Source organism: Cupriavidus sp. 01L415, assembly GCF_056400065.1.
The window spans coordinates 1-56,404 of the sequence record NZ_JBFTSP010000030.1 but is presented as its reverse complement, the minus strand read 5'-3'; the positions used below and the strand labels follow the sequence as shown (position 1 = coordinate 56,404).

At 66.8% G+C, this 56,404-nt stretch carries 51 protein-coding genes and 1 pseudogene (1 of these 52 cut by a window edge); 33 read left to right on the top strand and 19 right to left on the bottom strand.

The genetic code is table 11. The features are described from left to right. The 5 genes in view from AC1DOX_RS26480 to AC1DOX_RS26460 are tightly spaced (at most 5 nt apart) and all read right to left on the bottom strand, a layout consistent with a single transcriptional unit that may run on beyond the window. Positions 1–303: the 5' portion of an efflux transporter outer membrane subunit gene (locus tag AC1DOX_RS26480; RefSeq protein ID WP_441621432.1), read on the bottom strand. Its footprint begins 1,185 nt before the window's first position; only the first 303 of its 1,488 coding nucleotides appear in the window; it begins with the start codon at positions 301–303; its stop codon lies beyond the left edge, outside the window. Continuing rightward, on the bottom strand, positions 300–1,286 hold the full coding sequence (locus AC1DOX_RS26475) for an efflux RND transporter periplasmic adaptor subunit (RefSeq protein ID WP_441621430.1): 987 nt from the start codon (positions 1,284–1,286) through the stop codon (positions 300–302). Before AC1DOX_RS26475 ends, AC1DOX_RS26480 begins: the two co-directional genes overlap by 4 nt. Further along, a complete protein-coding gene (locus tag AC1DOX_RS26470; RefSeq protein ID WP_092140152.1) occupies positions 1,283–1,492 on the bottom strand; it encodes a DUF1656 domain-containing protein in 210 nt (69 codons plus the stop codon). Before AC1DOX_RS26470 ends, AC1DOX_RS26475 begins: the two co-directional genes overlap by 4 nt. Continuing rightward, positions 1,492–3,468, bottom strand: a complete 1,977-nt coding sequence (locus tag AC1DOX_RS26465; RefSeq protein WP_441621427.1) for an FUSC family protein — start codon at positions 3,466–3,468, stop codon at positions 1,492–1,494. The genes AC1DOX_RS26470 and AC1DOX_RS26465 overlap by 1 nt, the downstream gene beginning before the upstream one ends. A gap of 5 nt (positions 3,469–3,473) precedes the next feature. Next, entirely contained in the window at positions 3,474–3,938 is a 465-nt protein-coding gene (locus AC1DOX_RS26460) for a MarR family winged helix-turn-helix transcriptional regulator (RefSeq protein WP_441621425.1), read from the bottom strand. Between the two features lie 233 nt (positions 3,939–4,171). On the opposite strand from AC1DOX_RS26460, the gene napE reads away from it, so the two are divergent. The 13 genes from napE to AC1DOX_RS26395 all read left to right on the top strand — a co-directional run bounded on the left by napE (position 4,172) and on the right by AC1DOX_RS26395 (position 15,059). Then, positions 4,172–4,330, top strand: coding sequence for a periplasmic nitrate reductase, NapE protein (gene napE / locus AC1DOX_RS26455; protein WP_092140146.1), 159 nt, complete (start codon positions 4,172–4,174; stop codon positions 4,328–4,330). Between the two features lie 77 nt (positions 4,331–4,407). Beyond that, the gene (locus AC1DOX_RS26450; protein ID WP_092140137.1) at positions 4,408–4,773 is read left to right on the top strand and encodes a chaperone NapD; all 366 of its coding nucleotides are present in this window, start codon (positions 4,408–4,410) and stop codon (positions 4,771–4,773) included. Further along, on the top strand, positions 4,745–7,240 hold the full coding sequence (gene napA / locus AC1DOX_RS26445) for a periplasmic nitrate reductase subunit alpha (RefSeq protein ID WP_441621422.1): 2,496 nt from the start codon (positions 4,745–4,747) through the stop codon (positions 7,238–7,240). The genes AC1DOX_RS26450 and napA overlap by 29 nt, the downstream gene beginning before the upstream one ends. Positions 7,241–7,312: 72 nt before the next feature. Further along, positions 7,313–7,780: a nitrate reductase cytochrome c-type subunit gene (locus tag AC1DOX_RS26440; RefSeq protein ID WP_441621492.1), complete on the top strand. Its 468-nt coding sequence runs from the start codon at positions 7,313–7,315 to the stop codon at positions 7,778–7,780. 12 nt (positions 7,781–7,792) lie between these two features. Continuing rightward, positions 7,793–8,386, top strand: a complete 594-nt coding sequence (locus AC1DOX_RS26435) for a NapC/NirT family cytochrome c (RefSeq protein ID WP_092140134.1) — start codon at positions 7,793–7,795, stop codon at positions 8,384–8,386. A gap of 39 nt (positions 8,387–8,425) precedes the next feature. Beyond that, the gene (gene ccmA / locus AC1DOX_RS26430) at positions 8,426–9,049 is read left to right on the top strand and encodes a cytochrome c biogenesis heme-transporting ATPase CcmA (RefSeq protein WP_441621420.1); all 624 of its coding nucleotides are present in this window, start codon (positions 8,426–8,428) and stop codon (positions 9,047–9,049) included. Further along, a complete protein-coding gene (gene ccmB, locus AC1DOX_RS26425; protein WP_092140132.1) occupies positions 9,046–9,753 on the top strand; it encodes a heme exporter protein CcmB in 708 nt (235 codons plus the stop codon). The genes ccmA and ccmB overlap by 4 nt, the downstream gene beginning before the upstream one ends. A gap of 3 nt (positions 9,754–9,756) precedes the next feature. Further along, the gene (locus AC1DOX_RS26420) at positions 9,757–10,521 is read left to right on the top strand and encodes a heme ABC transporter permease (protein ID WP_441621417.1); all 765 of its coding nucleotides are present in this window, start codon (positions 9,757–9,759) and stop codon (positions 10,519–10,521) included. A 16-nt stretch (positions 10,522–10,537) separates the two neighbouring features. Further along, a complete protein-coding gene (locus tag AC1DOX_RS26415; protein WP_441621415.1) occupies positions 10,538–10,696 on the top strand; it encodes a hypothetical protein in 159 nt (52 codons plus the stop codon). Beyond that, a complete protein-coding gene (ccmE, locus tag AC1DOX_RS26410; protein WP_092140126.1) occupies positions 10,693–11,151 on the top strand; it encodes a cytochrome c maturation protein CcmE in 459 nt (152 codons plus the stop codon). The genes AC1DOX_RS26415 and ccmE overlap by 4 nt, the downstream gene beginning before the upstream one ends. Then, positions 11,148–13,211, top strand: a complete 2,064-nt coding sequence (locus tag AC1DOX_RS26405; protein ID WP_441621413.1) for a heme lyase CcmF/NrfE family subunit — start codon at positions 11,148–11,150, stop codon at positions 13,209–13,211. Before ccmE ends, AC1DOX_RS26405 begins: the two co-directional genes overlap by 4 nt. Further along, a complete protein-coding gene (locus AC1DOX_RS26400) occupies positions 13,208–13,747 on the top strand; it encodes a DsbE family thiol:disulfide interchange protein (RefSeq protein WP_441621411.1) in 540 nt (179 codons plus the stop codon). Before AC1DOX_RS26405 ends, AC1DOX_RS26400 begins: the two co-directional genes overlap by 4 nt. After that, positions 13,740–15,059, top strand: coding sequence for a cytochrome c-type biogenesis protein CcmH (locus AC1DOX_RS26395; protein WP_441621409.1), 1,320 nt, complete (start codon positions 13,740–13,742; stop codon positions 15,057–15,059). The genes AC1DOX_RS26400 and AC1DOX_RS26395 overlap by 8 nt, the downstream gene beginning before the upstream one ends. A 35-nt stretch (positions 15,060–15,094) precedes the next feature. On the opposite strand, the gene AC1DOX_RS26390 is transcribed toward AC1DOX_RS26395, so the two are convergent. Continuing rightward, the gene (locus tag AC1DOX_RS26390; protein WP_441621407.1) at positions 15,095–16,063 is read right to left on the bottom strand and encodes an NAD-dependent epimerase/dehydratase family protein; all 969 of its coding nucleotides are present in this window, start codon (positions 16,061–16,063) and stop codon (positions 15,095–15,097) included. Further along, entirely contained in the window at positions 16,060–17,262 is a 1,203-nt protein-coding gene (gene kbl, locus AC1DOX_RS26385; protein ID WP_441621405.1) for a glycine C-acetyltransferase, read from the bottom strand. Before kbl ends, AC1DOX_RS26390 begins: the two co-directional genes overlap by 4 nt. 98 nt (positions 17,263–17,360) lie before the next feature. Between kbl and AC1DOX_RS26380 the strand changes: the two genes are divergently transcribed. Next, positions 17,361–17,963, top strand: a complete 603-nt coding sequence (locus tag AC1DOX_RS26380; RefSeq protein WP_441621403.1) for a helix-turn-helix domain-containing protein — start codon at positions 17,361–17,363, stop codon at positions 17,961–17,963. 54 nt (positions 17,964–18,017) lie between these two features. Beyond that, on the top strand, positions 18,018–18,617 hold the full coding sequence (locus AC1DOX_RS26375) for a DUF1294 domain-containing protein (RefSeq protein ID WP_441621401.1): 600 nt from the start codon (positions 18,018–18,020) through the stop codon (positions 18,615–18,617). Between the two features lie 120 nt (positions 18,618–18,737). On the opposite strand, the gene AC1DOX_RS26370 is transcribed toward AC1DOX_RS26375, so the two are convergent. The 3 genes from AC1DOX_RS26370 to AC1DOX_RS26360 form a co-directional block, all read right to left on the bottom strand. Then, a complete protein-coding gene (locus tag AC1DOX_RS26370) occupies positions 18,738–19,373 on the bottom strand; it encodes a flavin reductase family protein (protein ID WP_441621399.1) in 636 nt (211 codons plus the stop codon). Positions 19,374–19,386: 13 nt separating this feature from the next. Beyond that, positions 19,387–20,088, bottom strand: coding sequence for a GntR family transcriptional regulator (locus AC1DOX_RS26365; RefSeq protein ID WP_441621490.1), 702 nt, complete (start codon positions 20,086–20,088; stop codon positions 19,387–19,389). Positions 20,089–20,272: 184 nt separating this feature from the next. Then, a complete protein-coding gene (locus AC1DOX_RS26360; protein ID WP_441621397.1) occupies positions 20,273–21,280 on the bottom strand; it encodes a polysaccharide deacetylase family protein in 1,008 nt (335 codons plus the stop codon). Positions 21,281–21,625: 345 nt separating this feature from the next. Between AC1DOX_RS26360 and AC1DOX_RS26355 the strand changes: the two genes are divergently transcribed. From AC1DOX_RS26355 to AC1DOX_RS26335, 5 genes are all read left to right on the top strand, one after another. Continuing rightward, positions 21,626–22,801 (top strand): ABC transporter substrate-binding protein, encoded by a 1,176-nt coding sequence (locus tag AC1DOX_RS26355; protein ID WP_441621395.1) that lies wholly within the window; start codon positions 21,626–21,628, stop codon positions 22,799–22,801. Positions 22,802–22,898: 97 nt separating this feature from the next. Continuing rightward, a complete protein-coding gene (locus AC1DOX_RS26350; protein ID WP_441621393.1) occupies positions 22,899–23,777 on the top strand; it encodes a branched-chain amino acid ABC transporter permease in 879 nt (292 codons plus the stop codon). Next, complete coding sequence (locus AC1DOX_RS26345; RefSeq protein ID WP_441621391.1) at positions 23,774–26,377, top strand: branched-chain amino acid ABC transporter ATP-binding protein/permease; 2,604 nt, start codon at positions 23,774–23,776, stop codon at positions 26,375–26,377. The genes AC1DOX_RS26350 and AC1DOX_RS26345 overlap by 4 nt, the downstream gene beginning before the upstream one ends. Before the next feature lie 7 nt (positions 26,378–26,384). Next, on the top strand, positions 26,385–27,983 hold the full coding sequence (locus AC1DOX_RS26340) for a gamma-glutamyltransferase family protein (protein WP_477112596.1): 1,599 nt from the start codon (positions 26,385–26,387) through the stop codon (positions 27,981–27,983). A gap of 318 nt (positions 27,984–28,301) precedes the next feature. Continuing rightward, on the top strand, positions 28,302–28,523 hold the full coding sequence (locus tag AC1DOX_RS26335; RefSeq protein ID WP_441621387.1) for a hypothetical protein: 222 nt from the start codon (positions 28,302–28,304) through the stop codon (positions 28,521–28,523). A 154-nt stretch (positions 28,524–28,677) separates the two neighbouring features. On the opposite strand, the gene AC1DOX_RS26330 is transcribed toward AC1DOX_RS26335, so the two are convergent. Then, positions 28,678–30,003 carry a cytochrome-c peroxidase gene (locus AC1DOX_RS26330; RefSeq protein ID WP_441621385.1) on the bottom strand — a complete coding sequence of 442 codons (1,326 nt, stop codon included), beginning with the start codon at positions 30,001–30,003 and terminating at the stop codon, positions 28,678–28,680. A 237-nt stretch (positions 30,004–30,240) separates the two neighbouring features. Between AC1DOX_RS26330 and acpA the strand changes: the two genes are divergently transcribed. Then, on the top strand, positions 30,241–32,367 hold the full coding sequence (gene acpA / locus AC1DOX_RS26325; protein WP_441621383.1) for an acid phosphatase: 2,127 nt from the start codon (positions 30,241–30,243) through the stop codon (positions 32,365–32,367). Between the two features lie 306 nt (positions 32,368–32,673). Continuing rightward, complete coding sequence (locus AC1DOX_RS26320) at positions 32,674–34,107, top strand: MFS transporter (RefSeq protein WP_441621488.1); 1,434 nt, start codon at positions 32,674–32,676, stop codon at positions 34,105–34,107. A 140-nt stretch (positions 34,108–34,247) separates the two neighbouring features. Here the strand turns inward: AC1DOX_RS26320 and AC1DOX_RS26315 are convergent, their stop codons facing one another. Next, positions 34,248–34,967 (bottom strand): SDR family NAD(P)-dependent oxidoreductase, encoded by a 720-nt coding sequence (locus AC1DOX_RS26315; RefSeq protein ID WP_092140372.1) that lies wholly within the window; start codon positions 34,965–34,967, stop codon positions 34,248–34,250. A gap of 181 nt (positions 34,968–35,148) precedes the next feature. Between AC1DOX_RS26315 and AC1DOX_RS26310 the strand changes: the two genes are divergently transcribed. Continuing rightward, a complete protein-coding gene (locus AC1DOX_RS26310; RefSeq protein ID WP_441621380.1) occupies positions 35,149–36,024 on the top strand; it encodes an EamA family transporter in 876 nt (291 codons plus the stop codon). A 30-nt stretch (positions 36,025–36,054) separates the two neighbouring features. Here AC1DOX_RS26310 and AC1DOX_RS26305 read toward each other — a convergent pair whose 3' ends face one another. Continuing rightward, entirely contained in the window at positions 36,055–36,666 is a 612-nt protein-coding gene (locus AC1DOX_RS26305) for a GNAT family N-acetyltransferase (protein ID WP_441621378.1), read from the bottom strand. 91 nt (positions 36,667–36,757) lie between these two features. Here AC1DOX_RS26305 and AC1DOX_RS26300 point away from each other — a divergent pair, with 91 nt between their 5' ends. The 6 genes from AC1DOX_RS26300 to AC1DOX_RS26275 all read left to right on the top strand — a co-directional run bounded on the left by AC1DOX_RS26300 (position 36,758) and on the right by AC1DOX_RS26275 (position 46,117). Further along, positions 36,758–37,294 (top strand): winged helix-turn-helix transcriptional regulator, encoded by a 537-nt coding sequence (locus AC1DOX_RS26300; protein ID WP_441621376.1) that lies wholly within the window; start codon positions 36,758–36,760, stop codon positions 37,292–37,294. 432 nt (positions 37,295–37,726) lie between these two features. Then, the gene (locus AC1DOX_RS26295; RefSeq protein WP_092140110.1) at positions 37,727–39,040 is read left to right on the top strand and encodes an MFS transporter; all 1,314 of its coding nucleotides are present in this window, start codon (positions 37,727–37,729) and stop codon (positions 39,038–39,040) included. A gap of 51 nt (positions 39,041–39,091) precedes the next feature. After that, positions 39,092–41,653, top strand: coding sequence for a nitrite reductase large subunit NirB (gene nirB / locus AC1DOX_RS26290; protein WP_441621374.1), 2,562 nt, complete (start codon positions 39,092–39,094; stop codon positions 41,651–41,653). Positions 41,654–41,669: 16 nt separating this feature from the next. After that, on the top strand, positions 41,670–42,053 hold the full coding sequence (gene nirD / locus AC1DOX_RS26285) for a nitrite reductase small subunit NirD (RefSeq protein ID WP_441621372.1): 384 nt from the start codon (positions 41,670–41,672) through the stop codon (positions 42,051–42,053). A gap of 47 nt (positions 42,054–42,100) precedes the next feature. Further along, a complete protein-coding gene (locus AC1DOX_RS26280) occupies positions 42,101–43,342 on the top strand; it encodes an NAD(P)/FAD-dependent oxidoreductase (RefSeq protein ID WP_441621370.1) in 1,242 nt (413 codons plus the stop codon). A gap of 36 nt (positions 43,343–43,378) precedes the next feature. Then, the gene (locus AC1DOX_RS26275) at positions 43,379–46,117 is read left to right on the top strand and encodes a molybdopterin-dependent oxidoreductase (RefSeq protein ID WP_441621368.1); all 2,739 of its coding nucleotides are present in this window, start codon (positions 43,379–43,381) and stop codon (positions 46,115–46,117) included. A 16-nt stretch (positions 46,118–46,133) separates the two neighbouring features. Here the strand turns inward: AC1DOX_RS26275 and AC1DOX_RS26270 are convergent, their stop codons facing one another. Genes AC1DOX_RS26270 through AC1DOX_RS26260 form a run of 3 tightly spaced genes read right to left on the bottom strand, consistent with a single transcriptional unit; the run spans position 46,134 to position 48,472 of the window. Then, complete coding sequence (locus AC1DOX_RS26270) at positions 46,134–47,159, bottom strand: MBL fold metallo-hydrolase (protein WP_441621366.1); 1,026 nt, start codon at positions 47,157–47,159, stop codon at positions 46,134–46,136. A 26-nt stretch (positions 47,160–47,185) separates the two neighbouring features. Continuing rightward, positions 47,186–47,920: a nitroreductase gene (locus tag AC1DOX_RS26265; RefSeq protein WP_441621364.1), complete on the bottom strand. Its 735-nt coding sequence runs from the start codon at positions 47,918–47,920 to the stop codon at positions 47,186–47,188. Positions 47,921–47,923: 3 nt separating this feature from the next. After that, positions 47,924–48,472: a 4-hydroxylaminobenzoate lyase gene (locus AC1DOX_RS26260; protein ID WP_441621486.1), complete on the bottom strand. Its 549-nt coding sequence runs from the start codon at positions 48,470–48,472 to the stop codon at positions 47,924–47,926. Positions 48,473–48,585: 113 nt separating this feature from the next. Between AC1DOX_RS26260 and AC1DOX_RS26255 the strand changes: the two genes are divergently transcribed. The 4 genes from AC1DOX_RS26255 to AC1DOX_RS26240 all read left to right on the top strand — a co-directional run bounded on the left by AC1DOX_RS26255 (position 48,586) and on the right by AC1DOX_RS26240 (position 52,306). Continuing rightward, positions 48,586–49,566 (top strand): LysR family transcriptional regulator, encoded by a 981-nt coding sequence (locus AC1DOX_RS26255; protein ID WP_441621362.1) that lies wholly within the window; start codon positions 48,586–48,588, stop codon positions 49,564–49,566. Positions 49,567–49,710: 144 nt separating this feature from the next. Continuing rightward, complete coding sequence (locus AC1DOX_RS26250; RefSeq protein WP_092140088.1) at positions 49,711–50,337, top strand: helix-turn-helix transcriptional regulator; 627 nt, start codon at positions 49,711–49,713, stop codon at positions 50,335–50,337. Next, on the top strand, positions 50,327–51,298 hold the full coding sequence (locus AC1DOX_RS26245; protein WP_441621359.1) for an ornithine cyclodeaminase family protein: 972 nt from the start codon (positions 50,327–50,329) through the stop codon (positions 51,296–51,298). Before AC1DOX_RS26250 ends, AC1DOX_RS26245 begins: the two co-directional genes overlap by 11 nt. Before the next feature lie 39 nt (positions 51,299–51,337). Continuing rightward, positions 51,338–52,306, top strand: coding sequence for a threo-3-hydroxy-L-aspartate ammonia-lyase (locus AC1DOX_RS26240; protein ID WP_441621357.1), 969 nt, complete (start codon positions 51,338–51,340; stop codon positions 52,304–52,306). A 72-nt stretch (positions 52,307–52,378) separates the two neighbouring features. Here AC1DOX_RS26240 and mdtD read toward each other — a convergent pair whose 3' ends face one another. From mdtD to AC1DOX_RS26225, 3 genes and pseudogenes are all read right to left on the bottom strand, one after another. Beyond that, positions 52,379–53,800: a multidrug transporter subunit MdtD gene (mdtD, locus tag AC1DOX_RS26235; protein WP_441621355.1), complete on the bottom strand. Its 1,422-nt coding sequence runs from the start codon at positions 53,798–53,800 to the stop codon at positions 52,379–52,381. A 112-nt stretch (positions 53,801–53,912) separates the two neighbouring features. Continuing rightward, positions 53,913–56,105 (bottom strand): TonB-dependent receptor family protein, encoded by a 2,193-nt coding sequence (locus AC1DOX_RS26230; protein WP_441621353.1) that lies wholly within the window; start codon positions 56,103–56,105, stop codon positions 53,913–53,915. 119 nt (positions 56,106–56,224) lie between these two features. Then, positions 56,225–56,404, bottom strand: a pseudogene (locus AC1DOX_RS26225) (bifunctional UDP-4-keto-pentose/UDP-xylose synthase); the annotation flags it as partial.

Sequence of the window (56,404 nt, the reverse complement as noted above, 5' to 3'; positions counted from 1 at the left end):
GACCTCGTGGTAGACGGCGATGGCGCGCTTGAGGTTGGCGGCGGCCACGCGCAGATCGGTGTTGGCCACCAGCGCCTGCTGCACCAGTTCGTCAATGCGGGGATCGTCATACAGGCGCCACCAGTCGTTGGGCACCTCGCCGATGGACACCGCGGGACTGTCGGTGCCCTGGAACGGGCCGTTGGCGGCGGACGATTTCACGGCGGCATCCTCGGGCACCTTGTGGTCAGGTCCGACGGTCATGCAGGCGGCCAGCGCCAGCGGCAACGTCGCCGCCAGCGTGGTCCGGACAAGGCGTTTCACTGCACAGCTCCGGTTGCGGCCACGCCCTTGCCGGCGAGCGCGACCTTGTCATGGGAGGACGGCGTTGCAGCCGCCGGCGCGGCAGGCGCGGCCGGGGCCGCCTGGTCCGGCGACTTGCCATCGGTCTTCACGGACACCGTGGCGGTGCGGCCTGCCACCAGGCGCACATCGGCCGGCATCTGGTCGAACTGGATCCGCACCGGCACGCGCTGAGCCAGCCGCACCCAGTTGAACGTCGGATTCACGTTGGGCAGCAGGGTCGACCCGCTGGTGCGGTCGCGATCCTCGATGCCGGCGGCGATGCTCTGCACATGGCCGTGCAGCACGCGTTTCTCGCCCATGATGCGGATGTCGACCGGGCTGCCGATCTCGATGCCGTGCAGCTTGGTTTCCTCGAAGTAGCCCTCCACGTGGAAGGACGTCGCGTCGACCATCGACAGCACCGGCTTTCCGGTGCTCACGTAGTCGCCCAGGCGCGGCAGGCGGTCGTTGACGTAGCCGTCCACCGGACTCAGCACGCGGGTGCGCTCGAGGTTCAGCTTCGCAACGCCGATGGCGGCCTCGGCCTGCGCCAGCGTGGCCTCGCCCTGCTGCACCTTGGCCAGGCCTTCCTCGATGACTTCCTTCGACACCACCTCGGCCAGCTTCTGGCTGCGGCCGGCCTCGCGCCGGGCCTGCGCCAGGTTAGCACGCACGGCGGCGGCGGTGGCCTGCGCCTGCTGCAGCGCCAGCGCGTAGCGCTCATGATCGATCTCGAACAACACGTCGCCAGCCTTCACGCGCTGGTTGTCCTTGACGGCGATGCGCGTGACCAGGCCGGACACGTCCGGCGCCACCTGCACCACTTCGGCACGGATGTGGCCGTCGCGCGTCCACGGCGCCACGGTGTAGTAGTCCCACAGATGCTTGACGACAACCGCGCCAACGGCGGTGACGGCCAGCGTCAGCACGACTGGCCCGAGCGAAGAGAGTTTGAGTTTCATGATTGCAGCCACGGCACGACCACAACCACCCCACCCAGGACGATTGCGTACAGCGCCAGATTAAACAGGGAACGGTGCCACACGAGCTTGTAGAAGCCGACGCGCGTCAGCACGGCGCGCGCGCCGCTCGTGATCACAAAGGCGGCGAGCATCCACACCAGCAGGCTGGGCACGAACACGCCATAGATACTGAATTCACCGGGCATCAGGCTTTTCCGGAAACGGGTGCCGGCGACACCGCCGGCGGAAACAGGGCTACTTGCATTTCGACCACCGCGGCCATTGCGATACGCGAACCCACCTTCTGCCGGGCATTGGCCAGTCGTGTGCGCAACGCCGGCGGCGGCGCATCGGCGTCGCCATCGAGGCGGGCCTTGTAGTAGCCCGAAACGCTGCGCAGCACGCGCTTCACCGCGTGTTGCTGGTCGGCGGGCATGTCGGGCATCTCGCGTTGCAGCGCCAGCGTGCTCAGCCCGACGCGCACTTCGCTGAAACCGTCGGCGGACACTTCGCTTTCGCTCGCGGCCAGCCGCGGCACCAGTTGCGCCAGGCGGTCCAGCATGCGGGCGCGCAGGCTGGCATGGGACTCCGGCTTGCCGCCGACGGCATTCGCGGCGATATCGCCCCACCCGGCACGCACCAGCCGGCGCGTGGCCGCACGGGTGCCGAAAGGCCGCAGCGCGAGCGTCCAGACCAGCGCGAACAGGATGCCGGCGATACCGGCCACATTGGTGTTGAAGAAGGTGTGAAAGTTGGCGCTGTAGGCGCCTTGGATGCCGATGTCGTTGGCCGTCACCACGGCAAGCGGCATGCCGATCATCGCCAGGCGCGGCTGCGCCACCAGCAGGCCAATGATCAGATACGGCACCGCGAACATCATCACCAGCATCTCGAAGTCGTGGGCCACCGGCAGCACCGCGAACACGAACACCATCGAAATCAGCAGACAGACCACGTTCCAGGTGAAGAACGACCGGATCATCGGTGCCGGCTCGTCCATCGCGGCAAAGAAGCAGCACGAGATGGCGCCCAGGGACACGGCGCCGGCACCATCGGCCCAGCCCATCCAGATCCAGAGCATGCCCATCGTGAAGATGGCCATGGCCACCGTGACGGTGGAGAACAGCAGCATGCCGTGGTCGTAATGGCGCGCGCGGCCCACATCCCAGCGCTGGAATTCCGGGGCCCACGTGCGCGCCATGTGCCGCTCGCCGATACTGCGGCACAGCGTCACGCAGTCCGTCCAGAGCGCCACCATCTGCGCCAGCCGGTCTTCCGCCGCCGTGACCAGCGCAGCGTCCCAAGATGGCTCGAGCGGCGTCTCGGCCAGCGTTGGCGGCGCCCCCACGGCGCCCGACTCGATCCACGCCTTGACGGCCTGCATCTGCGCGGCCAGCGGAGCTGGAACGCCACCGGCCGCCTGCAGGCTCTCCACGGCAGCCGCCAGCGAGGACAGCACTGGCAGCAGCATCGTCATGCGGCCACGCAGTTCGCGCGCGGCGCGCACCCTGGCGGCGGTTTCGGTGTCATAGGAGAGCTGGCTGATCAACTGGTCGAGCGCCAGGATGTCGGCGGCCAGACGGTGGCGGCTGTGATGGCGCGTGACCTGTGCGCCGGGGCTCGCGGACAACATGTCGCCGGCCCAGAGGGCCGCGTCGCCCATCCATTGCCGGGATTTGTCGCGCAGCACGTCGGCAACGCTTGCCGGCCACACCAGCGCACCGACCACGCTCGCGCACAGGATGCCGAGGCAGATTTCCTCGGCGCGTGCGACGGCGATATCGAAGATGCCGGCGGGATTGTCGACGGCCGGCAGCGCCACCAGCGGCAGCGTGTAGGCCGCCAGCATGAAGACGTAGCTGCGCGGCGTGCGATGCAGCAACGCCACGTAGAGCAGGCAACCTGTCCAGATGGCCACCGCGGCCATCAGCAGCGTCGGCGCGTTGACCAGCGAGGGCACGATCGCCACGCCTGCGGCGGCACCCAGCAGCGTGCCCAGCACGCGGTACAGCGCCTTGGAGCGCGTGGCGCCCGTGAGCGGGTGCGCCACGATATAGACCGACCCCATCGCCCAGTAAGGACGCGGCAGGCCCAGATACAACGCAATCCACAACGCCAGCATGGCGGCGATAAAGGCTTTGACGGAAAAGATCCAGTCCCTTCCGGATGGCCAACTACCCATGACGTTCAGGACTCCTGCTTGCCCGAGGATGCGGCGGCGGCTGCCGCGCGTGACAAGGCTTCCAGCACGCGCAGCGTGGCGGCCATGTCGGCCTCGCTGACTTCCGCGAAAACTTCCGCGCGCAGTTGCTTGAGTTCGACTTCGATCTGCTCCGCCATGCGATCGCCGGCTTCCGTCAGCGACAGCACGTTGGCGCGCCGGTCGCTTGGGTCCACCTCGCGGCGGATCAGGCCGGCCGCGCTCAACTGATCCACGAGCCGCACCAGCGTGGCACCTTCCACGCCGACATAGTCGGCCAGCGTGACCTGGCGAACCCCGCCACCCAGCCGGCGAACAAACAGCAGCGGCGCGGCGGCCGCGGCGGAGATGCCGTGGGCGGTCACCGCTGCCTGGCTGATCTGGCGCCATTGGCGACCCGCCAGCATGAGCTGGCCGGTGAAGGCGAAACGAAGGGCATCGATCTTTGGCATGGGGCGAATGATAGACGTGAATTTATTAGAATGCAAACTATTTCTCTGCGAACTAGTTCAAGCGCGGTATGCGGCACCCGGCAGCCACGTCCATCGCGTGATGCGGCTGTTGCCGCACCAGCCCTCTCTCGCCCGATTCAACATATGTGTTTGAAATGCTGGCTTGACACCTCCTAAGCCGCTTCCTTAAATGAGTTGGCGATCTCGCCACACTGACCCGACCACACATCGCCATGGAACCCACCGTCGACCCGCAGCGCAAACAGGAAGAGCTCCGCAGCTTTTTATTCCTGACCGCCGTGATGGTGCCGGTGCTTTCCGTGATCATCGTGGCCGGATATGGGTTCATCGTCTGGATGACCCAGATTGTGAGCGGGCCGCCGACGCACTGACGCGTGCGTCGCTATCCATAGAAAGATATGCAGTTCCTGCAGCACTGATTGAAGCGGCGCGCAGCCGAAGGACAGTCATGCCAGGTGCAAAGCATTCGATCCCCATCCTGCCGCTACCGTCAGGGGGCACGGACGACGTCAGCGGCAACACCGACGAGTGGCACATCGCCGGCGTGCTTGTGCATGTGCGGCCCGGCAGTCTTGACGACGTACGCGCCGCCATCGAGGGCATGACCGGCGCCGAAATTCATGCGGCCAGTGACACCGGCAAGCTCGTTGTCACGCTCGAGGCGCCCAGCTCGCGCGCCATTGCTGCCCATCTCACCTATCTGCACCAGCTTGATGGCGTTCTGGGCGCCACGCTTGTGTATCAGCACAACGAGGACGCGTGCGCCATGCACGAGGAGATCGTCCATGACACTCACTCGCCGGGACTTTATTAAGCAGACCGCCGTGGCGGCCACCGCATCGGTAGCCGGTATCACCCTGCCCGCTGACGCCGCGAACTTTGTCACCGACAAAGACCTGACCAAGCTCAAGTGGGACAAGGCGCCGTGCCGCTTCTGCGGCACCGGGTGCGGCGTGACGGTGGCGGTCAAGGACAACAAGGTGGTGGCCACCCAGGGCGATCCGCAATGCGAGGTCAACAAGGGCCTGAACTGCGTGAAGGGCTACTTCCTGTCAAAGATCATGTATGGGCAGGACCGGCTGACCAAGCCGCTGCTGCGCATGAAGAACGGCCAGTACGACAAGAATGGCGACTTCCAGCCCGTGAGCTGGGACAAGGCGTTCGACGTCATGGAAGCCCAGTTCAAGCGCGTGCTGAAGGAGAAAGGACCCACGGCGGTCGGCATGTTCGGCTCGGGCCAGTGGACGATCTGGGAAGGCTACGCGGCGTCCAAGCTGATGAAGGCCGGCTTCCGCTCCAACAATATCGACCCCAACGCGCGGCACTGCATGGCGTCGGCGGTGGCCGGGTTCATGCGCACATTCGGCATGGACGAGCCGATGGGCTGCTATGACGACTTCGAGGTCGCGGACGCCTTCGTGCTCTGGGGATCGAACATGGCGGAGATGCACCCGATCCTGTGGACGCGGGTGACGGACCGGCGCCTGTCGGCCCCCAAGACGAGGGTGGCGGTGCTGTCCACGTTCACCCACCGCTCCTACGACCTGGCGGACATCCCGATCATCTTCACCCCGCAGACGGACCTAGCGATCCTGAACTACATCGCGCACTACATCATCACCAACAACAAGGTGAACAAGGATTTCGTCAACAAGCACACCGTGTTCAAGCAGGGAGTGACCGATATCGGGTACGGCCTGCGGCCGGATAATCCCTTGCAGAAGGCGGCCAAGAATGCGGCCGACCCCGGCGCCGCCACCCCCATCACGTTCGACGAGTTCGCGAAGTTCGTCGCCAAGTACGACGCGGCCTACGTCAGCAAGCTGTCAGGCGTGCCGCGCGACAAACTGGACGCGCTGGCGGCCTTGTACGCCGATCCCAATATCAAGGTGGTGTCGTTCTGGACCATGGGCTTCAACCAGCACACGCGCGGCAGCTGGGCCAACAACATGATCTACAACCTGCACCTGCTGACCGGCAAGATCTCCACGCCGGGCAACAGCCCGTTCTCGCTGACCGGGCAGCCGTCGGCTTGTGGCACGGCACGCGAGGTGGGCACCTTCTCTCACCGTCTGCCCGCCGACATGGTGGTCACCAACCCCAAGCATCGCGAAGAGGCGGAGCGCATCTGGAAGCTGCCACCGGGCACGATCCCCGACAAGCCGGGCTATCACGCCGTGCTGCAGAACCGGATGCTCAAGGACGGCAAGCTCAACGCGTACTGGGTGCAGGTCAACAACAACATGCAGGCCGCGGCCAACCTGATGGAGGAAGGCCTGCCCGGCTATCGCAACCCGGCCAACTTCATCGTGGTGTCCGACGCCTACCCCACCGTGACGGCGCTGGCGGCGGACCTGATCCTGCCCGCCGCGATGTGGGTGGAGAAGGAAGGCGCCTACGGCAACGCGGAACGACGTACACAGTTCTGGCACCAGTTGGTCGATGCCCCGGGCGAGGCGCGCTCCGATCTTTGGCAACTCGTCGAGTTCTCCAAGCGCTTCAAGGTGGAAGAGGTGTGGCCGGCCGACCTGATCGCCAAGAAGCCGGAACTGAAGGGCAAGACGCTCTACGAGGTGCTCTTCCGCAATGGCCAGGTCGACAAGTTCCCGGAGAAGGAGGTCAGCGCCGACCACCACAACGCCGAAGCCAAGGCGTTCGGGTTCTATATCCAGAAGGGACTGTTCGAGGAATACGCCAGCTTCGGGCGCGGGCACGGGCATGACCTGGCGCCGTTCGACGCCTACCACGAGGCGCGCGGGCTGCGCTGGCCGGTCGTCAACGGCAAGGAGACCCGCTGGCGCTATCGCGAAGGCAGTGATCCGTACGTCAAGGCCGGCACGGGCTTCCAGTTCTACGGCAACCCGGACGGCAAGGCCGTGATCTTCGCCCTGCCGTACGAACCCGCAGCCGAATCGCCGGACAAGGAATATCCGTTCTGGCTGGCCACCGGGCGGGTGCTCGAGCACTGGCATTCGGGCTCGATGACCCGGCGCGTGCCCGAGCTGTACCGCGCGTTCCCCAACGCCGTGGTTTTCATGCATCCGGAAGACGCGCGCGCCATGGGGCTGCGGCGCGGCGTGGAGGTGGAGGTGGTATCGCGGCGCGGCCGCATGCGGTCCCGCGTGGAAACGCGCGGCCGCGACCAGCCGCCACGCGGGCTGGTGTTCGTGCCCTGGTTCGACGCCAGCCAGCTCATCAACAAGGTGACGCTGGACGCCACCTGCCCGATCTCGCTGCAGACCGACTTCAAGAAGTGCGCGGTCAAGATCGTGAAGGTATAGGAGGCCGCCATGCACCTGTTGATCACCCGATGCGCAAGGTGGCGGCCGTGGGCGCTGTCGATCGCGGCCGCCATGACGCTGGTCGCCGGCATGGCTCAGGGCCAGGGTCAGGGCCAAAGCCAGGGCCTGGTGGATGCCATGCGCGGGCCGACGCCGATCGCCAGCGAACCCAAGCCGCCGCTGCTGTACCCGACGGAAAACAAGGACATACGCCGGACCCGCAACTACACGATGCAGCCCCCGACGATCCCGCACAAGATCGACGGCTATCAGCTCGACAAGGACTACAACCGCTGCATGTTCTGTCATGCGCGCACGCGCACGGAGGAAACCCAGGCCATCCCGGTCAGCATCACGCACTACATGGACCGCGATAACAACGTGCTGGCGGACGTATCGCCGCGCCGCTATTTCTGCACGCAGTGCCACGTGCCGCAGGCCGATGCCAAGCCACTGGTCGGCAACACGTTCACGGACGTGGAGACGCTGCTCAAGCGCCCATCCGGGGCCAAGGGCAGCAAAAGCGCCGTCAAGCCCTAGCGGACCCGCACGATGATTGACCTGCTCAAGCGCTACTGGCGCACCATCAACCGGCCCAGTGCCTATTTCAGCCTGGGATTCCTGACGCTGGGCGGCTTCATCGCCGGCGTGATGTTCTGGGGCGCCTTCAACACGGCGCTGGAGCTGACCAATACCGAAGCCTTCTGCACCGGTTGCCACGAGATGCACGACAACGTCTACCAGGAGCTGCAGGGCACCATCCACTTCACCAACCGCAGTGGCGTGCGCGCCAAATGTTCGGACTGCCATGTGCCGCACAACTGGACCGACAAGATGGCGCGCAAGATGCAGGCGTCGAAGGAGGTCTGGGCCAAGATCTTCGGCACCGTCAACACGCGCGAGAAATTCCAGGAGCACCGGATCGTGCTCGCGCAGCACGAATGGGCGCGCTTCAAGGCCAACGACTCGCTCGAATGCCGCAACTGCCATGATTACCAGTCGATGGACTTCACGCGCCAGAGCCCGCGTGCGCAGGCGATGCATTCGACGTACCTCGCCAACAAGGAAAAGACCTGCATCGACTGCCACAAGGGCATTGCCCACCATCTGCCCGATGTCTCCAAGGTGGAAGGCGCCAGCGAATGACGACGATGCACGCCCACCGGTCCGGCTGAGGATCCCGCCATGCTTGCCGCCCGCCAACTCGCGTTCGCCCGTGCCGGCCACCCCGTCTTTCGCGGCATCGACCTGACCCTGGACGCGGGCCATGCGCTGGCGGTGACCGGGCCCAATGGCAGTGGCAAATCCACGCTGCTGCGCGTACTGGCCGGGCTGTTGCCGCCCGCCACGGGCGAGCTGACCTGGGCGGGCCGCCCCGTGCGCGCGGGCGATCCCGCGTTCGGCCAGTCGGTCGGCTATGTGGGCCACGCCAATGGCATCGACCCCGATCTCAGCGCCACGGAACATCTGGTCTATGCGGCGCGGCTTGCCGGCTGTGCCGTCACGGCGGAGGCCGCCCGCGCGGCGCTCGCGAAAGCCGGGCTCGGTCGCGTGGCCGATGCGGCCGTCCGCACGCTCTCGCAAGGCCAACGCCGCCGCGCCGCGCTGGCGCGTCTCTCGCTGGTACCGCGCACGCTCTGGTTGCTCGACGAACCGCTGACATCGCTCGACGACGACGCCGCCGCGCGCTTCACGCAACGGCTCGACGCGCACCTCGCGTCGGGCGGCATGGCCGTGGTGGCCACGCACCGGCCACTGTCGCTGGCCCACGGGGCCACCGCCACGCTGTGCCTGGGACGATCGGCATGAGTCCGCTCGGGCCGCCTCCATCCCCCTTCCCCGGCCTGCTCGGCGCCTTCACCGCCACGCTGCGCCATGACCTGACCCTAGCCTGGCGCCGGCGCGGCAACCTGGTGGGCACGGTGGTGTTCTTCGTGATCGCCACCAGCCTCTTTCCGCTGGCAATCGGACCGGATCCCCAGCAACTGCGCCTGCTGGCGCCGGGCATCCTGTGGGTGGCCGCGCTGCTGGCGTCGATGCTGTCGCTGTCACGGCTGTTCGCCCAGGACTATGCCGATGGCGGGCTCGAACAAATGCTGCTGTCTCCCGAACCGCTGGCGATCCTGGTGCTGGCCAAGATCGCTGCGCACTGGCTGACCAGCGGCTTGCCGCTGCTGGTGCTGACGCCCGTGCTGGCGCAGCAATACAGCCTGCCGCCCGGCGCGGCACTGATGCTGGCGGCTTCCTTGCTGCTGGGCACGCCGGTGCTGAGCCTGATCGGCGCGGTGGGCGCGGCGCTGACGCTGGGGGTGCGCGGCGGTGCCGTGCTGCTATGCATCCTGGTCTTGCCGCTGTGCGTGCCCGTGCTGGTGTTCGGCGCCGGAGCCGGCGCCGCCGCCGACGCCGGGCTGGATGTCATGCCGCAGTTCTCGCTCCTGGGCGCCTGCCTCGCGCTGGCGTTGCTGCTGTGCCCGCTGGCCGCCGCGGCCGGCTTGCGGATCGCGATGGAGTAAGCCATGGGTCCGTCAGCCGACCTGCCCACCCTCACCCCGCCGTCTCACCCGACGCGCACGCGCTGGCTGGCATATGCCTCGCCCTCGCGCTTCGACCCGCTCGCGCGGCGGCTGGCGCCCTGGTTCGGCGCGGCGGCGTTGCTGTTCCTGCTGGCAGGCCTCTACGTCGGCTTCCGCGTGGCGCCGACCGATGCGCAACAAGGCGAGGTCTACCGGATCATCTTCATCCACGTGCCGGCCGCCTGGATGTCGATGTTCATCTATCTGGTCATGGCCGGCTACTGCGCCCTGGCGCTGGTGCTGCGCACCCGGCTGTCGTCGATGATGGCCTCCGCGCTCGCGCCCACGGGGGCCCTGTTCACCTTTATCGCGCTCTGGACCGGCGCCCTGTGGGGCAAACCGACCTGGGGCACGTGGTGGGTCTGGGACGCGCGGCTGACGTCCGAGCTCATCCTGCTGTTCCTGTACCTGGGCTTCCTGGCGCTGGAAGCGTCCATCGATGAGGCACGCCGCGCCGAACGCGCCTGCGCCGTGCTGGCGCTGGTCGGCGTGGTCAATATCCCGATCATCTATTTCTCCGTGCAATGGTGGAACACGCTGCATCAGGGCGCATCGGTCAGCCTGAGCGCAGCACCGTCGATGGCCGCCACCATGCTCGCCGGCATGCTGCTGATGACGCTGGCCTGCTGGATGTACACGATTGCCGTGGCGCTGGTCCGCGTGCGCTGCATCCTGCGCGAGCGTGCCGAGCCACGGCTGACCGACTGAATTCCGGGAGACGATCATGGACAGCATGCACTTCCTGCTTTCCGGACACACCGGCTACGTGGCCGGCGCATTTGTGGTGGCGTTTGCCGCGCTCGGCATCGAACTGGCACTGCTGGCCCGGCGCGCGCGGGCTGCGCGGCAACTGGCGGCACCACGGGATGACATCCCCCGATGACGACCCGGCAACGTCGACTCGCGATCCTGATGGCCGCGCTGGTGTGCGGCGGCGTGGCTACCGCGCTGGTGCTGAATGCGTTTCGCGGCAACCTGGTGTTCTTCTTCAGCCCGACGCAGGTCGTCGCCAATGAAGCCCCCACCGCGCGCAGCTTCCGGCTGGGTGGCCTGGTGGCGCCCGGCTCCATACGGCGCGAGGGCGATGGCATGACCATCCGCTTTATCGTGACAGACACCGCGCGTGAGGTACCGGTGGTCTATCGCGGGTTGTTGCCCGACCTGTTCCGCGAGGGCAAGGGCGTGGTGGCCCGGGGCCAGTTGCAGGCCGACGGCGTCTTCCATGCCAGCGAAGTGCTGGCGAAGCACGATGAAAATTACATGCCGCCGGAAGCCGCCGATGCGCTGAAGCAGGCGGCACAGGTCAATCAACGCATGGCGGAGGCTCCCTCGCGATGATCGTCGAAATCGGCCACTTCGCACTGATCCTGGCCCTGTTCGTGGCCGTCATGCAGACGCTGCTGCCGATTGCGGGCGCCGCGCGCGGCGATGGCACGCTGATGGCCGTGGCCCGCCCGGCCGCCTGTGCGCAGGCGGCGCTGGTCCTGACGGCGTACGGCGCCCTGACGTGGGCCTTTGTCGACAACGACTTCAGCGTGCGCTATGTGGCGGCCAACTCCAACACGGCGTTGCCGCTGGCCTATCGCGCGGCCGCAGTGTGGGGGGCGCACGAGGGATCGATGCTGCTGTGGACGCTGATGCTGGCGCTCTGGACGCTGGCGGTGGCGCGCTTCAGCCGCGCCTTGCCCGTCGAGATGGCGGCGCGTGTCATCGGTGTGCTGGGCGCGATCAGCGTGGGCTTCCTGCTCTTCCTGCTGTTTGCGTCGAACCCGTTCATCCGCCTGTTGCCGCCGGCCATGGAGGGGCGCGACCTGAATCCCCTGCTGCAGGACCCCGGCATGGTCTTTCACCCGCCGCAGCTGTATATGGGATACGTGGGCTTTGCCGTGGTCTTTGCATTCGCCGTGGCGGCGTTGCTGGGCGGACGGCTCGACGCGAGCTGGGCGCGCTGGTCGCGGCCGTGGACCACGCTGGCGTGGAGCTTCCTGACCGTCGGCATCCTGCTGGGCAGCGCGTGGGCCTATTACGAACTTGGCTGGGGCGGCTGGTGGTTCTGGGACCCCGTCGAGAATGCGTCCCTGATGCCGTGGCTCGCGGGCACGGCGCTGATGCATTCGCTGGCGGTGACGGAGAAGCGCGGCGCCTTCCGCGCGTGGACAGCGTTGCTGGCCATCTTCACCTTCTCGCTGAGCCTGCTGGGCACGTTCCTGGTCCGCTCCGGTGTGCTGACGTCGGTCCACACCTTCGCAGTCGATCCACGGCGCGGCATCTTCATCCTGACCCTGCTCGGCCTCGTCACCGGCGGTGCGCTCGCGCTCTACGCATGGCGGGCGCCACGGCTGTCGGTGCGCGTGGCCTTTGCGGGCATCTCGCGCGAGTCGTTCCTGCTGGCCAACAACGTACTGCTGGCCGTCGCCGCCGCCACGGTGCTGCTCGGCACGCTCTATCCGCTCCTGCTGGATGTGCTCGGGCTCGGCAAGATCTCGGTCGGCCCGGCCTACTTCGAGGAAGTCTTCGTGCCGCTAATGGCGCCCGCCGTATTGCTGATGGGCGCGGCGCCGCTGGCGCGCTGGCGCCATGCCTCGCTGCCGGCACTGGCGGCACGGTTGCGCTGGGCGGGTATCGCCAGCCTGTCGATCGCGATCCTGTTGCTTCTGATTCTGCGCAATGGCTCGGCGCTCACCGGGCTGGGCCTGCTGCTGGCAACGTGGTGCGCGGCCGGGGTGCTGACCAGCCTCGCCGGCCGCCTGCGTCCGCATGGTCCGCTCGGCCGGCGCATGCATGGCCTGCGCCAGTTGCCAGCCGGCTACTACGGGATGTTGCTGGCCCATCTGGGCGTGGGCGTGTTCATCGCCGGCGTGACGCTGGTCAACAGCCAGGAGAGCCTGCGCGAGCTGCCGATGCGCACGCAGGACGTGGCCAGCGTCGGTGGCTATGCGTTCCGGCTGGACCGCGTGATCGCCGTGCAGGGGCCCAACTATTCGGCGTTCCGCGCGATCATCACCGCCAGCCGGGACGGACGCGTGGTGGCCACGCTGATGCCGGAGCGACGCATCTATCGCAGCCAGGACATGCCCACGACGGAAGCCGCGATCGACAACGGCTTTACCCGCGATCTCTATGTCGCCATTGGCGATTCCGTGGAAGACGGGCGTTGGGCCGTGCGGCTGCATGTCAAGCCGTTCGTGGGATGGATCTGGGGCGGATGCGTGCTCATGGCGCTGGGCGGACTGGTGGCCATCTGCGACCGACGATACCGGCGGCGCGTCCATTCGCGGGAAACGCTGCCGGGGCCCGGAGATGGTTCCGGCGGTGTAGAGGACGATCCGGCGAATGATGCGGCCGGTGATGTGGCACCTGCCCTGCCGCTGGCCGTACGCAAGGAGCCGCTGGCATGACGAGATTCCTGGTTCCGCTCGCGGTCTTCGTGGCTCTGGCGGTGACGCTCGCCGCCGGGCTGCGCCATGATCCGCACGAATTGCCGTCCGCACTCGTCGGCAAGCCCGCGCCGGCCTTCCAGCTGCCGGTGCTGACGTCGCCGGAGGGCACCATGTCGGCCGCGGACCTGAAAGGAAAGATCTGGCTGCTGAACGTCTGGGCGTCCTGGTGCACGGCCTGCCGGACCGAGCATCCGGTGCTGGTCGACTTCGCGGCGCGTTCGCCGGTGCCGATCTATGGCCTGAACTACAAGGACCAGCCGGCTGCCGCCCGCGACTGGCTGCGCCGCCTGGGGAACCCCTATGTGGCGTCGCTGGTCGATGCCGATGGCAAGGTCGGGATCGACTTTGGCGTGTACGGGGTGCCAGAGACCTATGTGATCGACCGCGCTGGCGTGGTGCGCTACCGGCAGGTGGGGCCGGTCACGCCGGACATCCTGGAACGCAAGATCCTGCCGCTGCTGCGGCAGCTGGAGCAGGAGCCAGGCCATGCATAGGATGGGGCGCGTGGTCCGGTGTGTTGCGGCGGCATGGGTCGCGATCCTTGCGGCGGGCGCCGTGCTGGCGGCCGATCCGGACCCGGCCCTCGATGCGCGCGTCCACGCGCTGGCGGCGCAGCTCCGCTGCCTGGTCTGCCAGAACCAGACGCTGGCGGATTCGGATGCGGACCTGGCCGTCGATCTGCGCGGGCAAATCCGCGAGCAGTTGCGGCAGGGGACGAGCGAGGAAGCCGTCAAGGACTACCTGGTGCAACGCTATGGCGATTTCGTACTGTACAAGCCGCCGGTGCGGCCGCAGACGTGGCTGCTGTGGTTCGGGCCGCTGGTGCTGCTGATCGGCACCAGCGTGGTAATCGTGCGGCGTCGGCGGCGACGCGGCCACGCGCTGTCGGGGGCGTCGCCATCGCGGGCGCAATCCGAGTCGAAATCCGAGTCCCAAGCGGGGTCGCAATCCGCGCCTCAAGTCGCGCCCCTCCCCGCACCTGCGTCGCGGCCCCAAGGTCGCCCGCCGCGCTCGCGATGGGCTGTGGCTGCCGCGCTGGTTACGCTGCCCGTGGCGGCGGCTTTTCTCTACTTCCATCTCGGCAATCCCCGGGCGCTGATGGCCGCCATCCCGATGCAGTCGGCACCGTTCCCCATCACCGGCGATGGCGACCACAGTGTCCAGCAGGCGCAGATTGAAGCGATGGTCTCGCGACTCGCCATGCGCCTGCGCAAAACGCCCGATGATCCCGATGGGTGGTACATGCTCGCGCGATCGTATGGTGCGCTGGGGCGCTTCGATGATGCTGCGGCGGCGTACGCGAAGGCCGTCGCCCTGGTTCCCGACGCGGCAGCACTGCGCGCCGACTATGCGGATGCGTTGGCCAGCGCGAGCGGCGGCACGCTTGAAGGCACGCCGCTGGAGCAGGTCCGGCAAGCGCTGGCCCTCGATCCCGATGAGCCAAAGGCGCTGGCACTGGCGGGCACCGCCGCTGCGGAACGCGGAGATCTACGGGAAGCCATCCGATACTGGGAGCACCTGTATCGCTTGTTGCCATCGGATTCCCTGACCGCCATGCGCGTGGCGGCGAACCTGGCGGCGGCGCAGTCAGCGATGGAGTCGGCAGGCCAACCGACGCCCGCGCAGGCAGGCCTGCCGGTAGCGCGGCCCGTGACAGGTCCAGCAGAGCGGCCGGTGACTCAGCCAGTGAGCCAATCAGCGAACCAATCAGCAACCCAACCTGCGCCACGACCCGCACCGCAATCCGGCGCCCAGGCGGTGGCGCAACCTTCGCCAGATGGCCCCGGCTTGCCCAGGCCGCAATAGCGACGCCCCGACTCGTGGCCCGGGACCGACCCGCCTCAGTTCCGCAGATTCTTCAGCATGTCATCGACCATTTCGGCCAGACCATACCGAGGCTGCCAGCCCCAATCGCTGCGCGCGGCCGTGTCGTCGATCGAATCGGGCCAGCCTCGGGCGATTGCCTGGCGGTAGTCTGGCGCGTAGCGGATCTCGAAGCCCGGCTCGCGTTGACGAATGGCCGCCGCGATCTCCGCCGGCGTGAAGCTCATCGCCGCGAGGTTGTAGCTGCCCCGCTCCCGCACGTGGTCGGCCGGCGCTTCCATCAGCTCCAGCGTGGCGCGGATGGCGTCCGGCATATACATCATCGGCAGGCGCTCGTCGGGCTCCAGGAAACAGGTGTAGGGCTCGCCCCTGACCGCGTGATGGAAGATGTCGACCGCGTAATCCGTGGTGCCGCCGCCGGGGGGCGTCTTGTGCGAGATCAAGCCCGGATAGCGCACGCTGCGCACGTCCACGCCGTGGTTCTCGAAGTACCAGCGACACCAGCCCTCGCCAGCCTGCTTCGAGATACCGTAGACCGTGGTCGGCTCCATGATGGTCTTCTGCGGCGTGTCCACGGCGGGCGTCGTCGGGCCGAAGGCGGCAATCGAGCTCGGCCAGAACACGCGCTCGATGGCGTGATGACGCGCCAGTTCCAGCACGTTCAGCAGCCCCGTCATGTTCAGGTTCCACGCCCATTGCGGCGCCTTCTCGCCGGTGGCGGATAGCGCGGCAGCCAGCAGGTAGATCTGCGTGATGCCGTGCCGCTCCACCACCGTGGTCAGTTCGCCCCGATCGGTCACGTTGACCATCTCGTGGGCGATATGCACATGGCGGCCGGTAGGCACCACGTCGGAGGTCACGACCTGGGTGCGGCCATATCGCTCGGCCAGCGCCAGCGCCAGTTCGGAGCCCAGCTGCCCGTTGGCGCCGATGATCAGGATCTTGGGGACGTTGCCGGTGCCGGGGGTGTGGCTTGCTTCAGTCATCGGATCAGTCCCAGTTCCCGTCCGGCGTGCGCAAAGGCATCCAGCGCGCGTTGCAGCGTGGTTTCGTCGTGGACCGCGCTCATCTGCACGCGGATGCGGGCCTGCCCCTTGGGCACCACCGGATAGAAGAAGCCCACCACATAGACACCCAGTTCCAGCAGGCGCTCGGCCAGCTTCTGCGCAGGTTCGGCATCGTAGACCATGATCGGGACGATCGGGTGATCGCCCGGCTTGATGTCGAAGCCCAGTGCGGCGATGCCGGCGCGGAAGAACGCGGTATTGCGCTCGAGCTTGTCGCGCAATTCGGTGCTGCCTTCGAGGAGATCCAGCACCGCAATGCTCGCACCGACGATCGCGGGGGCCACGGTATTGGAGAACAGGTACGGGCGCGAGCGCTGGCGCAGCAGGTCGATCACCTCCTTGCGGCCCGAGGTGAAACCGCCCGATGCGCCGCCCAGCGCCTTGCCCAGCGTGCCGGTAATGATGTCGATCTTGCCGAACAGCCCCCGTGCCTCGTGCGTGCCGCGTCCGCGCTTGCCCATGAAGCCGGTGGCATGGCATTCGTCGATGCCGAGCAGCGCGCCGTGCGCGTCGCAGATCTCGCGGATCTCATCGAGCCGCGCCACGGTGCCGTCCATCGAGAACACGCCGTCGCTGAAAACCAGCTTGAAGCGAGCGCCCTCGGCATCCGCGCGTTGCAGCTGGGCGCGCAGGTCTTCGAGGTCGTTGTGCTTGTAGCGATAGCGGCGCGCCTTGGACAGCCGGATGCCATCGATGATCGACGCGTGGTTCAGTTCGTCGCTGATCACGGCATCGTCCGGGCCGAGCAAGGTCTCGAACAGGCCGCCGTTGGCATCGAACGCGGAACCATAGAGGATGGTGTCCTCGGTCCCCAGGAAGCCCGACAGCCGCGCCTCCAGCGTCTTGTGCAGATCCTGCGTGCCACAGATGAACCGCACGGAGGACAGGCCAAAGCCGTGCGTACGCAGCGCCTCGTGGGCGGCCTCGATGACCTTGGGGTGCGAGGACAGCCCCAGGTAGTTGTTCGCGCACAGGTTGATGACCTCGCGGCCATCGGCGGTACGGATCACCGCGCCTTGCGGCGTGGCGATGATGCGCTCGCGCTTGTACAGGCCCGCCTCGCGGATCGAATCCAGTTCCGCGCGGATGGATGCATAGAAGGCCTCGGCACTCGACATGGCCAGACTCCCGGTGGTAGTGTCTCGGATCGCTCGATCGATAAATCGAACGCGTTCTATATAACGAACAGTTCGTGCACTATAACGAACAGATGACGATGACGCAACCCTCCTCCGCCAAACCGCCGGCAAGCCCTGACGGGCCGCCAGCCGTGGGCAGCGCCTTGCAGGCGCTGCGCCAGAGCCAGCAACTGTCGCTGGACGACCTGTCGCGCCGCGCCGGTGTCTCCAAGTCTATGCTGTCGCAGATCGAGCGGAACCTGGCCAACCCGACCGTGGCGGTACTGTGGCGCCTGGCAAACGCGCTGGGCGTCAGCCTGACGGACTTCCTGGCCAATGGCGCGGCCACCCCGCCGGCGCCGGCCATCGCCGTGGTGCAACCGCACGCGATTCCCGCGCTCAAGAGTCCGGATACGCGCTGCGAACTGCGCATCCTGGGTCCGATCGACCTGGCGGGACGATTCGAATGGTATGAGCTGACGATCCAGGCGGGCGGCGTGCTGGCCTCCGAGCCGCATGAGACGGGCACGCAGGAGCACCTGTCGGTGCTCTCCGGGTCCATGACCGTGCGGGCCGGCAGCGAGGAAAAGAAGCTCAGGCACGGCGAAACCGCGCGCTATGGCGCGGACGTCGCCCACGCAATCGGCAATCCGGGCAAGACCGCGGCCACCGCATTGCTGGTGGTGGTGCATCCGGCCTGAGGGACGCTCGGCACCCCTGACACTCGGGGCCGTTTACATCACACAGACAAGACAATGAAAAAAGCGGGCCGGGTCAAGTCCTGGAATGCCAAAAAAGGCTATGGCTTCATCGACGTGCATGCCGACCTGAAGGACATCTTCTTCCACGTCACGGCGCTCCAGAACCGGTCAGTCCAGCCGAAGCCCGGTGACCACATCATGTTCGAACTCGCGCAAGGCAAGGATGGCCGTCCGCAGGCGATCCAGGTGTCGATACTGGGCGCACCCAGGCAGGGTGCCGGTGCGCGGCAGCCCGGGAACTCCGGTTCCGGCGCCGTGTGGCTGGCCTTCGCCGCACTCGCCGCCGTGGGGCTGGCCGCGCTCGGCGGTTTCTTGCCGAAGGCCGTTGCCATCGCCTGGGGGATTCTGAGCGTTGTGGCGTTCATCACCTACTTCGACGACAAGCAGCGCGCCAGCCGCAATGCACGGCGCGTGCCGGAAGCCAATCTGCATATGCTGGCGCTGCTCGGTGGCTGGCCGGGCGCGCTGATCGCCCAGCAGGTCCTGCGCCACAAGAACCGCAAGCGAGCATTCCAGACCGTGTTCCGGGCGACCGTTGCGCTGAACGTCGGCGCGCTGGTGCTCTGGAAGCTGCTCGGCTCGCCCCTGCCCTGAGGGCACGTGCCGCCCGGCGCAACCACGGCCGCACGACGGGCCGGGCGACGGGCGTAGCGGCCATGCGCCGAAACGTGGCGCACTGAACGCACACGGCGGCGAGCCGCCGCGCCGCTCGCCTTACATCTCGTCGATCGCGGTTGACGCGGTGACGGCGCCGCCATCCTTCTCCAGCGAGAAGCGGTCGCGCGTGGTCACATAGAAGCTGGCGCCGAAGCGGCCCACGGGGAAATACTCCTGCAGCCGGACGCGCCAGCGTTCCGTGTCGATCAGCCCGTCCCGCGCATGCAGCCGCAGCACGCGGCCGATGAAGATCTGGCGGCTTTCGGTTTCCAGCGTTTCCCAAAGGCGGCATTCGAAAGCCACCGGCGCTTCGGCGATGCGCGGCGGCGCCACCTGCGTGCACGGCGCCGGCGTCAGGCCGACCCGCGCCAGCTCGCTGACATCGGGCGGCAACCGTTCGCCACAACGATGCATCCTCTCGGCCATCGCCTCGTCGCTGAGGTGCACCACGAACTCCCTGGTGCGCACGATATTGGCGGCGGTGTCCTTGAGCGCGCCGTCGCCCAGCCGGTTCACACTGATCATCACGATCGGCGGCTCTTCCCCCAGCATGTTGAACATCGAGAATGGCGCCGCGTTGGCGGTGCCATCGGGGCCCAGCGTGGTCACCAGCGCGATCGGTCGCGGCACGATCAGGCTCGCCATGAGCTTGTAGCGCTGGTATTCGTTGATGGCGTCGAAATCGATCTCCATTGGGGGTCCCCGTTCAGCCTCTGGGCAGTCCCAGCATCTGCGCCAGGCTTTTCTCGCCCTGCATGCGCGAGGTCTCGATCCGTTGTTCCAGTTCCTGCAGATGCGCCTCCATGCGGGCGACGGCACCCTCGGCGTCGCCCGCCTCGATACAGGCGACGATGGCCGCATGTTCGTCGTGCTCGCATGGCGCATGGCCCGGCGGCTCATAGAGCCCGACGATCAGGGAACAGCGCGAGACCAGCTCGGTCAGGTAGCGCTGCAATACGGGATTGCGTGCGAGCGCCGCAATCCGCAGGTGAAAGCCGCTGGCCAGACGCGCCCACGACGGCTGGTCGAAGCGGTGCATGGCGTCATGCTCCTCGGCCAGCTGGCGGCGCAGCTCGCGCAAATCGGCTTCGGTCACGCGCTGGCAGGCCAGCTCCACCAGCACGCGCTCCATGGCGCGGCGAGCCTCAAAGATCTGGCTGGTTTCCTCGGGCGTGGGCTCCGCGATCACGGCGCCCTTGTTCGGCCGCAGCGCGACGATGCCGTCGTGGGCCAGCTTTTCCAGCACGCGGCGCACGACGGCACGGCCCACGCCGAATAGCTGGCAGAGCTCCGGTTCAGGCAGCTTGATGCCCGGTGTCAGGCGGTGATTGAGCACGCCATCGAAGATCGCCCGGTAGATGCGGGCATCGGCGTCCGGCATATCGGCATCCGTCAAGGCATCCGGCATATCGGCGTCCGCAAAAGCGGCGCCGGCTGCCGGGCTGGCCTTCACCTTCGGCGGCGACTTCGTGCCGGGCTTGCTCGCGGCGGATTCCTTTGCAGCTGATTTCTTCGCGGCGACCGCCTTTGCGGCGGCCTTCCTTGCGGCAGTGGATGACATAACGTCGGTCAGGGAAACGATGGCCATGATGTTAGCGTGAAGCGGCTACGGCGATGTCGGGGGTATCGGAGGTATCGGGCGGGACCAGCGTGTCCATGGCGCCGCAGATGGCACCTGGTGTCGTCATCCACACATCCCCATGCGATGCGCGCGCCGCGATATGCGCCAGCGCCCGTCGCAGATGACGCAGCCGGTATGGCTGCCCGACCAGGTAGGGATGCAGCGCGATCCCCATCACCAGTGGCTGGGGGTGTTGCGGGTGATTGGCCTGCGCCAGCATTTCGTCGAACTGGTCGATGATCATGTCCGCAAACGCCACGCCGTCCAGCTGGCGCGCGATGATCATGGGAATGTCGTTGAGTTCCTGTGGATAGGGGATGGACCACAGCGGCCCGCTGCGCGTCTGCATCCGTACCGGGCGGTCGTCGTGCGCCCAGTTCAGCGTGTAGCGGTAGCCGGTTTCGGCCAGCAGGTCCGGCGTGGCCATCGTCTCCGAGATCCACGGTGACAACCAGCCGCCCGGCGCCTGGCCGCTGTGCGCGCGGATGCGCTCACGGCAGTGCACCAGCAGCGCCCGCTCGCCGGACTCGTCGAATTCGCTCTGGCGGTGCGCATTGGTATGACCGTGGCCGATCAGCTCGTCGCCGCGCGCCAGGCAGGCGTCCAGCACCTCGGGGCAATGGTCGTAGAGCGCCGTATTCAGCAGCACGCCGGCCGGCATCTCCAGCTGGTCGAACAGTTCCAGGCAACGCCATACGCCCACGCGGTTGCCGTACTCGCGCCAGCTGTAGTTCAGCACGTCCGGCTGGGGCGAGGCGGGGCCGAGGTTGGCGCCCAGCCCCTCGCCAAAGGCAAAGTGCTCGATGTTGAAGCCAAGGTAGACCGCCAGCCGCGCGCCGTTCGGCCAGCGGAAGCGATCGACGTCAGTGATCGGCCGGTAGGGAAATCGGCCGTGGCTCCTTAGTGGACCAAAACTCGGAGCGGAACTCGGACCTGGCGCGACTTGCCGGGCCGCCAGCGAGCTGGGGTTGTGCGTCATGGACAGATGCCTTTCATCAGGTGGGCAAGATCCGGCGCCGGGCCGCGGAACCATTCCGGGGAATTCCGGCCCCGCTTTGGCTCACGGCGCACCGTCGGCGTGCGGCGCGGACTCATGCGAATCGTATGCAACGTCAATCGCCAATCGTTCGCAAAAAGCAGGCCAGATCGTCTGCATCTTGAATTGCCGATCGCCACGGAATATTTCGATGGTTTGTCAACGGATTGGCATGGCTCTTGCAATCAGGTGCCACGACGCCCGGACACCGTGCCTCGCTGCGCCGTCTTGTCGCATCCATCCTTCGCCGCATCCATCCATCGTCGTATGCCTATCCGGAGAACCGCCATGTTTCGTCCTCAACGCCGTGCCCTGATCGCGGCCGCTGCTGCCGCCTGTGTCCTGCCTGCCCTGCCTGCGCACGCGGCGGACACCATCAAGATCGGCCTGATCACGGCGCTGTCCGGCCAGTCCGCCCGCGCGGGCGAGGCGTTGACACGCGGCATGACCGTCGCCATCGACGAGATCAATGCCAGGGGTGGCCTGCTGGGCGGCCGCAAGCTGGAGCTGGTGCGCCGCGACGACGAGGGCAACCCGGCCAAGGGCGTGCTGGCCGCGCGCGAACTGATCTACAAGGAGAAGGTGGCCGTGCTGTTCGGCGGGCTCGATACCCCGGTGTCGATGGCCATCGTGCCGATCGCCAATCAGGAGAAGGTGCCGTTCATGGGCCCGTGGGCGGCCGGCACGCCGATCACGCGCAATGGCGCCAATCCCAACTATGCCTTCCGCGTGTCCGCCGTGGACGAGGTCGTCGACAAGGCGATGCTCCAGTACGCGCAGAAGACGTTCAACGCCACCAAGCCGGGCCTGATCCTGGTGAACAATCCGTGGGGCGAGTCCAACGAGAAAGGCATCGTCGCGGCCATGGCGGCCAAGGGCGGCAAGCCCGTGGGCGTGGAGAAGTTCGAGGCCAATGACGTGGACGTGGTGCCGCAACTGGGCCGCCTGAAGGCCGCCGGCGCCGACGTGCTGCTGATGGTTGGCAACGTCGGCCCGTCCGCGCAGGTGGTGAAATCGCTGGATCGCATGGGCTGGAAGGTGCCGGTGGTATCGCACTGGGGCCCGGCGGGCGGCCGCTTCACGGAACTGGCCGGCCCGAATGCGAAGAACGTGCATTTCGTGCAGACCTACAGCTTCTTTGGCGCACAGACGCCGGTCAGCACGCGGGTCATCGGTGACCTCAAGGCCCGGTACAGCGACGTCAAGGGGCCGGACGACATCACGCCGGCCGTCGGCGTGGCCAACGCCTACGACGCGACGCAGCTTGCCGCGCTGGCCATCGCGAAAGCGGGCAGCACCCGGGGCGATGCGATCCGGGAAGGCTTCTACAAGATCGATCGCTACGAGGGCCTGATCAAGACCTACGTGAAGCCGTTCACGCCGGAGACGCACGATGCCCTGAGCGAAAACGACTACGTGTGGGCGCAGTTCATCGACAACCGGATCGTGCCGGTGGCGAAGTAAGGGCGCCGGCGCCCGCCTTCCCGCCCGCCTCGCCGTCGCCGGGGCGGGCGCCACCGACCGCACCTGTCATGCCGTCGGCAATCCTTGAGGAATCACCATGTTATGGATCTCCGCCCTCATCAGCGGGCTTGGCCTGGGCAGCATGTACGGGCTGATGGCGCTGGGTTTTCACATCACCTATGCGGTATCCGCCACCGTCAACTTCGCGCAGGGCAGCTCGATGATGCTGGGCGCGGTGCTCACCTACACCTTTGCGCAGACGCTCGGCTGGCCGATGCCGCTGGCCGTGCTGCTGGCCCTCGCGCTGTGCGCGCTCTACGGGCTTGTCGTGGAATTCCTGGCCGTGCGGCCGTTTGCCAGCCGTGGCTCCAATGCCTGGCTGATGGCGACGGTGGCGCTGGGCATCGTGCTCGATAACGTGGTGATGCTGGCGTTCGGCACCGAGCCGCGCAGCCTGCCCTCGCCGCTGGCCGCGCAGTCCGTGCAGCTCGGCAACACTGGCGTGGGCGTTTATCCGCTGCAGATCGTGATTCCCGTGGTCGGCCTGGCGCTGGCCGCGCTGCTGCACTACGTGCTGCGCAAATCCCGCTGGGGCGTGGCGATGCTGGCCGTGGTGCAGAACCGCGACGCGGCGCGCCTGATGGGCATCCCCATCCGCCGCACCATTGCCGGCGCGTTCGCGCTGTCCACGCTGCTGGCCGGCATTGCCGGCGTGCTGATCGCCCCGCTGTTCAACGTGCAGGCCGACATGGGCACCGTGTTCGGCCTGAAGGCCTTCGCCGTGGCGATTCTCGGCGGGCTCTCCAGCGCCTGGGGCGTGATGGTGGCCGGCCTGATCTTCGGCGTCGCCGAGGCGCTGGTGACCGCGTCGCTCGGTTCCAGCTACACCCAGATCATCACCTTCGCGCTGGTGATCGCGCTGCTGGCCCTGCGGCCGGATGGCCTGTTTGGACGCGCGGAGGTGCGCAAGGTATGAGCGAATCGATGGTGTCTTCCGCATCCCCCGCGCCCGTGGTGGCGCCCGCGCGTAAATCCGTGCCGCTGCTGGGCCTTGGCACGCCGTTGCAGGTGGCGGCCACGGTCGCCATGCTCGTTGCCGCCGCCGGCCTGACGCTGTCCCTCAATGGCTACTTCGTGTTCGTGATCGCCGGCGTGGCGATGCTGGCCATCTGCGGCGTGGGGCTGAACCTGCTGCTCGGGCTGACCGGACAGGTGTCCTTCGGCCATGTGGGCTTCTACGCGATCGGCGCGTACACGGTGGCGATCCTGACCGGACAAGCCGGCTGGAGCTTCTGGGCGGCGTGGCCGGCCGGCGCGTTGGTCGCTGCGGTGCTGGGCGCCTTGCTGGCGCTGCCCGCGCTGCGCGTGAAGGGGCCGGGCCTGGCGATGGTGACGATCGCGTTCGGCTTCATCGTCGAGCACGGCGCCGTGGAATGGCGCGCGCTCACCGGCGGCCAGAACGGCCTGATGGGCATCGCCCAGCCGTCGCTGCCCGGGGTGGAGGGCGGCGAGCGCGCCCTCGCGCTGATCGCACTGGTGGTGCTGGGCGTGGCACTCGCGGCCTATGCCCGTATCGCCCGCGGGAGCTGGGGCGCGGCGATGCGCGCCGTGCGCGACAGCGAGACCGCGGCGGCATCGATCGGTGTCGACCCGCTGGTGGTCAAGACGGTTGGCTTTGCATTCTCGGCGGCGCTGGCCGGGCTGGCCGGCGGCCTGTTCGCGCCGCTGCAGGGCATGGTCACGCCGGGCATGTTCTCGTTCCTGCAGTCGATCCTGTTCGTGCTGGTGGTGATGATTGGCGGCGCGGGCACCGTGGCCGGACCGGTGGCCGGCGCGGTGGTCGTGGGCCTGCTGCCCGAGCTGCTGTCCAGCCTGGAGAACCTGCGCCTGCTTTGCTTCGGCATGTTGCTGCTGGTGGTCTTGTGGGTGGCTCCGACCGGCATCGTGGGCGTGGTGACCGATCTGTTCCGCCGCCTGCGCCCCACCTCTGCCGCCACGGTGCATGAGGCCGCCCACGGCGCGCAACTGCCGGTGCGTCCGCCGGAGGCGCGACGGGGGCTATCGGCGCTGGGCCTCTCGATGGTCTTCGGCGGCGTGCGTGCCGTGGACGATCTGTCGTTCGACCTGCCCCCGGGCCAAGTGACAAGCCTGATCGGCCCGAATGGCGCCGGCAAGTCCACCGTGCTGAACATGCTGTCCGGCTACTACCGGCCGCGCGAGGGCGGCCGCAAGCTCGGCGCGCACACGCTGGCCGCGCGCGGCGCCTGCTACAGTGCGCGCCAGGGCATTGCCCGGACCTACCAGACCACGCAACTGTTCGCCGGCATGAGCGCGACGGACAACGTCGCCATCGCCCTCGCCGGCGGGCGGCTCGGCATGTTGCTGGGCATTGCGGGGTTCACGGCCCCGGCTGTCCGGCAGGAGGCGCGCGCCCTGCTGGCCGCCTGCGGCTACGCAGGCGACCCGGACGCCAGCGCCGCGGACCTGGCCCACGTCGACCGCCGCCTCGTGGAAATTGCCCGCGCACTGGCCACGCGTCCCGCCGTGCTGCTGCTGGATGAACCCGCGGCGGGTCTGTCGCGCGAAGACAAGGCCACGCTCGGCCGCCTGCTGCGCAAGATCGCCGACAGCGGCGTGGCCGTCGGGCTGGTGGAACACGACATGTCGCTGGTGATGGACGTGTCCGACGGCATCGTCGTGATTGATGCCGGCCAGCGTCTGGCCGTGGGCACGCCAGATGCCATCCGCACCGATCCCGCCGTGCGGCGCGCCTATCTGGGCGATGCCTCGGGCGCACCTGCCCGCACGACCCATCGAACGGCGGCCCGGACGGGCGGTGCCGGCGCGCTGCCCGTGCCGGAAGTGCTCGGCGTCAGCGCGCTGCGCGCTGGCTATGGCGCCGCACCGGTCCTGCACGACGTCGACCTGCAAGTGCGCGAAGGCGAGATGGTGGCGCTGCTCGGCGCCAACGGCGCGGGCAAGTCCACGCTGATGCGTGCGCTGGCGGGCCTGCACCGGCCCGTGCAAGGTGGCATCACGTTCGATGGCACCGACCTCGCCGGACTCGACGCGGCGCGCATCGCCGCGATGGGCATGGTCCTGGTTCCGGAAGGCCGGCAGGTCTTTCCCGAGCTGTCCGTGCTGGACAACCTGCGCCTCGGCGCATTCCCCTCGGGGTCGATCACGCGCGCCGTGATGATGCAGCGCGTGGAATCGATGTTCGCGCGCTTCCCGCGCCTGCGCGAACGCCAGCATCAACGCGCGGGCCTGTTGTCCGGCGGCGAGCAACAGATGCTCGCGGTGGCGCGCGGCCTGATGTCGCGGCCATCGGTCCTGCTGCTGGACGAGCCCTCGCTCGGCCTGGCGCCGAAGGTGATCGACGAACTGTTCGCATCGCTCGACACGCTGCGCGAGGCGTCGATCACGATCTTGCTGGTCGACCAGATGGCGGCCCTGGCGCTGACGCTGGCGGACCGCGCCTATGTGCTGGAGGAGGGCCGCGTGGTGGCCAGCGGTCCGGCGGACGAACTGGCGCGCGATCCCGCACTGGTGCAGGCCTACCTTGGCGGACATTGATACTGCCATGACGGCATGCCCTCCCCCTCCCGCCCTCGCCCGCTCGCGCGAGGGCATGGTCACCAGTCCGCATGCGCTGGCCAGCCAGGCCGGGCTGGAAGTGCTGCGCGCGAGCGGCAACGCGATCGAAGCCGCCATCGCCATCGGTGCCACGCTGGCCGTCACCTATCCTCATTTCACCGGCCTGGGTGGCGACGCGTTCTGGATCCTCAGCGATCCGGCAGGCAACGTGCGCACGCTGTCAGGCATCGGGCAGGCCGCGCAGACGCTGCCTGATTTCGGCGCTGCCATTCCCGCGCGCGGCCCGCAGGCGGCACTGACGACCGCGGCCACCGTGGATACCTGGGCGCAGGCCTTTGCCATCAGCCGCGACGCCTGGGGCGGACGACTGGCCTGGAGCCATCTGTTCCGGCGCGCCATCGACTACGCACACGAAGGATTTCCGGTCACGCCATCGCAGCACTTCTGGCAGCGCTTCCGTGCCGACGAACTGGCGGGATGGCCCGGGTTCGCGTCGACGTTCATGCCCGACGGGGCAATCCCGGTGGTCGGCCAGGTGCTGCGGCAACCCGCGCTTGGCCGCAGCCTGGAGCGCATCGCGACGCACGGCGCGCGGGAATTCTATGAAGGCGATCTGGCCGGGCGCATCGTCGCCGGGCTGCGTGCCGCCGGATCGCCGCTGACGCTGGCGGACCTGTCACGCACCGCGGCGCGTGACGAACCGCCGGTGCGCGTGCCCTATCGCGATGGCGAACTGCTAAGCCTGCCGCCACCCACGCAGGGCGTGACCACGCTGCAGATCATGGGCATTCTTGCGCGCTTCGACATCGCGGCGATCCCGGAAGGCAGCGCGGACTACTACCATCTGCTGGTCGAGGCGGTGAAGGAAGCGTTTATCGAACGCAACCGCTATGTGGCTGACCCCGATTTCGTCGACGTGCCGGTCGCCGCGATGCTGTCGCCGGCCCGGCTCGACGCGATGGCCGACCGGATCGATCCCATGCGCGCGCTGGACTGGCCACATGTCTATCAGCATGGCGACACGGTCTACCTCAGCGCGACCGACCGCGACGGCCATTGCGTGAGCGTGCTGCAGACCGTGTACTTCGACTGGGGTAGCGGCGTAGTGGCCGGTGACACCGGCATCCTGTGGCATAACCGTGGCGCGGCGTTCAGCACGGATCCGACCCATCACAACGTGATTCAGCCAGGCAAGCGACCATTCCATACGCTGAATCCGGGGATGTATCTCAAGGCGGGCCGCCCGCGCCTAATGTACGGCACCCAGGGCGCCGACGGCCAGCCCCAGACACTGGCGGCGGTGCTCACCAGGCTGATCGACTACGGCATGGATCCGCTGGCTGCCTTGTCGCGCCCGCGCTTCCTGCTCGGGCGCACATTCTCGGACGCGCACGACAGCCTGAAGCTGGAGGAGGACGCCGGCGCGGAGGTGATCGCGGCGCTGTCGACCCGAGGTCACGAAGTCAGTGTGCTACCGGCGCGGAGTCCGCTCGCGGGGCACCCCGGCGCGATTGCCGTGACAGATGACGGCACCTGCGTCGGGGCCCATGACCCGCGCAGCGACGGGGTGGCGATGGGGGTGTAGCGCAGGGCTCCCGGTGACAGCACCGGAGGGCGGACACATGACGTGGATGTGACGCGGTGGATGTGACGCGGCGGATGTTGGCCGGAATCCGCGGTGATCCAGCGGGCTCTGCGTGGCACGCATGTATCGATTTTGTATCGGATGGAACCCGCCCCGGACGGGCTCGTCAAATCCATGACTGCCGACAATGACGAGACCATCACGATGCGCTGCAGCGTGAATTTCGCCCGCCGATAGTTCAAACTCCCCGTTGGAGGGTGCACTGCCAAGCGTCCCCGAGTCCCCAGCAACCGCTCCCCTCTCGCCAAGGAGAACACCGTGCTGAGCCCACACGAACTGGCCACGCTGATGCTGATCGGCAATGGCCCGCATACCCACTCCGATACCACCGCGGACACTCGCGAAATCGATCCTGTCGACCTGGACGCGCTGATCGCCCAGCAACTCGTCCGCCTGGAATCCAGACAGGGACGACGTCCCTGCCCTCAAATCACGCCGCATGGCCGCTCGATGCTGGAAGCGGTCGGGCGAACGTGCTGACCTCGCCAGACTTTTCCAAAACGTTTCCCGGACGTTTTCCAGACGATTCCAGGACGTTCCGTTTTATTCCGCCAACCATGCCCGCCCGCAATGCCCACCCAACCAAGGAGGCATTGGCTGAGCGGCGCCCTGCATCGACTGCGCGCAGCCGGTGTCAATGCGCTGCGGGCACCTGATAGCCGTCCGTCAGCGTCTTGAGGAACGCGATCACATCGCGCATCTCGCCTTCGGTCATGAGCGGCTTGTCGCCGGGCTTGCCACCGAACGGCGCCTCGGTGTTGATGTTCTCGTGATACTGCGGCGGCAAGTCATCGTACTTCCTGACCTTGCCATCCTTGCCGCGCGGATACCACTTGCCCGGCCGCACGTCCCGTTCCGCATAGAAATGCAGCACCTCGTCCAGCGAGTGGAACACCCCGTTGTGGAAGAACGCCTGCCGCAGCGCCACGTTGCGTAGCGACGGCGTGCGGAACAGGCCGCAGTAGTCGCCGCGATCCTTCAGGTCGGTCCGATCCGGGCCGCACAGTCCCATGTCATAGAACCGTGGGTCGGCATTGCCAGCGAGCTTGCGATTGCGTGGCACGCCGACCGCGATAAAGCCAAAATCCGAGAACGCCGGGAAGGCGCCCTCGCGAATATCGCCGGGATGGCACGCGGCGCAGTTGCCCTTGTTCGGATCATTGAAGACGCGCAAGCCGCGCAGTTCCTGCGGCGACAGCTTTGCCTGGCCGCGCAGCACCGCATCGTATTTGCTGGTGTAGGGATAGAACTCCGACGGCACCTCCTGAAACACCTCCAGGGCCATCAGCACCGCATTGAACGCGGTGTCGTCATCGTCCAGCACATCCTGGCCGAGCACCTTGCGAAACGTCTCCGCGTGCGGACCCTTGCGGATCTTCTCCACCACCACGATCGGTTCGCCGTTGGCCATTTCATGGGCCGACAGCAACGGGATGCGCGCCTGGTCGTGCGTGCTGTTGGCGCGGCCGTCCCAGTTGTGGCCGCCCGTCGGCCCCTGGTCTTCCGAGTCGTCGCCGTCGTCCTCGTGATAGTGGTCCGTGTAGGGCGGCACGTTTTGCACATAGCGCAGCGAAGGCGCGGCACGCACGCCCGTGCGCGTCATGTCCGGCCCGCCAAGCTGGACGGACAGATTGTTGGGCGGGCCATAGGCGTGATCCGGGCTGTGGCAGTTGGCGCAGGACTGCTTGCCGGACGCCGACAGCGATGCGTCGAAAAACAGCGAGCGACCCAGCGCCGTCAGGGCTGGAATGTTGGGCCGCCGCTCGGCCATCATCGCGTAGAACGGCTTGGGGGCCGAGGCCATCGCCACCACTGGCGCCGGGGCCTGCGCGGCCGTCTCCTGCCTGCCGCAGCCGGTCATCAGGCAGGCCAGCACGGTCATCAACAGGCCGCCGGCGATCCGCACCCAGACGGTCAGCGAGGGGAGCGAGGCATTCAGCAACAACGGCGGCAGCAGCATGACGGAACGATGACGGTGGAATGACGACGGGATGGCGCAGGAGGCTATTCCTCGCGGATGACAGCCGCATGTCAGTCACGAAAACGCCACGCTCCGTCTCTCATCAATGACGCCAAGTGAAGCGTCGAGCATCATCAATCTGACACACACCCGGCTCAAACTCGCGGCGCACCCAGAAGCACCCACGCTTTTTTTGAAGTGCCGCAGTACCTCCCACACATAAGAAAGAGGAAAGCTATGAGCCGTCTCCCCCGTCTGTGGCCACTGGCCGCAATCGCCGCTGCATGCCTGTCCGCTTGCGGCGGCAGCGATTCCGGCAGCACCGCCGCCACGACTTCCGGCGTCGTCACCGGCAGCTACTTCGAGCATGCCAAGGTCTGCATCGACGCCAACAACAACGCCAAGTGCGACAGCAGCGAAACGTCCGCCTTCACCGACGCCAAGGGTGCGTTCACGCTGAACGGCCTGGGCGCCGTGGTGGCGGAAATCGGCACGGATGCCTTCCGCAATGACGACAGTGGCGGCCATGCCGCCGTGTCGCGCAAGCTGGTGTTCCGCGCGCCGGCCGGCGCCAACGTCGTGATCAGCGCCATCTCCACCGAACTGACCGCCCTGATGGATGCCAACGGCGGCAACATGGATGACGCGCGCAGCCAGCTGGCCAACCGCCTGGGCGTGGCCGCGGACAAGCTCCTGCAAGACCACAACAAGGAAACGGATGCCAAGGTCAAGGCTGCCCTGCAGGCCGAGATCGAGCAGGCCATCGACCTGATCGCCGATGCCGTGGCGGCTGGCGGCGATATCGGCGCGGCCATCCGTGACGGCGTGACCAAGCGCCTGGCGCTGAACGCCATCAAGACCGTGGTGGTGATCTACGCCGAAAACCGCGGCTTCGACAACCTCTACGGCCTGTACCCGGGCGCCAACGGCATTCCGGGCGTGAACCCGGACGCCAAGGGCACGGTAGAAGCCCAGAAGGACTTCGACGGCTCGGCGCTGGCCACCCTGCCGCCGACCTGGGGCGGCCTCACGGCAGCGGGCCAGACGGTCCAGCTGCCGCAAGCCAGCACCGTGGGCTGGGCCAACAAGCCGTTCCGCATCGACGATCCGGCCGGCGTGAACGGCACGGGCGTGGTGGTGGGCCAAAACGTGGTCACGCGTGACCTGGTGCACCGCTTCTACAACAACCAGATGCAGATCAACGGCGGCAAGAACGACAAGTTCACCGCGTACTCCGATGCCGGCGGCCTCGTGATGGGCTATTACGACGGCAGCGGCATGGCCATGTGGAAGCTCGCCCAGCAATACACGCTGGCCGACAACTTCTTCATGGGCGCGTTCGGCGGCTCGTTCCTGAACCACCAGTACCTGGTCTGCGCCTGCGCCCCGATCTATCCGGATGCCGAGAATTCGGTGGCCAAGGGTTCGATCTCGGCCATCGACGTCGACGCCAAGGGCAACTTCACGGGCCTGTCCATCAAGCCGACCAGCCCGACCAGCATCCAGACCGGCACGGCCCAGTATGTCAACGACAGCACGCTGACGGCCAAGGACAGCACGGGCGTCTACTACGCCGTGAACACGATGCAGCCGGCCTATCAGCCGAGCGGCAACGCGCCGGCGTCGACCGACAGCACCAAGCTGCTGGCGGACCCGACCAAGGCCAACACGCTGCCGGCGCAATCGCAGGACACCATCGCGACACTGCTGGACCAGCGCGGCATCACCTGGGCCTGGTACTCGGGCGCGTGGAAGGCCGTTTCCGCAGACCTCACGCTGATCAACAATGGCCAGGCCGTGCCGAACTTCCAGACGCACCACCAGCCGTTCAACTTCTATTCGGCGTTCAGCCCGATCGACCACGCCGACTACCGCGCGAGCCACCTGAAGGACTTCGATGCCGATTTCCTGACGGATGCCGCCGCGGGCAAGCTACCGGCCGTGACGTTCTACAAGCCGCAGGGCAACCTGAACCAGCACGCGGGCTACGCGAACGTGGCTGACGGCGATGCGCACATCGCCGACGTCATCAAGAAGCTGCAAGCCAGCCCGCAGTGGAACAACATGCTGGTCGTGGTGACCTATGACGAAAACGGCGGCTTCTACGATCACGCCGAAGTGCCGAAGGCCGACCGCTGGGGCCCTGGCACGCGGATTCCAGCCATCGTGATCTCGCCGTTCGCCAGGAAGGGTTTCGTCGACCATACGCAATACGACACGGCGTCGGTGCTGCGCTTCATCACGCACCGTTTTGCGCTGCCGACGCTGCCGGGCCTGAAGCTGCGTGACCAGTCCCTGATCGCCAACGGCAAGCCGGCGATGGGCGACCTGTCCAACGCGCTGACGTTCACGGCGTCGAAGTAAGCGTCCGGGAAACCGGGGCGCCGGGCGGTCGGGCTTTCCGCCACAGGCGGGATGGCTCGGGCTCCTGTCCAGGGCAAGAACAAGGGGGCGGTTCCGAAAGGGGCCGCCCCCTTTTTTGTGATTGACGATTTCGGTTGCCGGCTCGCGGACCTCGCGCTCCCCGGCGCCCCCTTCGCGCCGGATCTCCCGGATTCGCCCATCTGGCGTTGCCTATACTGGGCGGAACGACGATCCCGTGCTCATGGCCCGTGACGACAAGTTCGTGCGCGACATCCCGCGAACGACGGCGAATAACAGGAGGCCCCTATCACCGGCTGGCAATCCGACATCCCCGCTCGCCTCGACCGCCTGCCCTGGTCCGCATGGCACTGGCGCGTAGCCATAGCGCTGGGCATCGCCTGGGTGCTGGACGGACTGGAGGTGACGCTCGTCGGATCGGTGGGCGCGGTGCTGGAACGGCCCGATACGCTCGGGCTGACGGCCGCGCAGATCGGCTGGTCCGGGTCGCTCTATATCGCGGGCGCGGTGGTCGGCGCGCTGGTGTTCGGGCGCATGGCCGACCGGCTCGGCCGGAAGAAGCTCTTCCTTGCCACGCTGATGGTCTATATGGCGGCGACGCTGGCCACCGCGTTCTCGCCGGGCTTCGCGTTCTTTGCGGCGTGCCGGTTCGTGACCGGGCTGGGCATCGGCGGGGAATACGCGGCCATCAATTCGGCCATCGACGAACTGATTCCCGCACGCGTGCGAGGCCGCGTGAACCTCGCCATCAATGGCAGCTTCTGGCTGGGGGCGGCGCTGGGCGCGGGACTCAGCTTGCTGCTGCTCGACCCGCGCGTACTCGGGCCGGTATGGGGATGGCGCGGGTGCTTCGCGCTTGGAGCGGTGCTGGCGGTGGCGATCGTCCTCGTCCGCCGCCATGTGCCGGAGAGCCCGCGCTGGCTGGCCACGCACGGCCGCCGTGCGGAAGCGGAACAGGTGATTGCCGGCATCGAGGCGGAAATCGTGGCGCGATACGGTACCCTGCCGCCCTTGGATGCCCGCGCAACGGTGACCTATGCCGGCAAAGCCGTGCCCACCCTGCGGGAAATCATCCGATTGCTGGTGCGGCATTACCGCACGCGCAGCATTGTCACGTTCGCGCTGATGATCTCGCAGGCTTTCTTCTACAACGCCATCTTCTTCACCTATGCGCTGGTGCTGACCCGCTTCCAGGGCGTGCCGGACGAGCGCGTCGCGCTGTATATCTTCCCCTTTGCCATCGGCAACGCGCTGGGGCCGCTGATCCTCGGGCCCCTGTTCGACCGGATCGGGCGACGCAAGATGATTGCGCTGACTTATGTGCTGTCGGGGATCGGTCTGGCGGCAACCGGCTGGGCGTTCATGGAAGGCTGGCTCGATGCGCGGTCCCAGGCGCTGTGCTGGTCGGCGGTGTTCTTCCTGGCGTCCGCGGCAGCCAGTTCCGCATATCTCACGGCCAGCGAGGTCTTTCCGCTCGAAATGCGGGCGATGGCCATTTCCGTGTTCTACGCGGTGGGGACGGGGACGGGCGGCTTTATCGCGCCAGTCTTGTTCGGGATGCTGATCGAGACCGGCAGCCGTGGCGCGGTGGCGGTGGGCTACGGCATTGGCGCGGCGCTGGTGATCGTCGCGGGCGCACTGGCGCTGCGATTCGGGGTGGATGCGGAACGGCGGCCGCTGGAGGATATAGCGGCCCCGCTGGGCAGCGATTTCAGGCGCTAGACGGCGTCAGGGGCGAAATACCACGCCGGCGCCACCCGCACTGCGGCTTATGTTATTCCATCATTTCGCGCCGATATTTATGGCCGGATATAGCCACGCTGCCGGCGGGCGCGTAACGACGACAGCCAGATCTTCCAGCACTAGCTCAACCCATCCAGCACCAGATGCTGCCCGTGCACGGCCTGCGCGGCGTCGGAGGCGAGGAATGCCACGGTGCGCGCGGCGACGCCGGTGGATACCCACCGCGTGGGGTCGGCAGATGGCATCGCCTGCCGGTTGGCGGGGGTGTCGAGAATCCCCGGGGCGATGCTGTTGACGTTGATTCCCGCGCCGCGCACCTCGTGGGAGAGGCTCTCCACCAGCCGCTGCAACGCACTCTTTGACGCGCTGTACGCGCCCATCGCCGCCGCGCCGGCCAGGGCGCCTCGCGCCGTCACGGCCACCACCTTGCCGCTGCGCTGGAACACCATCGCCGGGATGAAATGACCGGTCACGGCGACGAAGGACCACGCGTTCAGATCCATCATCCGCATCCATGACTCGCGGCTCAGCGCATGTGTCGGCTCGCCCATCTCGAACCCACCGGCAACATGGACCAACACGTCCACCGTGCCAAACGCATCGAGAATGGCCGAGGACACCGGCCCCATGGCGGTATCGGACGTGACATCCGCCGCGTGGAGCAGCATGCCGCCGTGATCGGGCTCGGGATGGGCAAACACGCTCTGCAGGTGTTGCAGGTCGCGATCGATGAGCGCCAGCCGGGCGCCCTCTGCGGCAAAGCGGCTGGCCACAGCGCGGCCCAGCGCGCCGGCGGCGCCGGTGATGACGACATGACGGGGGGCGGCAGCGGTTTCCATGGCAGGCTCCATCGGATGCGTCCATCCACCATATAACCCGCCGCCAAGGTTCGCAAAATTGTTGCAATGCGGGCAACTGTACAGCGATGGCGTCCGCCATCTGTGTATGGCACCGCGGGGCGCCCTCGGGCATGATGCGGCTCCGGCGCAAACCGCCCCCCTCTGCATCCAGGACACCGACTTGCCTCTTACCCGCATCAAACAAAGCGATACGCTGATCGCCGTTCTGGCCCTGATCGGATCGATGGCGTCACTCTGCATCGGGACCTCGTTTGCCAAGAGCCTGTTTGTCGCCCTCGGGGCCCAGGGCACCACGGCACTGCGGGTGGGCTTTTCCGCGCTGATCCTGCTCTGCGTCTGGCGGCCGTGGCGATTCGCGCTGACGGCGGCCAACGCGCGGGCCATCGCGCTGTACGGCGCGGCACTTGGCGCCACCAACCTGCTGTTCTATATGTCGCTGCGCACGATCCCGCTGGGACTGGCCATCGCGATCGAATTCACCGGCCCGCTGGCGGTGGCGATCCTGTCGTCGCGCCGGGCCATCGACTTCCTGTGGATTGGCTGCGCCGTGAGCGGACTGTTGTTGCTATTGCCGATGGGCGAAGCCGCCACGCACCTGGACCCCGTCGGCATCGGCTTCGCGCTGGCGGCAGGCGTCGGCTGGGCGCTCTATATCGTATTCGGGCAGATGGCTGGCAATGCGCATGGGGGCCAGGCGACGTCGCTGGGCCTGACGATGGCCGCACTGGTCACGTTTCCGTTTGGATTTGCCCACGCAGGCACGTCGATGTTCACCCCGGCGTTGCTGCTCTCGGGGCTGGCGGTCGGGCTGATGTCCAGCGCGATTCCCTATTCGCTGGAAATGGTGGCGCTGAAGCGATTGCCGCGCCGTACCTTCGGCATCCTGCTCAGCCTGGAGCCCGCGATGGGGGCGTTGGCCGGGCTTGTGTTCCTGCACGAGCAGCTCACCACCATCCAGTGGGTGGCCGTCTGCGCCATCATCATTGCGTCGATCGGCTGCACGGTCACTGCAAAAGGCCGGAAGCAGGCGGAATAACGGTAGTTGGTAGCTGGAAGCTGGCGGGCGTCAGGCGGCGGAGAACCAGTCCCTCGGCAGCCTCGCCGGGTTGGCGCCGCGCTTGCTGACGTCCGCCAGCGTGAGCGCGACTTCGTGCAGCAAATTGTCTTCGGGGTTGCGACGGGTCGAGAAGCCGCAATCACGCATGATGGCCAGCATGCGGCGATTCTCGGTCAGCACGTCGCCGCGCATCCCGCGCAGGTTGGCCGCCCGCGCCAGTTGCTGAAGACGCTGGATCAGCCGGCGGCCCAGGCCCTGGCCCTGCCAGTCATCGGCCACCACCACCGCAAACTCTGCGATACCGTCGTCGCCCACCACATACTCTGCGCTGGCGATGATCGTCGGCTCGACGGCAGCGGGATGCTGCGCCGTCACGACCAGCGCCACGTCGCGTCCGGGATGGTGGCTCACAAATCCGCGGATGGTCTCGTCGGCGATGCGGCCGCCGGTCAGGAAGCGGAAATAGCGGCTTTCGCGCGACAACGCGTCGATGAAAGTCCGCAGCCCGGCGTCATCGCCCTGTTGAACGGCACGCAGCGTCACTTGTGCACCACCACGGACCATCCAGCTTTCTTCGCGGACGGAGGCTTGTGCCTTGCTGTCGACCTTTGCACCACTCATGACGCACTCCTGACTACATTTTCTGTAGTCAGGAGTATAGGCGATACCCTGACTTTTTCAAATGAAGTTAGCCTGCTATGCTGGAACCACCATGCCGACCACGCCGCCCGTCGATCTCAGCCAATGCTCCATCGCTGCCGCGCTCGCCTTGCTCGGCGAGAAGTGGACGATTCTCGTCTTGCGCGACGTGTTTTCCGGTGTACGTCGCTTCGACGAGTTCCTCCAGCGTCTGCAGTGCTCGCCGGCCGTGCTGTCGGCGCGGCTCAAGACGCTGACCGAGGCCGGCGTGCTCCGTCGCGTCAGCTATAAGGAACCGGGCGAGCGCGAGCGCTTCGAGTACCACCCCACCCGCGCGGCGGTCGAATTGCTGCCAGTCCTCGTTGGCCTGATGCAATGGGGCGATGCCCATCTGTCTGGCGTCGGCTGCGGCCCCGCCGAGGTCCGCTCCAGGGTGAACGGGCTCAAGGTGCGTGCCGCGCTCGTGGATGAAGCGGGCGATCCGGTCGCGCCGTCCGACATGCGGCTCCTCGCCGTCCCCATGCCCGCTGCGCGACCTGCCGGCCACCCAGACACGCAGACCGATGCCCCAGCCACCGCCGACAGCCACGGCGGACACGGGGGCCAGTAGCGCCCTGGCAGACCATGCGGCCCGCATCACTTGCCGCGCTTCGCTCCCCCGCCTGACTAGCCGCAACACGGCTGTCGACGCATCCGCCGTCCGGATTCGCCACCGCCGTCGACGCACACCCCGCGCACTGCGCAGCGTCATTGCACTGCACCATTGCCGTGCGGCCGCCCCAAGCTGGCGCCGCACCATGATGCATAAACGTGCAGCAAGCACCGCTTTTCCACAAAAAATCCCCGTTTCAGGCGTCCTTGCCGCCACCTCCAGACCTGGCACACCGCTTGCGATATAGAGCGCGGGCCGGTCAACGGCGATCCGCCCACCCCACACAGCACGACGGCTATCTCATGTAGCTGTCGTCAGGACAACGGCGTCCCCAGAACTGGCCCTCCTTGCCAGCCTCTCGGGACGCCTTTTGTTTTTCGGAGCACGAGGATGAACGGAAAAGCCACACGGATCGACCTGCTGAGTCTGAAGACCCCGCAGATGCGCGCCTTCCACCTGACCTGGATGGCGTTCTTCGTCTGTTTCTTCGCGTGGTTCGCCTGCGCGCCGCTGATGCCGGTGCTCAAGGGCGAGTTCGGTCTGACGCCGGGCCAGATTGCCAACATCAACATCGCAGCCGTGGCGGTGACGATCCTGGTGCGCCTGGTGATCGGCCCCATGTGCGACCGCTTCGGCCCGCGCAAGACCTACACCGGCCTGCTGGCCATCGGTGCCCTGCCGGTGCTGGGCGTGGCGATGGCGCAGAACTATGAAACCTTCCTGTTCTTCCGCCTGCTGATCGGCGCGGTGGGCGCGAGCTTCGTCATCACGCAGTACCACACCTCGGTGATGTTCGCCCCTAACGTGGTCGGCACGGCCAACGCGGCGTCCGCCGGCTGGGGCAATGCCGGCGGCGGTGCCGCGCAAGCCGCCATGCCGCTGCTACTGGGCGCCATCCTGATGATCGGCGTGGACCACGCCCTCGGCTGGCGCCTCGCGCTGATCGTGCCGGGCGTGCTGATGCTGATCATGGCCGTCGTCTACTGGCGTTATACGCAAGACTGCCCGGAAGGCAACTTCTCCGACCTGCGCGCCCGCGGCATCGCCGTGAGCGGCGGCAAGGGCGGTGGCGGCTGGGCCAGCTTCCGCGCCGCCAGCGCCAACTACCGCGTCTGGATGCTGTTCATCACCTACGGCGCCTGCTTCGGCGTGGAGATCTTCATCCACAACGTGGCCGCCACCTTCTATGTCGATCGCTTCGGCCTGTCGCTGTCGGCCGCCGGCCTGGCCGCCGCGAGCTTCGGCCTGCTGGCCCTGTTTGCCCGCGCCCTGGGCGGTTATGTCTCCGACCGCGTGGCCCGCCGCCGCGGCCTGGACGCCCGCTCGATGGTGCTGTTCGTCTTCATCCTCGGCGAAGGGCTGGGCCTGCTGTGGTTCGCGCAAGCCAGCAGCGTCACGCTGGCCATCGTCGCGATGCTGCTGTTCGGCCTGTTCACGCACATGGCCTGCGGCGCCACCTACGCGCTGGTGCCGTTCATCGATCGCAAGGCGCTGGGCGGCGTGGCCGGGATCATCGGCGCCGGCGGCAACGTGGGCGCGGTAGCGGCCGGCTTCCTGATGAAGGGCCTGGGCGACCTGCGGATGACGCTGACCTACCTGGGCGTGGCCGCCACCGTGGCCGCCCTGTGCGCCATCGCCGTGCGTTTCAGCGCCGAGCACAAGGCCCGCGAGCAAGCGCTGTACGACAGCGCGCTAGCCAACTGATTTCCCCTGACAACTAGAAACACCCCCGAAAGACCGGACAAGGAAAGCACCATGAAGATCATCATCGTCGGGCACGGCATGGTCGGCCACAAGTTCCTGGAATGCCTGGCCGAAGCCGGCGCGCAGGACCTCGAAGTGACGGTGCTGTGCGAGGAACCCCGCCCCGCCTACGACCGCGTTCACCTGTCCGAATTTTTCGCCGGCAAGTCCGCCGAAGACCTGTCGCTGGTGCCGGCGGGATTCTTCGAGCAGCACAACAACATGCTGCTGCGCCTGAACGCCAAGGCCACGGCCATCGACACCGCCGCCAAGACGGTGACCACCTCCACCGGCGAGACGCTGTCGTACGACAAGCTGATCCTCGCTACCGGCTCCTATCCGTTCGTGCCGCCGCTGCCCGGCAAGGACCGCAAGGACACCTTCGTCTACCGCACGATCGAAGACCTGGAAGCGATGCAGGAATGCGGCGCGCGCGCCCGCACCGGCGTGGTGATCGGCGGCGGCCTGCTGGGGTTGGAATGCGCCAAGGCGCTGCGCGACATGGGGCTGGAGACGCATGTGGTCGAATTCGCCCCGCGCCTGATGGCGGTGCAAGTCGACGAAGGCGGCGGCCGCATGCTGCGCCAGAAGATCGAGGCCCTCGGCGTGATGGCCCACACCGGCAAGAACACCGTTGAAATCGTCGATGGCACCGACGGCACCCATCGCATGAACTTCACGGACGGCACGCACCTGGACACGGACATGATCGTGTTCTCCGCCGGCATCCGTCCGCGCGATGAACTGGCGCGCGCCAGCGGCCTGACGATTGGCGAGCGCGGCGGCGTGGCCGTGGACAACAACTGCCTGACGTCCGATCCGCACATCTACGCCATCGGCGAATGCGCGCTGTGGCAAGGCAAGATCTACGGCCTCGTCGCCCCCGGCTACGACATGGCCCGCGTGGCCGCCCGCCATCTGCGTGGCGACGCCGCCGAGTTCAACGGCGCCGACATGAGCACCAAGCTCAAGCTGATGGGCGTGGACGTGGCCAGCATCGGCGACCCCCATGGCAATGTGCCCGGCAGCCGCTCGTACCAGTTCACCGACGAGCGCAAGCAGGTCTACAAGAAGCTGGTGGTGTCCGACTGCGGCAAATACCTGCTGGGCGGCGTGCTGGTCGGCGATGCCGCCGAATACGGCACGCTGCTGCAGATGATGCTCAACCGGATCGAGCTGCCGGAATCGCCGGAATTCCTGATCCTGCCGTCCTCGGACGGCAAGGCCCGTCCGGCACTGGGTGCCGACGCGCTGCCCGACACTGCCCAGATCTGCTCGTGCAACAACGTCAGCAAGGGCCAGATCTGCGCGGCGGTGGGCGACGGCGCGACCAGCATCGGCGCGCTCAAGTCGTGCACCAAGGCTGGCACGGCCTGCGGTGGCTGCGTGCCGCTGGTCACGCAGATCATGAAGGCCGAGATGAAGAAGCAAGGGATGGCGGTGAACAACCACCTTTGCGAGCACTTCCCGTACTCGCGCCAGGAGCTCTATCACCTGGTGCGCGTGGGCAAGTTCAAGACGTTCGAAGACCTGCTGGCCGCACACGGCAACGGCATGGGCTGCGACATCTGCAAGCCGACCGTCGGCAGCATCCTGGCCTCGTGCTGGAACGAATTCGTGCTCCAGGAGGATCACGCCAGCCTGCAGGACTCCAACGACTACTTCCTGGCCAACATCCAGAAGGACGGCACCTACTCCGTGGTACCGCGCATGCCGGGCGGCGAAGTCACGCCCGACGGCCTGATCGCCGTGGGCCAGGTCGCCAAGAAGTACGGCCTGTACACCAAGATCACCGGCGGCGCGCGCGTTGACATGTTCGGCGCGCGGCTTGAGGAACTGCCGATGATCTGGGAAGAACTGATCGCGGCGGGCTTCGAGTCCGGTCATGCGTACGGCAAGTCGCTGCGGACGGTGAAGTCATGCGTCGGCTCCACGTGGTGCCGCTACGGCGTGGACGATTCGGTCGGCCTGGCCATTGAGATCGAGAACCGCTACAAGGGCCTGCGCGCGCCCCACAAGATCAAGTTCGGCGTCTCCGGCTGCACGCGCGAATGCGCGGAGGCACAGGGCAAGGACGTCGGCATCATCGCCACGGAAAAGGGCTGGAACCTCTACGTCTGCGGCAACGGCGGCATGAAGCCCCGCCACGCCGAACTACTGGCCGGCGACCTGGACCACGACACGCTGATCCGCTACATCGACCGCTTCCTGATGTTCTACATCCGCACCGCCGACCGCCTGCAACGCACCAGCACGTGGCGCGACAACCTCGAAGGCGGCCTGGACTACCTGAAGTCGGTGGTGATCGACGACAAGCTGGGCGTGGGCGCCGAGCTGGAAGCCGAAATGCAGCACGTGGTGGATACCTACGAGGACGAGTGGAAGAAGGCCGTCACCGACCCGGAGACCCGCAAGCGCTTCCGCCACTTCGTCAACAGCGACCTGCGCGACGACAACCTGGTGTTCCTGGAGGAGCGCGGTCAGATCCGCCCCGCCACGCCGGAGGAACGAAACTTGCAGCGCTCCCGCCTGAGCCACATCCCCGTGGTTGCCGTGCCCGCAAAAGCAGCCTGATTCAATGGAGAACGTGATGAGCCAAGCCCACCATCCCGAAACCTGGACCGCAATCTGCACCTTGCGCGATATCGTGCCCAATACTGGTGTCTGCGCACTGGTCGACAAGACGCAAGTGGCGGTCTTCCGCCTCGGCCGCGGCGAAGACGTCTACGCCATCGCCAATTTCGATCCGAACTCGCAGGCCTCCGTGCTCTCGCGCGGCCTGGTCGGCAACCTCGGCGACCGCATCGTGGTGGCCTCGCCGATCTACAAGCACCACTTCGACCTGCGCACCGGCGAGTGCCTGGAAGCCCCGGAAAACTCGGTCGATGCCTACGCCGCCCGCGTCTACGACGGCAAGGTCTGGGTAGCCGCCACGGTGGTCAACCGCGAGGCCGAGGAAGAACTCGCGGCCTGACCCACGCATCACGAAACGATCCTCGCCCACGCGAACACGGAGACACCATGACGCCCCCCGCCACCTCCCACGCCAAACCCCGACTGGTCGTCGTCGGCAATGGCATGGCCGGCATGCGCACGGTCGAGGAACTGCTGAAGCTGGCGCCGGACCTGTACGACATCACGGTGTTCGGCGCCGAGCCGCACGGCAACTACAACCGCATCCTGCTCTCTCCGGTGCTGGCCGGCGAAAAGACCGTCGACGACATCATGCTCAACACCCGCGACTGGTACGTCCAGCACGGCATCGAGCTGCTGGCCGGCGACCCCGTCATTGCCATCGACCGTCCGCGCCGGATCGTGCGCGCCGCCTCGGGCAAGGAAGTCCGCTACGACCGCCTGCTGCTGGCCACCGGTTCCAAGCCGTTCATCCTGCCGGTGCCGGGCCACACGCTGGACGGCGTGATCGCGTTCCGGGACATCCAGGACGTGGAGACGATGCTGCACGCGGCGCGCAACCATCGCCACGCCGTGGTGATCGGCGGCGGCCTGCTGGGCCTGGAAGCCGCCAACGGCCTGCTGCGCCAGGGCATGGACGTCACCGTGGTGCACCTCGCCGACAGCCTGATGGAGCGCCAGCTCGACAAGCCCGCCGCCGCCCTCTTGAAGGTGGCGCTGGAGCGCAAGGGCCTGCGCTTCCTGCTGGGTGCGCAGACCGCCGGCCTCCTTGGCGAAGACCGCGTGACCGGCGTGCTGTTCAAGGACGGCAGCCAGATTCCGGCGGACCTGGTCGTGATGACCGCAGGCGTGCGCCCCAATATCGAACTGGCCGCCGGCGCCGGCCTGCGTTGCGAGCGCGCGATCGTCGTCGACGACACGCTCCAGACCTTCGATCCGCGCATCTACGCCGTGGGCGAATGCGTGCAGCATCGCCAGGCCACCTTCGGCCTGGTGGCCCCGATCTGGGATCAGGCGCGGGTCTGCGCGGCGCACCTCGCTGGTGCGGGCCATCGCCGCTACATACAGCAGGCCACGGCCACGAAGCTCAAGGTAACCGGGGTCGACCTGTATTCCGCCGGGGATTTCATCGGCAGCGAAGACAGCGAGGATCTGGTCCTGCGCGATCCGCGCCGTGGCGTCTACAAGCGGCTGGTGCTGCAGGACGGCCGGCTGGTCGGCGCGGTACTGTATGGCGATGTGCAGGACGGCCCGTGGTACTTCGACCTGATCCAGACGGGCAAGCCCATCGCCGCGCTACGCCAGCGCCTGCTGTTTGGCAGGGCGCAATGTGAGGCCCTGGCGGCCTGACCGATCCGTCCAGCCGCCACCGACCGAGAGAATTCCGTGAACCTGTCCGATATTGCGGTGGTATCCGCCACCCCCACCAAGACGACCGCGACGACCTGCCCCTACTGCGGCGTCGGCTGCGGCGTGCGCGCCACCGTGCGCGCGGACGGCCAGGTCGAGGTCAGCGGCGACGCCGACCACGCATCGAACTTCGGCCGGCTCTGCGTCAAGGGCTCCGCCCTTGGGGAAACCGTCGACCTGAACGGCCGCCTGCTGCACCCGCAGGTGCGCAACGCCGATGGCCAGCTGCACCGCGTGAGCTGGGATGACGCCCTCGACAAGGTGGCCGCCGGCTTCACGGACATCATCGCGAAGCACGGCCCCGACGCCGTGGCGCTGTACGTGTCCGGCCAGATCCTGACCGAGGACTACTACATCGCCAACAAGCTGATGAAGGGCTTCATCGGCACGGCCAATATCGATACCAACTCGCGCCTGTGCATGTCGTCGGCGGTGGCCGGCCACAAGCGCGCGTTTGGCGAAGACCTCGTCCCGTGCAGCTACGAGGACCTCGAGCAGGCGGACCTGGTGGTGCTGGTGGGCTCCAACACCGCGTGGTGCCACCCGATCCTGTTCCAGCGCCTGACGCGCGCCAAGGAAGCGCGGCCGGAGATGAAGATCGTGGCGATCGACCCGCGCCGCACCGCCACCTGCGAACTGGCGGACCTGCATCTGCCGCTGCGCGCCGGCACCGATGTGCGGCTGTTCAATGGCCTGCTCAGCTACCTCGCGCGCGAAGGCGCTGTCGACACCGCATTCGTCGCCGCCCATACGGCGGGCATGGAAGAGACCCTTGCCGTGGCCGAAGCCGGCGGCGCGGACATCGCCGCCATTGCCCGCGACTGCAAGCTCGATCCGCAGGACGTGCAGGCCTTCTACGCACTGTTTGCCGCCACGCCGCGCGCCGTGACGGCGTTCTCGATGGGCGTGAACCAGTCCTCGTCGGGCACCGACAAGGTCAACAGCATCATCAACTGCCACCTGCTCACGGGCCGCATCGGCAAGCCGGGCATGGGCCCGTTCTCGCTGACCGGGCAGCCCAACGCCATGGGCGGACGCGAAGTCGGCGGCCTGGCCAACATGCTGGCCGCGCATATGGAACTGGCCAATCCGGTCCATCGCGATATCGTGCAGGACTTCTGGCAGTCGCCGGCGATGGCCGACAAGCCGGGCCTGAAAGCCGTGGATCTGTTCGAAGCCATCGAGCAGGGCAAGGTCAAGGCCGTGTGGGTCATCGCCACCAATCCGGTGGTCAGCCTGCCCGACGCCGATCAGGCCCGCCGGGCGCTGGCCAAGTGCGAACTGGTGGTGACCTCGGACATCGTCACGCGCACCGACACCAACGATGCCGCCCACATCCTGCTGCCGGCGCTGGGCTGGGGCGAGAAAGACGGCACGGTCACCAACACGGAGCGCCGGATTTCGCGGCAGCGCGCGTTCCTGCCGGCACCGGGCGAGGCCCGCGCCGACTGGGCGATCCTGTGCGACGTGGCGCGCCGCATGGGCTTTGACGGCTTCGATTACGCCGGCCAGCACGAAATCTTCGACGAACACGCGCGCCTGAGCGCATGGCGCAATGGCGACGACACCGAAGGTCACGCGCCGCGCGCGTTCGACATCAGCGGCCTGGCCGGCCTCGGCAAGGATGCGTATGACGGGCTGGAACCGGTCCAGTGGCCCGTCCGGCCGGCCACGCCCGAAGGCACGCAGCGCCTGTTCCTGGACGGACGCTATGCGCATCCGGACGGCCGCGCACGCTTTATCGCCACCGCCCCGCGCGCGCCCGCCAATGCTGCCGACGATGACTTTCCGCTGATCCTCAACACGGGCCGCGTGCGTGACCAGTGGCACACCATGACGCGCACCGGCAAGGCCGCGCGACTGTCGGACCACCTGCCCGAGCCGTTCGTCGACATGCACCCGCAAGACGCGCTGCTCTGCGGCGTGGGCGAAGGCAAGCTCGCCCGCATCAGCAGCCGCTGGGGGGCGATGGTCGCCCGCGTGCGATTTGGCGGCGGCATCCCGCGCGGCAGCGTGTTCGTGCCCATTCACTGGAACGGCCAGTTCAGCTCCGACGCGCGGGTCGGTGCGCTGGTGAACCCGGCGGTCGATCCGGTTTCCGGCGAACCCGAGTTCAAGCACACCCCGGTCCGCGTGGAGGAGTTCCGCGTGTCGTGGCATGGCTTTGTGCTGAGCCGCAACGACCTGCCCGCCGACGCCCTGACGTACTGGACGCGCGTCCAGGGCAAGCAGTTCCAGCGCTACGAATTCGCGGGCCGCGAAGCCATCGCCGATCGCTCGGCATGGGCACGCGAACTGCTGGGCGTGCACGATGCCGACGCCGACTGGCTCGAATACGAAGACCGCACCGCGGGCGTCTATCACGCGGGCTACGTGGTCGACGACAGGCTGGTGGCCTGCGTATTCGTCTCCACGCGCACGGACCTGCCCTCGCGCGCCTGGCTGTCGCAGCTATTCAGCCAGGGCCGCCTGGAAGACAGCGACCGCATCGGCCTGCTGCTGGGCCAGCCGATGGAGAAAGGCGCCGACGCCGGTCCCACCGTCTGCTCCTGCTTTGGCGTGGGCCGCAACACGATCTGCGACGCCGTGCGCGAGCACGACCTCAAGACCCCGGCGGAAATCACGGCGTGCGTGAAAGCCGGCGGCAACTGCGGATCGTGCGTGCCGGAGTTGAAGAAACTGCTGGTGGAGATTCGAGTGGCGGAGGTGGCTTAAACCATGCGATGGCAGGCTACAAACCGGTGTAGACCATTTTTGTAAATTGTTCGCCGCTGAATACGAAATTTCCCCATTTGGCGTCGAAGGCGGCAGTTGGCTTGGCGGCGATGATCTCGTCAAGCGACTTGCCTTGTTTTTTCAGCGCGGCCACGTTGTTGCGCACCGTGACCAGCATGTCGCGAAACTCAATCAGTTGGGTCCGCGTGCCTACCGCCCCGTGACCGGGAATGACGATGGTGTGGTCGGTCGTCCGTGCCACTGCCTTGTTGGCCCATTGAATCGCGCCGTCGATACTGCCGCCATCTTCATTATCGATATACGGATAAATCCCGTTCCAGAAGGTATCGCCGAGCGCCAATACATCCGCCTTCTTGAAGTAGACCCACAGGTCTCCGTCAGTATGGCCGTGGCCGAAGTTCTCCACTTCGACCGGGGTTCCCGCAAAGCTGAATGTCTTCTCGTCATGGACCAGCAGTGTGGGGCGCGCTGCTTCCGGCACCGGATCGAAAGTCCAGTTCCACGCATTCACATGCGTCCTTTCGGTCAAATGCCTGAAAGTATTTTCTTGCGCGACGATCGTGGCGCCCGCCGCATGCATCCAGGCATTGCCGTCCGTATGATCCCAGTGCCAATGGGTATTCACCACATACCTGAGCGGTCCCGCTCCAATTTCTTCGAGCGCCGCCTGTAGTTTCTTCTGTGACTTGCTGATTCCGGCGTCAACCAGGAATTTTCCTTCCTTGCCGGAAAGAACAGTGATGTTTCCGCCGGATCCCATCAGGACGGTGATATTGCCGCGCAAGGATTTCGCGACAATATCCGCGTCGGCGCGGCGCAGATATCTCGCGCCTGCACCAGTATGAAAATAATCGTCTGGCGTAGCGCTCTCGGCAGGCGCTGCCTGATTGACGGCATCGGATGCGGTCGCCGCAAGGAGAGGCAAGGAGCCGAGGGCAATGTTGATGGCTAACAGCAACAACAGCTTGAAAACAGCATTCATTTTGCTACCCGGCTCTTCGAATTTGAAAGCTTGGATCATCTTGATACCTGCAGTGAAACCTGGGATCAGTCAGCGAGTGGAAATGGCGATATGGCGGGAAACCCCAGGATGCGCGCGAAGTCCTGCACGCGCTCCCGCGGCATCCTTGTCTGATTCACCCTGGCTTCCGGGTCTCCGTATCCCATGGATATACCGAAGGCGGTGATTTCCTCCGGTGGCATGTGCAGATGCGATGCGATCAGGTCATGAAACGGTGCGAAGGCAACCTGCGGGCAGGTGTCGATACCGCGCGCTTTCGCCGCGATCATCAGGTTCTGCGCGAACAGGCCGATGTCGATCCAGCTGTGCGGCTTCAGTCTGCGGTCGATGGTGATGATGAGACCCACCGGCGCGCCGAAGAATGAGAAATTCCGCTCGGTCTGGCGCATGCGCGCCGGGGTGTCGCCGCGGTCGATCCCGAGCGAAGTGTAGTAACGCGCCCCGAAGTCAGTGAGTCTCGTGCGGAATACGTCCGGCAACGGCTCAGGAAAATGGGCCGGTGCGGGTGCGGTCCCGGCGCGGTGGGCGGCCACCAGGATGTCAGCCAATTCATCCTTGACTGCGCCGCTGACCACATACACCCGCCAGGGCTGAATGTTGGCCCCGCTTGGGGCGGTCGCAGCCTCCTCCAGGATCTGTTCCACGAGTTCCCGGCGCAGCGGCTCAGGCCTGAAGGCGCGAACCGACCGCCGGGCATTTACGACGCCTGCGACGCATCTCGCGACCGCCTCCTGAGACCATTCCATTGCTGTCTGAGTCATGGGCTACTCCTGCGGGACCTCATGGTAGGAAATCCGACCAGAAGGCAGGAAGAACAGCGCGATCACGGCGCCGCCCTTCGCTTCCGGATAGTGATGGCTGCCCGGCGCCGGGGCGGTCCAGCCTTCAGAACACCAGCCATTCGGCCCGTTCAGGACGGCACCTGGATCCAGTGGGACGACCATGTTGAACTCGCCATAGGGATGACCGTGGTATTGCCCTCGGAATCGATGGTCGGGATGCCCTTGCTTGTTGCCGGTGCTATCCATGTACACAGCGGTGATGCTGAAGTGGAGCGTGCGCTCGGAGGGCTCTGAGATGCGACTGCGGCGGTAGGTTGAGCCTTCGATCTTGATATTGGCTGCCCAGCCGTCCTCCACGCCCTTCCTTACCAGGCGAGACAAGGTTTGGTAGAGCTCGCTGTCAGGCCCGTACTTCTGGTTTAGCCAGTGCTCGACCGCGGTGCCAGCGGTCAGGTCCTTCACTTCCTCAAGGAAGGGGATGCAGCGCTCGATCAGCGCTTCTCGATCGTTGTTGAGGTGTTCGGCCGTCATGGTGTCCTTTCCTGCCCAATGGTTGGACATCATCATGCGTCAACCCTGAATTGAATGGAATTGATGTCTATGCAATTGCATAATGCATGGGATTCAATGAACGGAGCGCGAACATGAGCATCGGCCGCACGGACCTGAACCTGTTGAAAGTGTTCGAGGCCGTCTACGAGGAGCGCAATCTGATTCTGGCGGGCAAGCGCCTCAATCTCACGCAATCGGCGGTCAGCCACGCGCTCCGAAGGCTGCGCGAGCTGGTTGGCGACGAGCTGTTCATGCGCATGGGCAAGGGCATGGTGCCGACCGGCCGTGCAACGGCGATGGCGCCAACCCTGTTGGACTCACTGCGCCGCATCGAGGGCGCCTTGGGCGTGGAGCCGTTTTCTCCTGATCAATCCCGGCGGCGATTCGTCATCGCGGCGAACGATCACGTCACTGAAGTGATCGTTGCGCCCTTGTCCCGCGCGCTGCAAAAGGCTGCCCCGGGAGTCGACCTCGTTATCCGGCCGTCCACGCGGCTGGACCTGGCCGAGCAGATCGACCTGGGACGCATCGATCTTGCCATCGGCATCTTTTCTCAGGTTCCACCTCGCCTGAACTCGCAAACGCTGATGTCCCAGGGAGAGTCCATCCTGATGTGGAAGGGACATCCCGCTTCCCGCCGGAAGCTCACACTCCGCGACCTCGCCAAGTACCCGCTTGTCACCCTGTCCGTCGGCGGGCAGGAGGAAGGCGCGGTAGGCGGGTTCATCGTCGAGCGCGGCCTCGCGCGCCAGTCGGAGATGTTCGACCGGCGGGCGTTGGAGACGGCTTTCCTTCAGTCGGAGGAGATGCCTCGGTTGAGAGTCACCGTCCCGCACTCGCTCGCCATTCCGGCGTTGCTTCGTGATACAGACATGCTGTCCATCGTGCCCGCGTCCCTGGCCATGGCGCTGATAAAAAGCGGCGACCTGATTCGCCGGCAGCCGCCGTACCAGGCTGGAACCGAGACCATGCGCGCGGTTTGGCATGGCCGCGACGACCACGACGTGGGTCACGCCTGGCTGCGCAAGATGATCGCAGAGACAGCCCGAACCGCAGAAAAGGCGCTCGCGTAGCACGTCCGCTTTCCCCCCAACACCGTGTGCCGACGCCAGCACAGCCAAAACGCCAGGGGGAATTTCGCCCTCCTCACCCACCTTGACATTTTGTCTATTTATTTACAAAATGCTCAAACGCCTTCCTCCTGCATGTCAGATCCCATGCCACAACGGACCGCTGAGCAGCGCCTCCTGCTCGAACAGATCAACCAGATCGCCGACGGCCTCGGCCAGACGTTTGCGCCGTTCTGCGAGGTCGTGGTGCACGACCTGCTGGAACCCGAGCAGTCGATTCTCGCCATCCACAACAACCTGTCGGGCCGTGCCGTAGGGGAACCCACCACCGAGATCGGGCAGGCGCGCATCACCGATCCGGACTTCCCTCAAATACTCACCAATTACGCCAACCAGTTTGCCGATGGCCGGCAGGCCAAGAGCACGTCGATCGGCATCAAGGACAGCAGCGGCCGCTATATCGCCGCGTTGTGCATGAATGTGGATCTGACGCTGTTCCGCAGCCTGCAGGTGGCCATGGGGCAGTTTGTGCAAACCGCCACCGAGGGACCAAGGGAAACACTCGACCCCGCCGGCACCGACGCCATCCGGGCGCGCATCGATGAATTTGCCGCCCGGCTGGCCACCACCCCGCGCTCACTCAAGACCGAGGACCGGCGAGCCTTGCTCGGCGAGCTGAAGGCATCCGGCCTGCTTGATGTGCGACGCGCCATGGAAACCGTCGCGGCACATCTCGGCGTGTCGCGCGCATCGGTCTACAGCTATGCCCGCTGACGCCCAACTCCTGCTGCTCGACAAACACGCCGTCGAGGCGGCGCTCCAACCCGATGACGTACTCGCCGCCGTGCGCGAGGCCTTCGTGCTGCATAGCCATCGCGAAGGCCGCGTGTTTCCCGTGATCCGCGAGAAGCTGGCCACGGGCGGTGTCTTCGGCATCAAGGCTGGCGACGTCGGCAAGCAGAACCTGCTCGGCTTCAAGGCCGCCGGTTTCTGGCCCGGCAATCGCACCCTTGGCGGGGACACGCATCAGGCCACGATCATGCTGGTGGACCCGGCCACGGGCCGACCGGTCTGCATCCTCGATGGCAACGCCATCACCACGGCACGTACCGGCGCGGCCGGTGGCGTCGGGCTCGCGGAACTGGCGCGTCCCGACAGCGCGCGGCTCTGCGTGTTCGGCACCGGCGTGCAAGCGCGCATCCAGGTGGCCTATGCCTTGCGGATGCTGCCCGCACTGAAGCACGTGCGCTATGTCAGCTCGCAGGGTGTCCGCCATCCGGAGTTCGAAGCCGCATTCAGCGGCCAGTGCGAGATTGCGCTGGCCACCGACCGCAATGCGGCCGTGGCGGACAGCGACGTGATCATTACCGCCACCCCGGGCGGCGGCCCGTTGTTTGACGCGCAAGCCGTGCAGCCCGGCACGCACCTGAACTGTGTGGGCGCCGATACCGACGGCAAGCGCGAGTTGCCTCAGGGACTGCTGGCGCGCGCGAAAGTCTTTGTCGACGACCGCGAGCAGGCGCGCCGGATCGGCGAATGCCAGTGGGCGCCGGAACTGCCCTGCACCGAGATCGGCGACCTGTTGACGGCCCGGGCGACGATCGATCGCCAGCCCACGGACATTACCGTTTTCGACATGACCGGCCTGGCGCTCCAGGACCTGACCGTCGCCCGCTTTCTCCACGAACGGGCCATCGCCGACGGCGCCGGCACGCGCCTGGCCTGGCCTTGGTAATCCGATCGAATCCCTCCTCTCTCCACTTGCCCTCTTGCCATGACGACCTTGCAACTGCCCACCTACGCCGACGTCGAAGCCGCCGCAAAGCGCCTTGAAGGCTATGCCAACCGCACCCCGGTGAACACATCTCGCACGCTCAACGACATGCTCGGCGCCGAAGTCTTCATCAAATGCGAGAACTTCCAGCGCATGGGCGCCTTCAAGTTCCGTGGCGCTTTCAATGCCTTGTCGAAGTTCACGCCTGAGCAGCGCAAGGGCGGCGTGGTCGCGTTCTCTTCGGGCAACCATGCACAAGGCATCGCACTCTCCGCAAAGCTGCTGGGCATGCCAGCCACGATCGTGATGCCGCACGACGCGCCGGCTGCCAAGGTGGCGGCCACCAAGGGCTACGGCGCCAACGTGGTGATCTATGACCGCTACAAGGAAGATCGCGAAGCCATCGGCCGCGATCTGGCCGAAAAGCACGGCATGACGCTGATCCCACCGTACGACCACCCGGACGTGCTGACCGGCCAGGGCACCGCCGCAAAGGAACTGTTCGAGGAAGTGGGCGCGCTCGACGCGCTGTTCGTGCCGCTCGGCGGTGGCGGCCTGCTCTCGGGCACCGCGCTGACCACGCGTGCGCTGGCCCCGCAATGCCAGCTCTATGGCGTCGAGCCCGAGGCCGGCAATGACGGCCAGCAATCGTTGCGCAGCGGCTCGATCGTCCATATGGACACGCCGAAGACGATCGCCGACGGCGCGCAGACGCAGCACCTGGGCAACTACACGTTCGGCATCATCAAGCGCGATGTCACCGACATCCTCACCGCAACGGACGCGCAGCTCGTGACAGCGATGCGCTTCTTCGCCGAACGCATGAAGATGATCGTGGAACCGACTGGCGCCCTGGGCCTGGCCGCCGCGATGCAGATGAAGGACGCGCTCAAGGGCAAGCGCGTTGGCGTGATCGTCAGCGGCGGCAATGTCGATATCGCGTGGTTCTGCGAGCTGATGGCGAGGTAAAAGGCCTCACGGTTTTCTCCGCTCTCGCATTGGATGGGAGAGCGGAGCGAATAGCCGCCGCACCTGCCCTGCCTACACTTCCTCCGACGGCTGCGCCCGAGGCGCTTCCGTGGCCCGCTCGGCTTCGAGCTGCATGAAGATCCACGCCGAGGCCGACGTGATCAGCCCCACGCAGATGAACGTGGCGTGAAACGCGGGCAGGACGTCCATCTGGTGTGATCCGATGCCGGACTGGAACGTGGTCAGTAGCGCCCCGGCGCTCGTCACTGCCAGGCTCATCGACAGCATCTGCACCATCGACAGCATACTGTTGCCGCTGCTGGCGTTGCTTCCCGTTAGATCCTTCAGCGTCACCGTATTCATCGCCGTGAACTGGATCGAATTCACCATGCCGAATATCGCCAGCTGGACCAACGTCAGCGCCAGCGGACGACCGGGCGCGATCAGCGCGAACGATGCCATCACCAGCCCCACGGCAAACGTGTTGCCCACCAGCACGCGCCGGTAGCCGTAGCGCTCGATCAGGCTCGTGGCCAGCCGCTTGGAGGCCATGCCCGTGGCGGTCACGGGCAACATCATCAGGCCGGCATCGAACGGCGAATACCCCAGGCTCACCTGCAGCGTCAGCGGGATCAGGAACGGCATGGCGCCGTTGCCGATCCGTGCGAACAGGTTGCCGAGCAGGCCCACGCTGAAGGCATGGATCCGGAACAGCTTCAGCGAGAAAAGCGGCTGGCGGCGCTTGTTGGCGTGGAGCACATACGCGGTCAGCGCGGCCATGCTGCCGATCAGCAGCATCAGCACCGTGGCGTGCTGGAAGCCCATCTCCGCCAGCCCGTCGAGGGAAAACGACAACGTCACCATGGCCGTCGCCAGCAGCGCATAGCCGCCGAGATCGAACCGACCCATGCCCGGCAGGCGCGAATTGGGCATGTAGCGGATGGTGGCGAGCGCGCCGATGATGCCCACCGGCACGTTGATCAGGAAGATCCAGTGCCACGAGAAGGTCTGCGTCAGCCAGCCACCGAGCGTCGGGCCGATCAGCGGACCGATCATGCCGGGGATGGCGACGAAACTCAGCGCTTGCAGATATTGCTCGCGCGGAAACGTCCGCAGCACGGAGAGGCGACCCACCGGCAGCAGCATCGCCCCGCCGACGCCCTGCACCACGCGCGCGGCCGTCAGGAATGGCAGCGTCGGCGCCCATGCGCATAACAGCGACCCAAGCACGAACAGGCCAATCGCGGTCTGGAAAATCGTGCGGGTGCCGAAGCGGTCGGCCAGCCAGCCGGAGGCCGGGATGATCACGGCCATCGTCAGCGAATAGGCGATGATCACCGACTGCATGCGCAGCGGGCTTTCGCCGAGGCTGCGCGCCATGGAGGGCAAGGCGGTGTTGACGATCGTCGAATCGAGCGTCTGCATGAAGAAGCCGACGGCGACCACCCACAGCATGATGCGTAGCTTGGGGTCGCTGGGCATGGACGAGGACATGACGGTGTCTGCGGTACCGGAAGAAACCGCCACCTTAGGCCGGGCACGCGCGGATGGCAAGTCGGTCACAGGGCGGGATCGGTTCGGGATGGCCGGGCAACGGCGGTGGCGTCTACATCGCGGCCCGCAAGCCCACGAAGAACCGTCGCCCCGGCGCAGGCTCGAAATACCGGCCGTTGGCCTCGTTGACGATCACCGATCCGATGTAATGCCGGTCAGCCACGTTGTCGATGCGGCCGAAGACGTAAAGCTGCGTGACGCCCACCTTGAATGTGTAGCCCGTCTTCAGGTTAACGATGAAGTAACCGGGCGCCGCCTGGGTATTGAGATCGTCCGCGTAGACCTTGCTGTCGGCCTTGGCTTCCACGCCGACCATCCACTGGCCCCAGGGCCGGTAGGTCACCTCGGCGCCAAAGCTGTGCCGCGCGGTGCCGGGCAGCCGGTTGCCGGCCGCCACCGGTGCACCCTGCGCGTTGACGAATGCTTCGCCGAAGTAGGCATCGAGGTAGGTATAGGCCAGCCCCGCCGCCAGCCGCTGTGCCGCGCCGAACACGCCGTGCCAGCCCAGCTCCAGCCCGCGCCGCCGCACGCCGTCCACGTTCTGGTAGACGGTCCGGCCGTTGTCGTTGGAAAGCGGCACGATCTCGCTATGGCTGTCGGCATCGAACAGCGCCGCCTCCAGCCGTTGCCCGCCCGCTTGCCACTTGACGCCGATCTCGCCCTGCCGGCTGGTTGACGCCTGCAGGCCGAGATTCGATCCCACCCCGCCGGGGCCGTAGGCCACTTCGGTCAGCGTCGGCGATTCGAAACCACGGCCGAGGTTGGCGTAGACGTTGACGGTGTCGTGCGCGTGCCAGACCACGCCGAGGACCGGGCTGACATTGTGATAGGTGGAGGTGCCGCTGTCGTCCGGGCTGGCCGCCGTCACGAAGTGGTCATCGATCCGCAGCCGGACCATGCTCGCGCGCAACCCGCCGACCAGTTCCCAGGCCGGGTCGACGGACCAGTTGAATTGCGCAAAGGCACCGTAGTCGGCGGCCTCGTCGGTCTCGTCGCGCCGCAGCGCGCCCTGCTGGCCGTTGTCGTTGACATAGCCGTGGCGGCCGTCGCGCATGCCGTTGGCCTCGATCCCCGCGGTCCATTGCAGCGGCAGGCCATTTGCGGTCATCTTGCGCGTCCACGACAACGCGCCGCCCCCGTAGGTCCGGTCCAGGTCGACGATCCCGCCCGCCGAACTCGGAGCGGCGCCACTGAACCCCAGCCGCTGCGTAAGCTGCCGCCCGCCGCCGTAGAGCCGGAAATTCAGGCTGTCCTGATCGGTCAACTGATGCTCCACCAGCACGCCGGCCTGGGTCTGCTCGACCTCCTTGCCGGTGTTGAACTGCGTGGCGGCCGGCACGGCCTGGCGCGGATTGGCCTCGGCCTGCGCGCGCGTCAGCCCGAGCGGGTCCTCGGCCAGCGGCTGGTTGAAGTAGTTGAACTGGCCGGTGATCTTCGTTGCCGTCGTCGGCTGGGCCACGATCTTCGCGTTGAGCTGGTAGCGGCGCGCGGCACTGTGGTCGCGATAACCATCGGTCTGGTAGGTCCACGCGTCCAGCGCGCCGCCAAGCTTGTCGTTGCCGCCCGCCAGCGATACGCCGGCCTGCCACTGGCCGTCGGAGCCGAAGCCCGTCGACGCCCGCCCCGTGAAACCGGACTTGGGCGGATCTGGCGTGAACACCTGCACCACGCCGCCCGACGCATTGCCATACATCTGCGCAAACGGACCGCGCAGCACCTCCACGCGGCTGGCGTTGGCCAGGTCGAACGTGGATGCCTGGCCCTGCCCGTCCGGCATCGTGGCGGGAATGCCATCGACAAACAGCCGGACCCCGCGCACGCCAAAGGTGGAGCGGCTGCCAAAGCCGCGCACCGCGATCTGAAGATCCTGGGAATAGTTCTGCCGATCCCGCACCGCAATACCGGGCACGGTCAGCGTCAGTTCGGACAGGCTGACCAGCGGCGATGTGGCCGTAAAGGGATCGACGGGAATGCTGTCGACGGCGGCCGGCGCGTCAAAGCGGCGCTGCTCGCTGCGGCTGGCGCTGACCACCACGTCGGGCAAGGTCGCGTCGTCGGCGAGCTGGGGTTGGGCCTGGGCCTGGGATGAAACCGTGAAGAGAACGCCAAAGGCGCTGGCAAGGGCGGAAGGGATGATGCGCCCGGCGGCTGTCGGGCCGTGGCGCCGGGGGGAGGCTTGCGGGGAGCGGGTGGGTTCCCGTCCTGTCGATCGGTCTGGGTAGCGGGGCCTGCCGGTGGCGTGCATGGGGGCGCGTTCCGATGAGTAGACACCTCGCGCGCGGGGTGGCGCGCGAGGCATAGTCTACCTGCAGACGCGCCGGCGTGACCGCCGGCAAAACCGGAGGGGATGAGCCGGTCGCGGGCTCAGTTRTCSGCGTCGACCAGCGTGCGGGCKTCCACCACCTTGTCGCGGTAAGCCTCGAAGATGCGGCGCAGGGCCTGCTCCATCGTCACCTGCGGCTTCCAGCCCAGTTCCTCGATCGTATTGTCGATCTTCGGCACGCGGTGCTGCACGTCCTGGTAGCCCTTGCCGTAGAACTCGCC

What these genes read in the sequence shown, in the direction of transcription:
- AC1DOX_RS26475 (WP_441621430.1), bottom strand. Translation starts at nt 1,286, where the DNA reads ATGAAACTCAAACTCTCTTCGCTCGGGCCAGTCGTGCTGACGCTGGCC.
- AC1DOX_RS26470 (WP_092140152.1), bottom strand. Translation starts at nt 1,492, where the DNA reads ATGCCCGGTGAATTCAGTATCTATGGCGTGTTCGTGCCCAGCCTGCTG.
- AC1DOX_RS26465 (WP_441621427.1), bottom strand. Translation starts at nt 3,468, where the DNA reads ATGGGTAGTTGGCCATCCGGAAGGGACTGGATCTTTTCCGTCAAAGCC.
- AC1DOX_RS26460 (WP_441621425.1), bottom strand. Translation starts at nt 3,938, where the DNA reads ATGCCAAAGATCGATGCCCTTCGTTTCGCCTTCACCGGCCAGCTCATG.
- napE (WP_092140146.1), top strand. Translation starts at nt 4,172, where the DNA reads ATGGAACCCACCGTCGACCCGCAGCGCAAACAGGAAGAGCTCCGCAGC.
- AC1DOX_RS26450 (WP_092140137.1), top strand. Translation starts at nt 4,408, where the DNA reads ATGCCAGGTGCAAAGCATTCGATCCCCATCCTGCCGCTACCGTCAGGG.
- napA (WP_441621422.1), top strand. Translation starts at nt 4,745, where the DNA reads ATGACACTCACTCGCCGGGACTTTATTAAGCAGACCGCCGTGGCGGCC.
- AC1DOX_RS26440 (WP_441621492.1), top strand. Translation starts at nt 7,313, where the DNA reads ATGACGCTGGTCGCCGGCATGGCTCAGGGCCAGGGTCAGGGCCAAAGC.
- AC1DOX_RS26435 (WP_092140134.1), top strand. Translation starts at nt 7,793, where the DNA reads ATGATTGACCTGCTCAAGCGCTACTGGCGCACCATCAACCGGCCCAGT.
- ccmA (WP_441621420.1), top strand. Translation starts at nt 8,426, where the DNA reads ATGCTTGCCGCCCGCCAACTCGCGTTCGCCCGTGCCGGCCACCCCGTC.
- ccmB (WP_092140132.1), top strand. Translation starts at nt 9,046, where the DNA reads ATGAGTCCGCTCGGGCCGCCTCCATCCCCCTTCCCCGGCCTGCTCGGC.
- AC1DOX_RS26420 (WP_441621417.1), top strand. Translation starts at nt 9,757, where the DNA reads ATGGGTCCGTCAGCCGACCTGCCCACCCTCACCCCGCCGTCTCACCCG.
- AC1DOX_RS26415 (WP_441621415.1), top strand. Translation starts at nt 10,538, where the DNA reads ATGGACAGCATGCACTTCCTGCTTTCCGGACACACCGGCTACGTGGCC.
- ccmE (WP_092140126.1), top strand. Translation starts at nt 10,693, where the DNA reads ATGACGACCCGGCAACGTCGACTCGCGATCCTGATGGCCGCGCTGGTG.
- AC1DOX_RS26405 (WP_441621413.1), top strand. Translation starts at nt 11,148, where the DNA reads ATGATCGTCGAAATCGGCCACTTCGCACTGATCCTGGCCCTGTTCGTG.
- AC1DOX_RS26400 (WP_441621411.1), top strand. Translation starts at nt 13,208, where the DNA reads ATGACGAGATTCCTGGTTCCGCTCGCGGTCTTCGTGGCTCTGGCGGTG.
- AC1DOX_RS26395 (WP_441621409.1), top strand. Translation starts at nt 13,740, where the DNA reads ATGCATAGGATGGGGCGCGTGGTCCGGTGTGTTGCGGCGGCATGGGTC.
- AC1DOX_RS26390 (WP_441621407.1), bottom strand. Translation starts at nt 16,063, where the DNA reads ATGACTGAAGCAAGCCACACCCCCGGCACCGGCAACGTCCCCAAGATC.
- kbl (WP_441621405.1), bottom strand. Translation starts at nt 17,262, where the DNA reads ATGTCGAGTGCCGAGGCCTTCTATGCATCCATCCGCGCGGAACTGGAT.
- AC1DOX_RS26380 (WP_441621403.1), top strand. Translation starts at nt 17,361, where the DNA reads ATGACGCAACCCTCCTCCGCCAAACCGCCGGCAAGCCCTGACGGGCCG.
- AC1DOX_RS26375 (WP_441621401.1), top strand. Translation starts at nt 18,018, where the DNA reads ATGAAAAAAGCGGGCCGGGTCAAGTCCTGGAATGCCAAAAAAGGCTAT.
- AC1DOX_RS26370 (WP_441621399.1), bottom strand. Translation starts at nt 19,373, where the DNA reads ATGGAGATCGATTTCGACGCCATCAACGAATACCAGCGCTACAAGCTC.
- AC1DOX_RS26365 (WP_441621490.1), bottom strand. Translation starts at nt 20,088, where the DNA reads ATGCCGGATGCCTTGACGGATGCCGATATGCCGGACGCCGATGCCCGC.
- AC1DOX_RS26360 (WP_441621397.1), bottom strand. Translation starts at nt 21,280, where the DNA reads ATGACGCACAACCCCAGCTCGCTGGCGGCCCGGCAAGTCGCGCCAGGT.
- AC1DOX_RS26355 (WP_441621395.1), top strand. Translation starts at nt 21,626, where the DNA reads ATGTTTCGTCCTCAACGCCGTGCCCTGATCGCGGCCGCTGCTGCCGCC.
- AC1DOX_RS26350 (WP_441621393.1), top strand. Translation starts at nt 22,899, where the DNA reads ATGTTATGGATCTCCGCCCTCATCAGCGGGCTTGGCCTGGGCAGCATG.
- AC1DOX_RS26345 (WP_441621391.1), top strand. Translation starts at nt 23,774, where the DNA reads ATGAGCGAATCGATGGTGTCTTCCGCATCCCCCGCGCCCGTGGTGGCG.
- AC1DOX_RS26340 (WP_477112596.1), top strand. Translation starts at nt 26,385, where the DNA reads ATGACGGCATGCCCTCCCCCTCCCGCCCTCGCCCGCTCGCGCGAGGGC.
- AC1DOX_RS26330 (WP_441621385.1), bottom strand. Translation starts at nt 30,003, where the DNA reads ATGCTGCTGCCGCCGTTGTTGCTGAATGCCTCGCTCCCCTCGCTGACC.
- acpA (WP_441621383.1), top strand. Translation starts at nt 30,241, where the DNA reads ATGAGCCGTCTCCCCCGTCTGTGGCCACTGGCCGCAATCGCCGCTGCA.
- AC1DOX_RS26315 (WP_092140372.1), bottom strand. Translation starts at nt 34,967, where the DNA reads ATGGAAACCGCTGCCGCCCCCCGTCATGTCGTCATCACCGGCGCCGCC.
- AC1DOX_RS26305 (WP_441621378.1), bottom strand. Translation starts at nt 36,666, where the DNA reads ATGAGTGGTGCAAAGGTCGACAGCAAGGCACAAGCCTCCGTCCGCGAA.
- AC1DOX_RS26300 (WP_441621376.1), top strand. Translation starts at nt 36,758, where the DNA reads ATGCCGACCACGCCGCCCGTCGATCTCAGCCAATGCTCCATCGCTGCC.
- AC1DOX_RS26295 (WP_092140110.1), top strand. Translation starts at nt 37,727, where the DNA reads ATGAACGGAAAAGCCACACGGATCGACCTGCTGAGTCTGAAGACCCCG.
- nirB (WP_441621374.1), top strand. Translation starts at nt 39,092, where the DNA reads ATGAAGATCATCATCGTCGGGCACGGCATGGTCGGCCACAAGTTCCTG.
- nirD (WP_441621372.1), top strand. Translation starts at nt 41,670, where the DNA reads ATGAGCCAAGCCCACCATCCCGAAACCTGGACCGCAATCTGCACCTTG.
- AC1DOX_RS26280 (WP_441621370.1), top strand. Translation starts at nt 42,101, where the DNA reads ATGACGCCCCCCGCCACCTCCCACGCCAAACCCCGACTGGTCGTCGTC.
- AC1DOX_RS26270 (WP_441621366.1), bottom strand. Translation starts at nt 47,159, where the DNA reads ATGATCCAAGCTTTCAAATTCGAAGAGCCGGGTAGCAAAATGAATGCT.
- AC1DOX_RS26265 (WP_441621364.1), bottom strand. Translation starts at nt 47,920, where the DNA reads ATGACTCAGACAGCAATGGAATGGTCTCAGGAGGCGGTCGCGAGATGC.
- AC1DOX_RS26260 (WP_441621486.1), bottom strand. Translation starts at nt 48,472, where the DNA reads ATGACGGCCGAACACCTCAACAACGATCGAGAAGCGCTGATCGAGCGC.
- AC1DOX_RS26255 (WP_441621362.1), top strand. Translation starts at nt 48,586, where the DNA reads ATGAGCATCGGCCGCACGGACCTGAACCTGTTGAAAGTGTTCGAGGCC.
- AC1DOX_RS26250 (WP_092140088.1), top strand. Translation starts at nt 49,711, where the DNA reads ATGCCACAACGGACCGCTGAGCAGCGCCTCCTGCTCGAACAGATCAAC.
- AC1DOX_RS26245 (WP_441621359.1), top strand. Translation starts at nt 50,327, where the DNA reads ATGCCCGCTGACGCCCAACTCCTGCTGCTCGACAAACACGCCGTCGAG.
- AC1DOX_RS26240 (WP_441621357.1), top strand. Translation starts at nt 51,338, where the DNA reads ATGACGACCTTGCAACTGCCCACCTACGCCGACGTCGAAGCCGCCGCA.
- mdtD (WP_441621355.1), bottom strand. Translation starts at nt 53,800, where the DNA reads ATGTCCTCGTCCATGCCCAGCGACCCCAAGCTACGCATCATGCTGTGG.
- AC1DOX_RS26230 (WP_441621353.1), bottom strand. Translation starts at nt 56,105, where the DNA reads ATGCACGCCACCGGCAGGCCCCGCTACCCAGACCGATCGACAGGACGG.